At 58.9% G+C, this 54,674-nt stretch carries 54 protein-coding genes and 5 tRNA genes (2 of these 59 running past the window's edge); 30 read left to right on the forward strand and 29 right to left on the reverse strand.

Annotation, left to right across the window (positions count from 1 at the left end):
• Positions 1-284, reverse strand: the 5' portion of a protein-coding gene (yccA, locus tag ACJ8HH_RS04625; protein WP_004928091.1) for an FtsH protease modulator YccA. 376 nt of this gene lie to the left of the window's left edge; only the first 284 of its 660 coding nucleotides appear in the window; it begins with the start codon at positions 282-284; its stop codon lies off the left edge, out of view.
• A gap of 230 nt (positions 285-514) precedes the next feature.
• Between yccA and ACJ8HH_RS04630 the strand changes: the two genes are divergently transcribed.
• Positions 515-602 (forward strand) — tRNA-Ser (locus tag ACJ8HH_RS04630).
• Positions 603-829: 227 nt separating this feature from the next.
• Entirely contained in the window at positions 830-1,045 is a 216-nt protein-coding gene (locus tag ACJ8HH_RS04635) for a hypothetical protein (protein ID WP_016928277.1), read from the forward strand.
• A 93-nt stretch (positions 1,046-1,138) separates the two neighbouring features.
• Here the strand turns inward: ACJ8HH_RS04635 and ACJ8HH_RS04640 are convergent, their stop codons facing one another.
• Together ACJ8HH_RS04640 and ACJ8HH_RS04645 are read right to left on the reverse strand one after the other, a co-directional pair.
• The gene (locus ACJ8HH_RS04640) at positions 1,139-1,621 is read right to left on the reverse strand and encodes a hypothetical protein (protein WP_049213694.1); all 483 of its coding nucleotides are present in this window, start codon (positions 1,619-1,621) and stop codon (positions 1,139-1,141) included.
• On the reverse strand, positions 1,622-2,419 hold the full coding sequence (locus ACJ8HH_RS04645) for a winged helix-turn-helix domain-containing protein (RefSeq protein WP_049195828.1): 798 nt from the start codon (positions 2,417-2,419) through the stop codon (positions 1,622-1,624).
• 403 nt (positions 2,420-2,822) lie between these two features.
• On the opposite strand from ACJ8HH_RS04645, the gene ACJ8HH_RS04650 reads away from it, so the two are divergent.
• From ACJ8HH_RS04650 to ACJ8HH_RS04670, 5 genes are all read left to right on the forward strand, one after another.
• On the forward strand, positions 2,823-3,434 hold the full coding sequence (locus ACJ8HH_RS04650) for a response regulator transcription factor (protein WP_060418416.1): 612 nt from the start codon (positions 2,823-2,825) through the stop codon (positions 3,432-3,434).
• Positions 3,435-3,615: 181 nt separating this feature from the next.
• Positions 3,616-4,200, forward strand: coding sequence for a fimbrial protein (locus ACJ8HH_RS04655; RefSeq protein WP_033637910.1), 585 nt, complete (start codon positions 3,616-3,618; stop codon positions 4,198-4,200).
• A 49-nt stretch (positions 4,201-4,249) separates the two neighbouring features.
• Entirely contained in the window at positions 4,250-4,945 is a 696-nt protein-coding gene (locus ACJ8HH_RS04660; RefSeq protein WP_060437961.1) for a fimbrial biogenesis chaperone, read from the forward strand.
• Between the two features lie 15 nt (positions 4,946-4,960).
• Positions 4,961-7,453 carry a fimbria/pilus outer membrane usher protein gene (locus ACJ8HH_RS04665; RefSeq protein ID WP_060429842.1) on the forward strand — a complete coding sequence of 831 codons (2,493 nt, stop codon included), beginning with the start codon at positions 4,961-4,963 and terminating at the stop codon, positions 7,451-7,453.
• Positions 7,454-7,471: 18 nt separating this feature from the next.
• On the forward strand, positions 7,472-8,542 hold the full coding sequence (locus ACJ8HH_RS04670) for a fimbrial protein (protein ID WP_197766167.1): 1,071 nt from the start codon (positions 7,472-7,474) through the stop codon (positions 8,540-8,542).
• 48 nt (positions 8,543-8,590) lie between these two features.
• Here ACJ8HH_RS04670 and ACJ8HH_RS04675 read toward each other — a convergent pair whose 3' ends face one another.
• Positions 8,591-8,851 carry a DUF1471 domain-containing protein gene (locus ACJ8HH_RS04675; RefSeq protein WP_033637916.1) on the reverse strand — a complete coding sequence of 87 codons (261 nt, stop codon included), beginning with the start codon at positions 8,849-8,851 and terminating at the stop codon, positions 8,591-8,593.
• 150 nt (positions 8,852-9,001) lie between these two features.
• On the opposite strand from ACJ8HH_RS04675, the gene ACJ8HH_RS04680 reads away from it, so the two are divergent.
• Entirely contained in the window at positions 9,002-9,931 is a 930-nt protein-coding gene (locus ACJ8HH_RS04680; protein WP_033637917.1) for a LysR substrate-binding domain-containing protein, read from the forward strand.
• Positions 9,932-9,938: 7 nt separating this feature from the next.
• On the opposite strand, the gene soxR is transcribed toward ACJ8HH_RS04680, so the two are convergent.
• On the reverse strand, positions 9,939-10,409 hold the full coding sequence (gene soxR / locus ACJ8HH_RS04685; RefSeq protein ID WP_033637918.1) for a redox-sensitive transcriptional activator SoxR: 471 nt from the start codon (positions 10,407-10,409) through the stop codon (positions 9,939-9,941).
• 144 nt (positions 10,410-10,553) lie between these two features.
• Here soxR and ACJ8HH_RS04690 point away from each other — a divergent pair, with 144 nt between their 5' ends.
• The 3 genes from ACJ8HH_RS04690 to ACJ8HH_RS04700 are packed head-to-tail and all read left to right on the forward strand — an operon-like array spanning position 10,554 to position 15,155.
• Complete coding sequence (locus ACJ8HH_RS04690) at positions 10,554-10,982, forward strand: DoxX family protein (RefSeq protein ID WP_033654208.1); 429 nt, start codon at positions 10,554-10,556, stop codon at positions 10,980-10,982.
• A complete protein-coding gene (locus ACJ8HH_RS04695; RefSeq protein WP_060418421.1) occupies positions 10,979-12,064 on the forward strand; it encodes an efflux RND transporter periplasmic adaptor subunit in 1,086 nt (361 codons plus the stop codon). Before ACJ8HH_RS04690 ends, ACJ8HH_RS04695 begins: the two co-directional genes overlap by 4 nt.
• Before the next feature lie 10 nt (positions 12,065-12,074).
• Positions 12,075-15,155 (forward strand): MexW/MexI family multidrug efflux RND transporter permease subunit, encoded by a 3,081-nt coding sequence (locus ACJ8HH_RS04700; protein ID WP_060429844.1) that lies wholly within the window; start codon positions 12,075-12,077, stop codon positions 15,153-15,155.
• Between the two features lie 49 nt (positions 15,156-15,204).
• Here the strand turns inward: ACJ8HH_RS04700 and ACJ8HH_RS04705 are convergent, their stop codons facing one another.
• The 5 genes from ACJ8HH_RS04705 to ACJ8HH_RS04725 form a co-directional block, all read right to left on the reverse strand.
• Entirely contained in the window at positions 15,205-16,005 is an 801-nt protein-coding gene (locus ACJ8HH_RS04705; RefSeq protein WP_015377376.1) for a DNA/RNA non-specific endonuclease, read from the reverse strand.
• A gap of 152 nt (positions 16,006-16,157) precedes the next feature.
• A complete protein-coding gene (locus ACJ8HH_RS04710; RefSeq protein ID WP_060429846.1) occupies positions 16,158-17,618 on the reverse strand; it encodes a TrkH family potassium uptake protein in 1,461 nt (486 codons plus the stop codon).
• A gap of 117 nt (positions 17,619-17,735) precedes the next feature.
• Entirely contained in the window at positions 17,736-18,050 is a 315-nt protein-coding gene (locus tag ACJ8HH_RS04715) for a hypothetical protein (protein ID WP_033646551.1), read from the reverse strand.
• Positions 18,051-18,286: 236 nt separating this feature from the next.
• Positions 18,287-18,886, reverse strand: coding sequence for an NAD(P)H:quinone oxidoreductase (wrbA, locus tag ACJ8HH_RS04720; RefSeq protein WP_060445611.1), 600 nt, complete (start codon positions 18,884-18,886; stop codon positions 18,287-18,289).
• 158 nt (positions 18,887-19,044) lie between these two features.
• Positions 19,045-19,620 carry a helix-turn-helix domain-containing protein gene (locus tag ACJ8HH_RS04725; RefSeq protein ID WP_060445610.1) on the reverse strand — a complete coding sequence of 192 codons (576 nt, stop codon included), beginning with the start codon at positions 19,618-19,620 and terminating at the stop codon, positions 19,045-19,047.
• A gap of 67 nt (positions 19,621-19,687) precedes the next feature.
• On the opposite strand from ACJ8HH_RS04725, the gene ACJ8HH_RS04730 reads away from it, so the two are divergent.
• On the forward strand, positions 19,688-20,611 hold the full coding sequence (locus ACJ8HH_RS04730) for a DMT family transporter (RefSeq protein WP_033637926.1): 924 nt from the start codon (positions 19,688-19,690) through the stop codon (positions 20,609-20,611).
• 50 nt (positions 20,612-20,661) lie between these two features.
• Here ACJ8HH_RS04730 and cycA read toward each other — a convergent pair whose 3' ends face one another.
• Positions 20,662-22,062 (reverse strand): D-serine/D-alanine/glycine transporter, encoded by a 1,401-nt coding sequence (gene cycA, locus ACJ8HH_RS04735; RefSeq protein WP_033637927.1) that lies wholly within the window; start codon positions 22,060-22,062, stop codon positions 20,662-20,664.
• Between the two features lie 349 nt (positions 22,063-22,411).
• On the opposite strand from cycA, the gene ACJ8HH_RS04740 reads away from it, so the two are divergent.
• Positions 22,412-22,487 (forward strand) — tRNA-Lys (locus ACJ8HH_RS04740).
• A 220-nt stretch (positions 22,488-22,707) separates the two neighbouring features.
• Here ACJ8HH_RS04740 and ACJ8HH_RS04745 read toward each other — a convergent pair.
• Positions 22,708-23,211: a VTT domain-containing protein gene (locus tag ACJ8HH_RS04745; protein ID WP_197766168.1), complete on the reverse strand. Its 504-nt coding sequence runs from the start codon at positions 23,209-23,211 to the stop codon at positions 22,708-22,710.
• A 74-nt stretch (positions 23,212-23,285) separates the two neighbouring features.
• On the reverse strand, positions 23,286-24,599 hold the full coding sequence (locus ACJ8HH_RS04750; RefSeq protein ID WP_197766169.1) for an MFS transporter: 1,314 nt from the start codon (positions 24,597-24,599) through the stop codon (positions 23,286-23,288).
• A gap of 382 nt (positions 24,600-24,981) precedes the next feature.
• On the opposite strand from ACJ8HH_RS04750, the gene ACJ8HH_RS04755 reads away from it, so the two are divergent.
• Entirely contained in the window at positions 24,982-25,284 is a 303-nt protein-coding gene (locus tag ACJ8HH_RS04755; RefSeq protein ID WP_060425609.1) for a putative quinol monooxygenase, read from the forward strand.
• Between the two features lie 111 nt (positions 25,285-25,395).
• Here the strand turns inward: ACJ8HH_RS04755 and ACJ8HH_RS04760 are convergent, their stop codons facing one another.
• From ACJ8HH_RS04760 to ACJ8HH_RS04790, 7 genes are all read right to left on the reverse strand, one after another.
• Positions 25,396-25,956 (reverse strand): hypothetical protein, encoded by a 561-nt coding sequence (locus ACJ8HH_RS04760; RefSeq protein WP_033654200.1) that lies wholly within the window; start codon positions 25,954-25,956, stop codon positions 25,396-25,398.
• Positions 25,940-26,506, reverse strand: coding sequence for a GNAT family N-acetyltransferase (locus ACJ8HH_RS04765; protein WP_060418424.1), 567 nt, complete (start codon positions 26,504-26,506; stop codon positions 25,940-25,942). Before ACJ8HH_RS04765 ends, ACJ8HH_RS04760 begins: the two co-directional genes overlap by 17 nt.
• Positions 26,507-26,629: 123 nt before the next feature.
• Positions 26,630-27,349, reverse strand: coding sequence for an enoyl-CoA hydratase-related protein (locus tag ACJ8HH_RS04770; protein ID WP_033637933.1), 720 nt, complete (start codon positions 27,347-27,349; stop codon positions 26,630-26,632).
• Positions 27,342-28,514, reverse strand: a complete 1,173-nt coding sequence (locus tag ACJ8HH_RS04775; protein WP_060426511.1) for an MFS transporter — start codon at positions 28,512-28,514, stop codon at positions 27,342-27,344. The genes ACJ8HH_RS04770 and ACJ8HH_RS04775 overlap by 8 nt, the downstream gene beginning before the upstream one ends.
• The gene (gene hemA, locus ACJ8HH_RS04780) at positions 28,511-29,722 is read right to left on the reverse strand and encodes a 5-aminolevulinate synthase (protein ID WP_033637936.1); all 1,212 of its coding nucleotides are present in this window, start codon (positions 29,720-29,722) and stop codon (positions 28,511-28,513) included. Before hemA ends, ACJ8HH_RS04775 begins: the two co-directional genes overlap by 4 nt.
• 15 nt (positions 29,723-29,737) lie before the next feature.
• Positions 29,738-30,949 (reverse strand): acetyl-CoA C-acyltransferase, encoded by a 1,212-nt coding sequence (locus ACJ8HH_RS04785; RefSeq protein ID WP_060445608.1) that lies wholly within the window; start codon positions 30,947-30,949, stop codon positions 29,738-29,740.
• 9 nt (positions 30,950-30,958) lie between these two features.
• Positions 30,959-32,488: a 3-hydroxyacyl-CoA dehydrogenase NAD-binding domain-containing protein gene (locus ACJ8HH_RS04790; protein WP_060387554.1), complete on the reverse strand. Its 1,530-nt coding sequence runs from the start codon at positions 32,486-32,488 to the stop codon at positions 30,959-30,961.
• 335 nt (positions 32,489-32,823) lie between these two features.
• Between ACJ8HH_RS04790 and ACJ8HH_RS04795 the strand changes: the two genes are divergently transcribed.
• From ACJ8HH_RS04795 to ACJ8HH_RS04805, 3 genes are all read left to right on the forward strand, one after another.
• On the forward strand, positions 32,824-33,540 hold the full coding sequence (locus ACJ8HH_RS04795; RefSeq protein ID WP_197766171.1) for an autoinducer binding domain-containing protein: 717 nt from the start codon (positions 32,824-32,826) through the stop codon (positions 33,538-33,540).
• 181 nt (positions 33,541-33,721) lie between these two features.
• On the forward strand, positions 33,722-34,150 hold the full coding sequence (locus ACJ8HH_RS04800) for a universal stress protein (protein WP_033637941.1): 429 nt from the start codon (positions 33,722-33,724) through the stop codon (positions 34,148-34,150).
• A gap of 177 nt (positions 34,151-34,327) precedes the next feature.
• Entirely contained in the window at positions 34,328-35,008 is a 681-nt protein-coding gene (locus ACJ8HH_RS04805; protein WP_033637942.1) for a hypothetical protein, read from the forward strand.
• 45 nt (positions 35,009-35,053) lie between these two features.
• Here the strand turns inward: ACJ8HH_RS04805 and ACJ8HH_RS04810 are convergent, their stop codons facing one another.
• The 5 genes from ACJ8HH_RS04810 to ACJ8HH_RS04830 all read right to left on the reverse strand — a co-directional run bounded on the left by ACJ8HH_RS04810 (position 35,054) and on the right by ACJ8HH_RS04830 (position 41,351).
• Positions 35,054-36,067, reverse strand: coding sequence for an Ldh family oxidoreductase (locus tag ACJ8HH_RS04810; protein ID WP_060387556.1), 1,014 nt, complete (start codon positions 36,065-36,067; stop codon positions 35,054-35,056).
• Positions 36,068-36,086: 19 nt separating this feature from the next.
• Positions 36,087-37,652: an APC family permease gene (locus ACJ8HH_RS04815; protein ID WP_033646537.1), complete on the reverse strand. Its 1,566-nt coding sequence runs from the start codon at positions 37,650-37,652 to the stop codon at positions 36,087-36,089.
• 44 nt (positions 37,653-37,696) lie between these two features.
• Positions 37,697-39,313, reverse strand: a complete 1,617-nt coding sequence (locus tag ACJ8HH_RS04820; protein WP_197766172.1) for an aldehyde dehydrogenase family protein — start codon at positions 39,311-39,313, stop codon at positions 37,697-37,699.
• Positions 39,314-39,367: 54 nt separating this feature from the next.
• A complete protein-coding gene (locus ACJ8HH_RS04825) occupies positions 39,368-40,288 on the reverse strand; it encodes a dihydrodipicolinate synthase family protein (protein WP_033654192.1) in 921 nt (306 codons plus the stop codon).
• Positions 40,289-40,496: 208 nt separating this feature from the next.
• Positions 40,497-41,351 (reverse strand): AraC family transcriptional regulator, encoded by an 855-nt coding sequence (locus tag ACJ8HH_RS04830; RefSeq protein WP_033646534.1) that lies wholly within the window; start codon positions 41,349-41,351, stop codon positions 40,497-40,499.
• A gap of 389 nt (positions 41,352-41,740) precedes the next feature.
• On the opposite strand from ACJ8HH_RS04830, the gene ACJ8HH_RS04835 reads away from it, so the two are divergent.
• From ACJ8HH_RS04835 to ACJ8HH_RS04850, 4 genes are read left to right on the forward strand one after another with little or no spacing between them, the layout of a single operon-like run.
• Positions 41,741-42,688 (forward strand): 4-hydroxyproline epimerase, encoded by a 948-nt coding sequence (locus tag ACJ8HH_RS04835; protein WP_033646532.1) that lies wholly within the window; start codon positions 41,741-41,743, stop codon positions 42,686-42,688.
• Entirely contained in the window at positions 42,688-43,812 is a 1,125-nt protein-coding gene (locus tag ACJ8HH_RS04840) for an NAD(P)/FAD-dependent oxidoreductase (protein WP_033646530.1), read from the forward strand. The genes ACJ8HH_RS04835 and ACJ8HH_RS04840 overlap by 1 nt, the downstream gene beginning before the upstream one ends.
• The gene (locus tag ACJ8HH_RS04845; protein WP_041034587.1) at positions 43,809-44,069 is read left to right on the forward strand and encodes a (2Fe-2S)-binding protein; all 261 of its coding nucleotides are present in this window, start codon (positions 43,809-43,811) and stop codon (positions 44,067-44,069) included. The genes ACJ8HH_RS04840 and ACJ8HH_RS04845 overlap by 4 nt, the downstream gene beginning before the upstream one ends.
• On the forward strand, positions 44,062-45,330 hold the full coding sequence (locus ACJ8HH_RS04850) for an NAD(P)/FAD-dependent oxidoreductase (RefSeq protein WP_060443341.1): 1,269 nt from the start codon (positions 44,062-44,064) through the stop codon (positions 45,328-45,330). Before ACJ8HH_RS04845 ends, ACJ8HH_RS04850 begins: the two co-directional genes overlap by 8 nt.
• Before the next feature lie 41 nt (positions 45,331-45,371).
• Here ACJ8HH_RS04850 and ACJ8HH_RS04855 read toward each other — a convergent pair whose 3' ends face one another.
• Positions 45,372-45,731: a hypothetical protein gene (locus tag ACJ8HH_RS04855; RefSeq protein WP_033637955.1), complete on the reverse strand. Its 360-nt coding sequence runs from the start codon at positions 45,729-45,731 to the stop codon at positions 45,372-45,374.
• Positions 45,732-46,275: 544 nt separating this feature from the next.
• Here ACJ8HH_RS04855 and ACJ8HH_RS04860 point away from each other — a divergent pair.
• Positions 46,276-46,590 (forward strand): hypothetical protein, encoded by a 315-nt coding sequence (locus ACJ8HH_RS04860; protein ID WP_033637956.1) that lies wholly within the window; start codon positions 46,276-46,278, stop codon positions 46,588-46,590.
• Between the two features lie 171 nt (positions 46,591-46,761).
• Complete coding sequence (locus tag ACJ8HH_RS04865; protein ID WP_047568120.1) at positions 46,762-47,193, forward strand: hypothetical protein; 432 nt, start codon at positions 46,762-46,764, stop codon at positions 47,191-47,193.
• An 18-nt stretch (positions 47,194-47,211) separates the two neighbouring features.
• Here the strand turns inward: ACJ8HH_RS04865 and ACJ8HH_RS04870 are convergent, their stop codons facing one another.
• Together ACJ8HH_RS04870 and ACJ8HH_RS04875 are read right to left on the reverse strand one after the other, a co-directional pair.
• Positions 47,212-47,553 (reverse strand): GlpM family protein, encoded by a 342-nt coding sequence (locus tag ACJ8HH_RS04870; RefSeq protein ID WP_033637958.1) that lies wholly within the window; start codon positions 47,551-47,553, stop codon positions 47,212-47,214.
• A 121-nt stretch (positions 47,554-47,674) separates the two neighbouring features.
• Complete coding sequence (locus tag ACJ8HH_RS04875; RefSeq protein WP_004927950.1) at positions 47,675-47,899, reverse strand: DUF2594 family protein; 225 nt, start codon at positions 47,897-47,899, stop codon at positions 47,675-47,677.
• Positions 47,900-48,602: 703 nt separating this feature from the next.
• Here ACJ8HH_RS04875 and uvrY point away from each other — a divergent pair.
• From uvrY to ACJ8HH_RS04905, 6 genes are all read left to right on the forward strand, one after another.
• On the forward strand, positions 48,603-49,259 hold the full coding sequence (gene uvrY / locus ACJ8HH_RS04880) for a UvrY/SirA/GacA family response regulator transcription factor (RefSeq protein WP_004927947.1): 657 nt from the start codon (positions 48,603-48,605) through the stop codon (positions 49,257-49,259).
• A complete protein-coding gene (gene uvrC, locus ACJ8HH_RS04885; RefSeq protein ID WP_043147202.1) occupies positions 49,252-51,084 on the forward strand; it encodes an excinuclease ABC subunit UvrC in 1,833 nt (610 codons plus the stop codon). The genes uvrY and uvrC overlap by 8 nt, the downstream gene beginning before the upstream one ends.
• Positions 51,085-51,142: 58 nt before the next feature.
• Positions 51,143-51,691 (forward strand): CDP-diacylglycerol--glycerol-3-phosphate 3-phosphatidyltransferase, encoded by a 549-nt coding sequence (gene pgsA / locus ACJ8HH_RS04890; protein ID WP_033637960.1) that lies wholly within the window; start codon positions 51,143-51,145, stop codon positions 51,689-51,691.
• Between the two features lie 144 nt (positions 51,692-51,835).
• Positions 51,836-51,911, forward strand: a tRNA-Gly gene (locus ACJ8HH_RS04895).
• 674 nt (positions 51,912-52,585) lie between these two features.
• A tRNA-Cys gene (locus ACJ8HH_RS04900) sits at positions 52,586-52,659 on the forward strand.
• 10 nt (positions 52,660-52,669) lie between these two features.
• Positions 52,670-52,755 (forward strand) — tRNA-Leu (locus ACJ8HH_RS04905).
• Positions 52,756-52,932: 177 nt separating this feature from the next.
• Here the strand turns inward: ACJ8HH_RS04905 and ACJ8HH_RS04910 are convergent.
• Positions 52,933-54,273, reverse strand: a complete 1,341-nt coding sequence (locus ACJ8HH_RS04910; RefSeq protein WP_033646470.1) for an anaerobic C4-dicarboxylate transporter — start codon at positions 54,271-54,273, stop codon at positions 52,933-52,935.
• A gap of 231 nt (positions 54,274-54,504) precedes the next feature.
• On the opposite strand from ACJ8HH_RS04910, the gene ACJ8HH_RS04915 reads away from it, so the two are divergent.
• A protein-coding gene (locus tag ACJ8HH_RS04915) for a PaaI family thioesterase (protein ID WP_033654150.1) crosses the window boundary here: on the forward strand, positions 54,505-54,674 show its 5' portion. 283 nt of this gene lie beyond the right edge of the window; only the first 170 of its 453 coding nucleotides appear in the window; the start codon lies at positions 54,505-54,507; the stop codon falls past the right edge of the window.

Below are 54,674 nucleotides of genomic sequence, written 5' to 3' on the forward strand. Positions count from 1 at the left end.
CTGAGAATGGGGCCGAGGGCATACCCCATGAAACCGGTCAGCGCAAACGCCGCCAGGATGCCTGCCGGGCTGTTGGCCAGTTTATGGGTCAGGAACATCAGGCCGTAGAAACCAACCAGCATCAGCAGCAAGCCCGGTGCCGGCAGCCCCAGCATCGTGCTGGCGGTCGCGGTCAGCGCCGAGAAAGCCAACGTCAGGGATAACAGGAAATAGGTGTTGCGCAGGACTTTATGCGTGCTGAGCAGCGAGTCGCGCGAAGAAGATGAGACGACAATGCGGTCCATAATGCTCTCTCTTATCAAGCCATCACAAAATAATCCCGATGATAGGCAGCGCAAGCGCTTGATTAAAGTTTGTTTACCAATCTTTACCCTTAGTTATCATTGTTGCAACAGCAGGGAGGAGCGGACGCGCGTTTGTTCGCCGTTTGCTGCGTCTTCGCCGATTTTTCGCGCGGTTGAACGCGCCCGGGCTTTACAAGCGAATGAGGTCTGTTTATAGTGCGCGTCGTTGCGGAGGGGTGGCCGAGTGGCTGAAGGCAACGGTCTTGAAAACCGTCGACGGGAAACCGTTCCAGAGTTCGAATCTCTGCTCCTCCGCCATACATTCTGACCCCGTGCTCACTGAGCACGGGGTTTTTGTTTTTGCGTGCGTAGAAATCGAGGCGCTTTTGCAGGAAACGCGATCGGCTATTGATAAGGGCCACGCATCGGTGAGATTATGCGGTCATCAAGGTTGGCTGCTCGGATGCCTGCTGCTGTCAGGCACCGCCGGGGTGATAAACAACGCCGCCTTATCGATTTCGCTTAATGCTCTTATGGAGACAGAGATGAACTGGTATCAAGTCGCCCTATGGACCATGATCTTTCTGAAGTCCGGCGCTTTCCTGGTATTCGTGTGGTGGTGGATGTTCAAACGCGCAACCAAACCTTATGTGCGCCCGCAAGACGTCGTGGTGGACGATACGCCGTATGATGAGAACCTCACCATGGAAGAGGTGATGAAAAACCATGGCATCGTCCGTACGGATATGTCGGTAAAATAGCCCTTCCTCCCCAATCGGTATCTGGGGCGTGTTTGCCATAAGCGCGCCCCGTTGCGATCCTTCGCTGTCTCTCTATGGCATTCTGTTCTCAGGTTAACGGCATAGCGTTACCGGGAAAAGCACGCCATGAACGATGTACGCATCTTGCCGAGCTTTACGCATCGAAAAAACGCCGTTCTTAATGCCGAGAGAGATCATGGGGATTTCCTGGGTCAGCTCATCCGGCGCGTTGTCGTCGGGCGCTTTACTGATTTCTCGGTGGGTGGTCATGTAAAACCCGTCATCTAACCTCTTTATATCAAAGTTTATTTTCCTATCCAGGCTGTAGGTTTTGCCTCTCACGGTGATGTCCCCACGCTGCACGATCATGGCATGATGTTCGTCATAGATGAATAAACTGCCCGTCACTTTTAATTCCAGGTCATCGCCTGAAGCTAATCGTTTTTTAGTGATCGTATCGGCCTGGCAATTCATATGCACAGGCGCGGCGGGGGTTAAAACGCGAAACAGGACAATGAAGAGAATCACTGCCAAAAATCCGATAGTCAGCATTTTGGGGTTGAGCAATGCGGCCATTTATTTTCCGTTGAGAATTTTGTAGGTAACACACTGGGTATATCGATCTTGTGAGCCGAGATAACACACACCGAGGAAGGTGTTATAAGTCAACGTGTGTTTTACGGAGGAAAAATAGATGTCCGCTTTACTGGCTATACAATCCACACCGCTCTCTTCTAGCGCCTGGTTGACCATGCGCTTTTCCAGTTCGTCATCAATATGCTTGTCCGCATCCAGAGAATACAAGGTGCAGCGGTCTTTTTTCCCTAACGAGATTAAATTTTCTCTGGGTTGATCAGGCGGTTCAACAGGATAGAACGCCGCGACGAACAACAGCGGAATAAATGCGCCGCAGATAGCGGCAATAGCGCGAATATTTACCTGTTTCTGCGGCGGCGTGTTATGTGATTCGGCAACCGACGGGAAAGACGAAAGCGGTACTGAGGCGGCAGAAGGGGGCGTTTCATTAACGGTTGCCTGCGGTGATGGGTAAATATCAATCATGGCGGTAAAGCAAAAACCGACTTTCGCCAGGGTCTTTATCGGCGAGGTTTCTCTCCCCAGCAGTTTGAACGCTTTCCTTATTTCACTGACGGCCACATTGAGGCTGATCGATGAGCCTGAAAAACCATACTCTTCCCATACCTTTTTTATCAATACCTCACGTTTCAATGGGATATTCGGATGAGTCAGCATTTCAATTAACAGGCGCGAGGCCGGATTGGATATCCGTATCGATGACTCATCGTTATCAATGAGTTGGAGACGACACGCATTTGCGTCATAGATTACGCAGAGGTCGATAATATATTTCATGTATTCAGGTTTTTATAATGGTATAGGCTTCCAGGTCGCGGCTAGTATTTAGTGAAACGTCGGTCAGGTCAAGGTTCTGGGTGGAAAACATAAATAATTCAGGGTGTTTTTTATTTCTTCGACGAACAGAATGCATGGTGCATTGCTCTTTTTATTATGTTTAACAGAGTTAAATTCTGAAAAAATCTAATTTATTAGATTATAATAATTAAAATTTTCGTTAATAAAAATAATGTTCCTGTTGTTAATGATTTGATGCAGAATTATCTTAGTGTTTTACGGCGCCTGCTTATGTGCCGGGCGCTTATTGATGGCTCCCAAACGGCAATGCGATTTTTCCAAGAAAACGGCAGGTGTTTAGTGCAAGGCATCGCCGTTGTCTTTAGCCATGGATGGAGGAAGTATGCTCAGTATCGGTATCGTATCTGAAAACATCTTTTTCAGAGAGGCGATAAAAAGGATATTGGCGCCAAGGATTTTTCATAAGGATCACGTTATTGCTTACTACGACGATCTGCCTTTGGTCATGGGGCGAAATTGCCAGGATATTCTGATCGTCGATGATGCGATCAAAAGCCTGTTGCGTTTCAGCATGGCGGCAGCGTTATTGTCTGCTATTCATGGCGTGAAAATTTTTTTGACGACAGAAGAGAAGCGTCGTCTGTTATTTCGTTCTGTCACGCGTGATGTGGTGGTGCTCGATAAAAGAGTGCGAGTTCCCGACATGAATAAGGAATTGTCTTTGCTGCTGGCTAATATTGCGCAGCATTCTGCATTAGATGGAAACGTTGAGGGTGGGGCGGCCCGCAATACGAAAATTTGCCTGACTGAAAGTGAAGTGGAAACGCTTCATTTGCTTTCTTTCGGCTATACGGTGACCCAGGTATCCCGAATGCTTGATAAAAGCGTAAAAACGGTCAGCACGCAGAAATGCAGTGCATTACGCAAAATGGGATTGAAGAATCGGGTGCACAATTTATTGGACATTTCATCCGGTTTCTCGGCGGTTATCTAGGAGTTCGTTATTTTGTCGCTTTTATTATCGGCTGATGAATAACGCTATGGCTTGATTTTATAAAAACAGGAATGTGTTCACCCTTTTGCCTCTGTATTACGGGGAGGGATTGTTTCATCCCGCCAGCAGCGGCTGCTTTTTATTTATTCTCTCAAACCAAACTGTTATGGAGTTTTATCTCATGATGAAGAAAATGCTTTCTGTTGCAATCATGGCGGCCGCGGTCGCTGCGCCGGTGGCTTTTGCTGAAGACAATTCCGCCGGTGGCGTGATTAACTTTACCGGCGCCATTACCGACACCACCTGTACGATTAACGGCGGCAAGAGCGCGGATTTCACCGTAGCACTGAGCCCGATCTCGGTGACCGACGCGGGTAACACCGTCGGGCCAATCACCAAGAACAAGAAGTCCTTCTCGTTGACCTTCTCCGGCTGTTCGCCGGCGGCCGGTACCGCAGGCACCCCGCTGAAAATCTACTTCTCCTCCGCGGATAACATCTCCACCGACGGCAAATATTTGCTGAACAACTCGGTCAACGAGAACGACGCTTCCGTCGCGAAGAACGTAGGCTTCTCTCTGGCGGAAACCGGTTCTTCCACCCCGATCCAGCTGAACGTGCCTTATGTCACCGACATCATGGGCGACAAAGAGGCGCCGGATTCAGAAACCCTGACGCTGGACGCGTACTACTACAAAACCAACGCCGAAGCGGCAAAAGTGGGCGCTCTGAGCTCCAACGTGACTTACACCATTTCTTACCTGTAATCGCGCTGACAGCCAGGCCCTTGATAGGGCCTGGCCACCCGGGGGAACGATGAAAAAATACATGATGATAGCGGCGCTGTTGCTGGGTTCCGTTGGCGCGCAGGCCAATGTGGTGGTTAACGGCACGCGGGTGATCTACCCGGCAAACAACAAGGACGTGATTGTCCAATTGCTGAATAACGGTACCGACCCCTCGCTGGTTCAGGCCTGGATCGACGACGGCGATATCAATTCCACCCCGGAAACCGCCAATGTGCCGTTTTTGCTGTCGCCGCCGGTGGTGAAAGTGAACGGCAACAGCGGGCAGCAGCTGCGTATTCAGAAAGTCGGCGCCGCGTTGGCGGCGGATCGTGAATCGGTGTTCTACCTCAACGTGCTGGATATCCCGCCGACGCCGGAAAACCTGCAGGGCACCAATACGCTGCAGCTGGCGATCAAGTCGCGCATCAAACTGTTCTACCGCCCGCAGGCGTTAACCCGCGGCGTGGAAAATGCGTTGGAAGAACTGACGCTGCAAGCCAATGGCAAAGGCTTCAACGTCATCAATAAAAGCGCGTATTTCATTACGGTAGCGAATATAGGCCAGGGTGCGGACAAGCATCTGCTGGTTGATTCGCTGATGGTCGCGCCGTTTTCCACCCAGTTTGCCGCCAGCAAACGAGCGGTCAGCAAAAACGCCCGTTATGACCTGATGTATATCGACGATCTGGGGGCTTACAAGTCTAAAGCCATCACCGCACACTAACCTGAAAGAACAACAATGAAGCTGAATAAAAAAGTCCTCTCGCTGCTGACCGCCTCTTCATTCTTGTTGCCGGATACGGCCTGGGCGGTGACGTTCGATACGTCGCTGTTGGCCGGCGAATCGCGCGATTCCGATCTCTCGCGTTTTTACCTCAATAATGACATGCCTGCCGGCCGGCAGGAGATCGATGTGTATGTCAACCATGACTGGAAAGGGCGCTATGCGCTGCTGTTTGGCACCCAACGCGACGATATCCAAATCGACTACCAGGATGCGCAGCGGCTGGGCATCGATCTGAGTCAATTGCCGGCGCCTCAGGCGCCCCAGACGACGCTGTCGATCGCCACGCTGGTGCAGGGCGGTCGGTTCGATATGGACGTCGGCGCGCTGAGCCTGCGGCTGACGGTGCCGCAGGCGCGGGTCAACCGATCGGAGGCGGGATACGTGGATCCGGCCTTCTGGAATCGCGGCATCTCCGCATTGACGCTGGCCTACAACGCGACGTACTACCACGCCGAGGCGCGCGGCGACGGCAATCGCAGCAACAACGACGATTTTTATACCGGGCTGGAATCCGGGATCAATCTGGCCGGTTGGCAATTTCGCGACAGCAGCAGCTTTCGCCACGGCAGCGGGCGGGGGAGCCACTGGCAGAACAACACGCGCTATCTGCAGCGCGGCTTCGCTGACATCAAATCCAACCTGACCGCCGGCGATTTTTATTCGCCGGGGGATCTGTTCGACTCGGTGCGCATCCGCGGGGTGGCGCTGGCGTCGGACATCAGCATGCGCCCCAACTCGCAGCAGGGCTTTTCACCGATCGTGCGGGGCGTGGCGCAAACCAACGCCCTGGTGAAAGTGGTGCAGAACGGCAACGTGATCTACCAGGAAAACGTGCCGCCGGGTGCCTTTACCCTCGACAGTATTCAGCCGACCGGCTCGGCGGGCGATCTGTGGGTGACGGTCAAAGAGGCGGATGGGCGTGAACAGTCGTTCAGCGTGCCGTTTTCCGCCGTACCCAACATGTTGAAACAGGGCGTCAGCCAATACAGCGTGCTGGCCGGCAAGGTGAACGAAAGCAATACCGATTACGATCCCGGCTTTGTGCAGGGCACCCTGCAGTACGGTTTCAACAACCTGGTAACCGGCTATGCCGGCAGCATTTTGAGCGACGACTATCAGGCCTGGCTGCTCGGCAGCGGCTGGAACCTGCCGATAGGGGCGGTGTCCATCGACCTGACGCATGCCGATACCCGTCTGAAAAACCGCCGTGAAAGCGGGCAGAGCTTCCGTATCGCCTACAGTAAATTTCTCGATGCCACCGCGACCAACTTCACGCTGGCGGCCTACCGTTACTCCACCCGCGGTTACTACAGCTTTACCGACGCCATTTACTCTAATGACGGTTACCGCCAGCTGGAACGGCAGTTTGACCGCTGGCGCGACGAGGAGGGTTTGTCCGAACTGGATATGAACACCTGGGATGCGCTGCGGTCCGCCCGGCCGAAAAATACCTTTACGCTTAACCTGAACCAGCGTCTTAACGAAGGGTGGGGCACGCTGTTCTTCTCCGGCTCCCAGCGCGATTACTGGACGGCCAACGCGAAAAGCCGCGAATACCAGTTGGGATACTCCAACAATCTGGGGCGCGTCAGCTACTCCGTTTCCGCCAGCCGGGTGCGCAACAGCCAGCGTGAGGAAGAGACGCGTTATTACCTGTCGTTCAGCCTGCCGCTGTCGGTGTTCGACAACAACGCCTACCTCAGCACCGGCCTGTCGGCGACGGACTCTCACTATCAGCAAAGCACGGTCAGCCTGAGCGGCAACGCGCTGGAGTCCAACCGTCTGAGCTACTCGCTGAACGGCAGCAATCGCAGCGGCGGCGACAACATGGCCGGCGTCAATGCGGCCTACCGTACCCGTGTCTCGACGCTTGGCGTCTCCTACAGCGAAGGCAACGATTATCGCCAGAGCGGCCTCAGCGCGCGCGGCAGCCTGGTGGCGATCCCCTGGCATGTGCTGGCGTCGAACGAAATCGGCAACACCATGACGGTGGTCGAGGCGCCGCAGGCCGAAGGGCTGATGGTCAACGGCGACGAAAGCATCGTGACCAACGCCCAGGGCCTGGCGCTGGTGCCCTATGCCACGCCATACCGGCAAAACTCGGTCACGCTGTCGGATACCGGCCACAGCAGCGGGGCGGAAATCAGCGGCAACGTCGCCAACCACGTGCCTTACTACGGCGCGGTCAGCTACCTGAAATTCGAAACCGATCAACGTCAGCCATTCCAGCTGCGGGCGCAGCGCGCCGATGGCGCACCGCTGCCGTTCGGCGCCGAAGTGCTGGATGAAAACGGCCGGTCGATAGGCTTTGTCGGCCAGGCCAGCGTGCTGTACCTGCGCGTCGAACAGCCGCCAACGGCGTTGACGGTGCAACTGCGCGACGGCCGTTGCCGCATCGCCAAACCGACTCTGGCGCTCGACGCGTCGCCCGGCGTTTGCCGCTAATACAGGATAACTGAACCTATGATCAGGCTGATTTTTTTGCTGCTGCTGTCCGGGTTGTTCAGCGGCTATAGTTATGCCACCTGTTTTGGCAAAGGGATCTCATTTGCACCGGCTTTGAATGTCGATCTCTCCGATAAGCTGAATGCCAACACCCCGGTGTGGGAGGAGCAATACAGCACCCAATATGTCGGCACTTTTGACTGCAGTTCTTCAAAGAGCAAATTTACCTATACGCTCAAGCTGTCGCCCGATAATAAGAATGCGGCTATTTTTGGTTTTAACAACGGCACGCAGTGGATACGCGCGCAAATCGTCAATAAGATTGGCGATCGTGAACTGTCAAAGCGCGGCGAACATTCCGCCGCCGAGTTAAATACGCCGATGACCGTGCGCTACTCATTAGAATCGAAGCCCAAAAATGGCCGTGTGGTGCCGGGGGATACGTTGATGCTGGATGACGCGCTGATGGTCTCGGACATTACCGGCATAAAGATATGGGAATTGCCGATTTGGCTGTTGCAGCAAGTCGGGAAAATACTCAGTTGGCTCCTGACCGGCAACTGGCCTTATGACGAACGCGATATGTACGGCCAGCCGATGAACATCAAATACGCGCCCAAAACCACCACCTGCCGTTTCGAAAACGCCGGCCTGACGGTCAGATTGCCGAAAATGGGCGTGGCGCAGGTGCTGAATAACAACCAACCCGGCTACACGCCGTTCTCGCTGAACATCAGCTGCCAGAACATGCAGCAGGAAGGTATCGCCGATCGTACCGTCGAGATGTTCCTGTCCAGCAATAACCTGCTGGCCTCCGACGCCAGCGTGCTGACCAATGCCAACGCGAGCGGCGCGCAAGGGGTGGGGCTGCGCCTGGTCAAACGCGATATGCCGAGCTCGCCGGTGGTACTGTCGCCCTCCAATGTCGATCGCGGCAGCGCCACCTCATTGTTTCACGTCGCCGCCGGCGGCAGCCTGAACAGTCACTTTATCATCGGCATGGGCGCTTATTATTACCCTTATCAGCGCGATGGCGTGACGCAGGGTGAAATCAACACCTCGGCCACGCTGAACATTATTTATCCCTGATGAATGGGCGGGTGCAAAAAAACCGGCAGCCGCCGCTGCCGGGGTTGGTTATTGATAAGTCATCGCGCTGGCGTGCAGCTTGTTATTTCCTACGATCGCGATGATTTTGTAGTAACGGGCGCCAGCCTTGGCGGTTTTGTCCGCCAACATCTTTTCCGCATCGCTCAGATTTGCGGCACCGCTAACGGTAATCACCTGGCGCGGCGTCAGGGCGTCCGCCTGTTGACTATTGATTTGCGTTGCCGCGACTGTTGCGCCTGAAAAGACAAAAGCCCCTAGCAGCATCGTTTTCAACATGACGTTCTTCATGATGTTCTCCCCAAGCGCAATACGCTTGTTCTTTGCTATGGTTGAATCTTTTTGTTTCGTTATGCTAAAGGATAAGCAGCGAGGTGTCGGCGCGGTAGTGCCTGAAAGCGTAATGCATCGTTTCCAAACTGGAAACGATAAGGAGGGGGCATGCAGGATTTGAACGATCTTCAACTGTTTGCTTTGGTGGTGCGACATGGTGGTTTCGCCGCAGCCGAGCGCGCGAGCGGCGAAGCTAAATCCAAACTCAGCAAACGCGTGGCTCGTCTGGAGGCGAGTTACGGTGCGCGGTTAATCGAACGTTCGACGCGCAGTTTCCGCGTCACGGATATTGGCCGCGATGTGTATCGTCAGTGTGAGGCGATTATCGAGCGGTTGGAGGCGGCCGATGCCATTGTCGCCCGTGCGCGCGACGAAGTGAGCGGCTGCCTGCGCATCAGTTCGCCGCCCGGTTTGATGCAGTATTATAATTCCCATCTGCTGTTGGGGTTTATGGCGCGTTACCCGGACGTGCGCGTACAACTGTTGATCCATGAGCGCCATGTGGATCTGATCAACGAAAAGATCGATGTGGCGTTTCGCATTACGAGTCATTTCGACCAGGATCAATCATTGATTAAACGCGATCTTGGCGTACGGCAACGCATTTTGGTCGCCGGCGCGCAGCTGGTGGAGAAAGCCGGCGGCTTGCCGCAGTCGTTCGAACAGCTGGCCAGCTTGCCGACGTTGTCGATGGGGGAGTGGCTGGATCGCGATCGATGGGAATTCGAGGATAATGCAGGCAATCAACGTACTTTCGTACACGTCCCCCGGCTGTGTTGCGGGGATTACAGCACGTTGCATAGTGCGGCGATTGCCGGGATGGGCGTCGCGTTTTTGCCGATCCATTTGTGTGCCAACGAATTGCGAACGGGTCAACTGCTGCGTCTGCTGCCGCAGTGGCGTGCGCCGAGCAGCATTGTTCATCTGGTGTTCACCAGCGGCAAAGGCCTGTTGCCGCCGGTGCGGGCGTTTATCGATCACAGCGTCGCGGTATTCGCCGAAGCCAATCGCCGCCTCTCGATGATGCCGGTTGCCTAGCCGCCTGTCACTGCCCATCCGGGTGTTCGAAAATATGCGCGCCGGCCCCTTGCCGGCCCAATATATCGTTCGGGTTGCGCAGCGGGCAGTCGGCGAGCGACAGGCAGCCGCAGCCGATGCAGCTATCGAGATGGTCGCGCAGCACCGTCAGCCGTTGAATACGCTCATCCAGCGTTTTGCGCCAGGCGGAGGACAGCACTCCCCATTGTTCTGAGGTCAGCTTGCTGCCGATGGGGAAACGGCTCAGCGCGGCGCGGATCTCTTCCAGCGGAATGCCCGCGCGCTGTGCGATCTTGATCACCGCGATATAGCGCAATACCACCGACGGATAACGCCGCTGATTGCCGGCGTTGCGCGTCGCCTGAATCAGCCCTTTACTCTCGTAGAAGTGCAGCGCGGATATCGCCACGCCGCTGCGTTTCGCCACTTCCCCGACGGTCAATAGCCGATTGGCGTCAATCGGTTCATTTCTTGCCATTTTATCTTCCTCAACTTGACCTCAAGTTAACCTGAGGTTTTATAGTTCAGCCTGCCGGGCTTGGCAACCGGCATCTCTCGAGACCTGCCCCCGCCTTATTGGGGAGAAGGATGGCTTTGGCTGTAAAATCAGGAAGAAACCGTTATGCAACGCTTTATCAACACCGCTCTGGACAGTTATTGGCTTTGGCTGCTCGCACGTCTGTGCTTGATGGTGATTTTTATCTCGTCGGGGCTCGCCAAGCTGTTCGACATCGAAGGGAGCCTGGCGGAGATGCGCGCCGCCGGTTTGCATCCGGCCTGGCTGTTCAACCTGGCGTCGGCGGCGGTGCTGCTGACAGGTTCGGTATTGATCCTGCTGAACCGGTGGGTGTGGCTGGGCGCCGGCATGCTGTCGGTGTTTCTGATCCTGACTATCGCGATCGTCCACACCTTCTGGAATATGTCCGCTCCCAATATGCAGATTTCTCTCTACTTCGCGCTGGAACACATCACGGTGATCGGCGGGCTGTGGGTGACGGCCATCGCCAGCCGTTTGCGTCAACGTCTGGCCAACACGCGTGAGGCTGCATGATGAAACGATATCTCATTATCGCGGCGCTGCTGGCGGTACTCGTCGTCGCTGCGGTAGCGATGCGTTCCACCGCGCGGCAAAGCGAAGGCGCACCGGCCTATCCGCCGGTGAAAGTGGCGCTGGCGCCCGCACTGCGTGAACAGGCGGCGCGCAGCTACGCCGGCGTGGGCGAGCTGGAGGCGGCCAGCCAGGTGGAGGTGGCGGCGGAAACCAGCGGCCGCATCACGCGTATCCTGTTCGAATCCGGCCAAACGGTGCGGCAGGGGCAGTTGCTGGTGCAGCTCAACGATGCGGTCGAACAGGCTGAGCTGGTGCGTCTGCAGGCGCAATTGCGCAACGCCGATCTGCTGCTGGGGCGCATGCGAAAACTGATGAACCTCAACGCCACTGCGCGGCAACAGTTGGACGATGCGCTGGCCGAGCGGGATATGGCGCTTGGCGCGGTGCGGGAAACGCAGGCCAAAATTGCGCAGAAGGCGATCCGCGCGCCGTTTTCCGGCGTCATCGGCATTCGCCGCGTGCATGAAGGGCAATATCTTAACGCCGCCGAGGCGGTGGCGAACCTGGTGGACGCCGATAGGCTGCGCGTCAACTTTTCGCTGGACGAACAAAGCAGCGCCGGGTTGGCGCCAGGCCAGGCGGTGTCGGTGCAGGTTGGGGCGTATCCCGATCGCGCTTTCCCCGCCGTCATTACCGCTATCGACCCGATGATCGGCAAATCCCGCACCGTGCAGGTGCAGGCGACGTTGACCAACCGTGAGGGATTGCTGAAGGCCGGCATGTACGCCGGCATTCGCGTCACGCAGCAGCAGCGCGTGGCGGTGCTGACGGTGCCGGAAACGGCGCTGACTTATACCGCGTACGGCGATACCGTGTTTCTGGCCCAGCAGGGTGAAAAGGGCATGACGGTCAAGCGCGTTTCGGTCACCGTGGGTGAGCGCAACGACGGGCGCGTCGAGATCGTCAATGGCCTGCAGGAAGGCGATCGGGTGGTGACTTCGGGCCAGCTCAAGCTGAGCGACGGCATGGCGGCCGAGCCGGTGGCGCAGGATACCCTGAACGCCGCCCAGGCCGGTTCCTGAGGAGAGACCGATGACATTTACCGATCTGTTCGTGCGCCGGCCGGTGCTGGCGCTGGTGGTCAGCACCCTGATCCTGCTGTTCGGCGCGCTGGCGCTCAGCAAGTTGCCGATCCGCCAATACCCCCTGCTGGAAAACTCGACCATCACCATCAGCACTGAATATCCCGGCGCGTCGTCCGAGCTGATGCAGGGCTTTGTCACGCAGCCGATCGCCCAGGCGGTGTCCTCCGTCGAGGGCGTTGACTACCTTTCTTCCTCTTCGGTGCAGGGGCGCAGCGTGGTGACGGTGCGTATGGCGCTGAACCGCGACTCCACCCAGGCGCTGACCGAAGTGATGGCCAAGGTCAATCAGGTGCGCTACAAGCTGCCGGAGCAGGCTTACGATCCGGTGATTGAACGTTCCGCCGGTGAGGCCACCGCCGTGGCCTATGTCGGCTTTTCCAGTAAAACGCTGTCCACGCCGGCGCTGAGCGAATACCTGACGCGGGTGGTGGAGCCGATGTTCACCACCATCGACGGCGTCGCCAAGGTTGAAGTGTTCGGCGGGCAAAAAATGGCGATGCGCCTGTGGCTGGACAGCGATCGGCTGGCCGGCCGCGGCCTGACCGCCGCCGACGTGGCCGACGCGGTGCGGCGCAACAACTACCAGGCGGCACCGGGCAAGGTGAAAGGGCAGTATGTGGTTGCCAACGTGCGGGTGAATACCGATCTCACCAGCGTTGAGGAATTTCGCAATCTGGTGGTGCGCAACGACGGCAATGGCCTGGTGCGTTTAAAAGACGTCGGCACTGTGGAGCTGGGCGCCGCGGCCACGGAAACCAGCGCCCTGATGGATGGCGAACCGGCGGTGTTCCTCGGCGTCTTCCCTACGCCGACCGGCAACCCGCTGGTAATCGTCGATGGCATTCGCCACCTGATGCCGGCGATCGACAAGATGCAGCCGCCGGGCGTGAAGATGGCACTGGCGTTCGAAACCGCGCGCTTTATTCAGGCCTCGATCGATGAAGTGGTGCATACCCTGCTCGAAGCGCTGGTGATTGTGGTGGCGGTGATCTACCTGTGTCTGGGGTCGCTGCGCACCGTGTTGATCCCGGTGGTGACCATTCCGCTGTCGATCCTTGGCGCTGCCGGGCTGATGTTGGCCTTCGGCTTCAGCGTCAATTTGCTGACGCTGCTGGCGATGGTCCTGGCGATCGGCCTGGTGGTAGACGACGCCATCGTGGTGGTGGAGAACGTGCATCGTCATATCGAAGAGGGGAAAACGCCGCTGGCGGCGGCGATGATCGGCGCGCGCGAGGTGGCGGGGCCGGTGATCGCCATGACCCTGACGCTGGCGGCGGTCTATGCGCCGATCGGCCTGATGGGCGGGCTGACCGGCGCGCTGTTTCGCGAGTTTGCGTTGACGCTGGCCGGGGCGGTAGTGGTGTCCGGCGTGGTGGCGCTGACGCTGTCGCCGGTGATGAGCTCGCTCCTGCTGCCGGCCAAACAGAGCGAAGGGCGCGTGGCGCACGCCGCCGAGTGGTTCTTCGGCGGTCTGACGCGGCGCTATGCGCGCGCGCTGGATTTTTCGCTGCGCCACCGTTGGTTGACCGGCGCGCTGGCGTTGCTGGTGATGATCAGCCTGCCGCTATTGTACCTGATGCCGCAGCGCGAGCTGGCGCCGACCGAGGATCAGGCCATCGTACTGACTGCCATCAAGGCGCCACAGCACGCCAACCTGAACTATGTCGAACGCTTTGCCTACAAGCTGGACGAGGTTTACAACCGCATGCCGGAAACCGAAAGCCGCTGGATCATCAACGGCAGCGACGGCACGGCGTCCGGCATCGGCGGCATCAACCTGACGCTGTGGCAGGCGCGTCAGCGCTCGGCGTCGGCGGTGCAGGCCGATCTGCAGCGGGCGGTGAACGACGTCGAAGGCACCAGCATTTTCGCCTTCCAGCTGCCCGCCTTGCCGGGCTCCACCGGCGGGCTGCCGGTGCAGATGGTGCTGCGCACGCCGCAGGACTACCCGCAGCTGTATCGCACCCTGGAAGAGGTGAAGCAGAACGCCAGAAACAGCGGCCTGTTTATGGTGGTGGACAGCGATCTGGACTACAACAACCCGCTGGCGGAGGTGCATATCGATCGCGCCAAGGCCAACAGTCTGGGGATCCGCATGAGCGACATCGGCGAATCGCTGGCGGTGCTGGTGGGGGAAAACTACCTCAACCGCTTCGGCATGGACGGCCGCGCCTATGACGTGATCCCGCAGAGCCTGCGCGAACAGCGGCTGACGCCGCAGGCGCTGGCGCGACAGTACGTCCGCACGCAGGACAATACGCTGGTGCCGCTCTCCACCGTGGTGTCGGTGGCCGTTAAGGTCGAGCCGAACAAGCTGACCCAGTTCAACCAGCAGAACGCCGCCACCCTGCAGGCCATTCCCGCGCCCGGCGTTTCGATGGGCGAAGCGGTGGCCTTCCTCGAACGGCAGGCCAATGCGCTGCCGGCCGAGTTTAGCCACGACTGGCAGGGGGATTCGCGCCAATATACCCAGGAAGGCAGCGCGCTGGCATTCGCGTTCCTGGCGGCGTTGGTGATCATCTATCTGGTGCTGGCGGCGCAGTACGAGAGCCTGAAAGATCCGCTGATCATCCTCATCACCGTGCCGCTGTCGATCTGCGGCGCCTTGCTGCCGCTGGCGCTGGGCTACGCCACGATGAACATCTATACCCAGGTCGGGCTGGTGACCCTGATCGGGCTGATCAGCAAGCACGGCATTTTGATGGTGGAGTTCGCCAACGAGTTGCAGATGCATCAGGGGCTGACGCGGCGCGCCGCGATTTTGCAGGCGGCGCAAATTCGCCTGCGGCCGGTGTTGATGACCACCGGGGCGATGGTGTTCGGCTTGATTCCGCTGCTGTTCGCCAGCGGCGCCGGCGCCGCCAGCCGCTTCGGCCTGGGGCTGGTGATCGTATCCGGCATGCTGGTGGGCACGCTGTTCACCCTGTTTGTGTTGCCGACGGTGTATACGCTGCTGGCGCGCGATCACGCGGTGGCGTCGCCCCGGCAGCGTGAACTGGCCGCGGCGCAAAAGGCGCTGACGGAATAAACCGCCGGCGCCCGTATGAAAAATAAACCCGCCGCGGCGGGTTTTTTCGTCAGTTTTTGCAGCCCATCAACTCCGGCAGGACGCCGGGCTTGCTCTTCAGCGAAGCCTGTACGTCGTCCGGCAGACCGGCCCAGATGATCAGACCGGTGCGTTTCTCGATCTCGTCCACCGTCACGCGGAATTGGCAAAAATCGGCGCCCTTCGGCGTATTCTGATCGAACAGGAAAGCGGCATAGTGGTTCACCGCCGGGCTGTTGTTGATGAAAATCACTTTCCAGTAGGCGCTGGGGATGGTGTGCGCTTTCTGGGTGCCCGGCAGTTTGCCCATATCGCGCTCATACAGCGGTCCGGTCACGGTATAGACCGAGGAGATATCGGCGCGATCGATCAGCTTGCGTTCCTGATCTTCCAGCCGCGCCCAGGCGCCCTGGTTCAGATCGGACTTTTGCGGCGTGATGTTGGACAGGTAGTTCAGCGACTCCCAGTCGGAAACGCCCGCCAGCGAGGCCAGCGGCGCCTGATGACCGCGATCGACCTTCAACGCCGCATTGGCGCCGGTGTAATCGGCGGGCGCCAAAGTGTCCGCCGGGTTGAGCGCCGGATCGGTTTTCCAGTTGCGCGTCTTGCCGCTGGCCGGCGTGTCTTTGGTGATGTGATAGGCCACCCAGTTGGCGAACTTGGTGGTGCTGTTGTTGTTCAACGTATAAGCGTGACGCACGATCGATACGTTGCTGCTGCCGCCGGTCGGGCAGCCGACCGCGCAGTTGTCGATGGATTCGAGCGTGTCGGCCGACGCCTGCGCGGCGAACAGCAGGGCGGCCAGGGCCAACATCTTGTTGTTAAAACGCATATTCATATCCTCAATAAGTTAAAAAATACTGTATATATTTACAGTGAATTAAACTTATCGCAGTGAAACGAATACAACAATGCAACACATTCATGTTGTGAATGTGTCGGCGTTGACAGAGCGGAACGGCGCCCTGTACGCCGCTCGGACTATCAAAAACGCCAAAACGCGCGTGAACAGAGGATCAACATCGGATAGATCTCGAGGCGGCCGAGCAGCATGGCGGCGCACATCAGCCATTTCGCCGCGTCGTTCAGCGTGCCGAAACCGGCGGCGGTTTCTCCGTACCCCAGCCCCATATTGTTGATGCAGGCGGCGACGGTGGCGAAAGCGGTGACCAGATCATAGCCCATCAAGTTCAGCAGCCAGATAAACAGACAGGTGAACAGCACGTAAAGGAAGAAGAAGCTCCAGACGGAGCGCAGCGTCCGATCCTGGATCGGCGCATTGCCGACCTTGATGGTGTACATGGCGTTGGGATGCACCAGCTGGTTGATCTCGAGCCGGCTTTGTTTGTACATGATCAGAAAACGCAGCGCTTTAATGCCGCCGCAGGTGGAGCCGACGCAGCCGCCGAAGAAACTCGCCGCCAGCAGCAGCATGATGGTGTGGGACGGGATCCGGGTGTAATCGGCGATGGCCAGACCGTTGTCGGTCATCATCGAACTGGTGAGGAAAAAGCCGTGCACGAAGGCGTCTTTGACGCCGTACATGCCCGAGCGGTACAGCTCGATACACACGATCGCCACGACGATGGCCAGAATCAACAGGAAAAAGCGCAGCTCGGGGCTGCGGTACAGCGGTTTCAGGCTGCGACGGCCGACGGCAATGAAATAGAGCGTGAAGTTCACCGCCGCCAGAATAGAGAAAATGCCGCCGACCATTTCCACCGCCGAACTGTCGTAGTACCCCAGGCTTTCGTTGCGGGTGGAAAATCCGCCGAGCGACACGGTGGAAATGCCGTGGCACAGCGCATCGAACCACGGCATGCCCGCCAGACGAAAGGCGACGGTACAGGCCAACCCCAGCCCAAGGTAGATCAACCACAGGTTTTTCGAGGTATCGGCCAGGCGTGGCGTCAGGCGTTCCTCCTTGAACGGGCCGGGCATTTCCGACTGGTAAAGTTTGGCGCCGCCGATGCCCAGCAGCGGCAGCACGGCTACGGCCAACACGATAACCCCGAGGCCGCCGATAAAATTGAGCTGGGAGCGGTAATAGAGGAACGATTTGGGCACGTTCGAGACGTCATTCAGCACCGAGGCGCCGGTGGTGGTGATGCCGGAGACTCCCTCAAACATCGCGTCGACCAGCCGGACGTTCAGCGTGTCATCCAGCCACAGCGGCAGGGCGCTGATCGCGGAAAACAGCAGCCAAAACATCACGATGATCAGAAAACCGTCCTGGGTGCGCAGCTGCACTTTCGACTGCCGGGTGCTGAACCAGCCCAATCCGCCGAGCGTGGCGGCCACCACCAGGGTATAGAAAAATGAGAAGGCGCTTTTTTCTTTATACAACAGCCCCGTCAGCAGGGGCGGGATCATTGAAAGGCTGTAAAGAAGGACCAAAAAGCTGCAAAGATGAATAACGACCAGGATCTGTTTGGTTCTGACCATACTGTTGCTCGGAATGCCTGCCGACAATGCGTCAATTTATTGAAGTGTATCAAGCATAAAGCAGGCGATATAAAAATAACGTAAAAATTCATATCGCCTAATAAGTATGGCGGGGCGTTATTCCAGCAGGTTGTTGACCGTACGGCGCACATAGTGCGTCATCTGCGCCAGATCGTCCGGCGACACCGGGCCGCCGCCGGCGCGCACCACCTGCTGTTCGATCTGGGTAATCTCCTGCTCGACCTTGTTGGCGATCTGCACTTTGACTATTTTGTCCACCGAAGACAGCAGCACCTTCAAGACCACTTTCAGCGCGATGTTCTCGCAGAACGAGTCGTAGTGATGAACCGGCGGCGGCGGGGCCGGAGCCGGCTCGGGCGCGCGCGGAGCCAGAGCCTTGAAGCTGTCTACATTTTCAATAATAAGATCCATGTCTCTTATTAGTTCATCAAAATCTTTAGACACTGACTTATTCCCTTCGCTGTGCGCAAAAAACAGAACGCCCGTCCTCGGGCTGAAAGCGGATGAGCGACGGGCAGAACGAATTCGGGCCTGGCCTTCAGACGCTGAATGGCCGGGGGAGGGGCATTCTAACCTTGCGGCGGGTCGGCAACAAGATGGGGCCGTGCGAATGCGCGGCCCTTTGAATCACAGGCGCAGGAGGGGGCTTAACTTTTCAGCTTGGCGGTGATTTTTGCCACGTGCTCGCCCTGATAGCGGGCAATGGTCAGCTCTTCGTTGCTCGGCTGCCGCGAGCCGTCGGCGCCGGCGATGGTGGTGGCGCCATACGGGGTGCCGCCGCGCACCTGCGAAACGTCAAACAGCTCTGGCGTCGCATAGCCGATCGGCACGATGATGAAACCGTGGTGAGCCAGCGTGGTCCAGGTGGAACTGATGGTGTGTTCCTGGCCGCCGCCGGTGCCGGTGGAGGAGAAGACGCTGCCTACCTTGCCGTACAGCGCGCCGGAAGCCCACAGACCGCCAGTCTGATCGAGGAAGATGCGCATCTGCCCGGCCATATTGCCGAAGCGGGTCGGCGTGCCGAAGATAATGCCGTCATAGTCCGCCAGCTCTTGCGGGGTGGCGACCGGCGCCTGTTGATGTTGTTTGCCTCCGGCTTTGGCGAAGGCCTCCGGCGTCATGGTTTCCGGCACGCGTTTAATCGTCACGTCCACGCCGTTAACCCGATTCGCGCCTTCGGCCACCGCCTGCGCCAGGCTTTCGATATGGCCGTACATTGAGTAATAAAGCACCAACACTTTCGTCATGTTCCGTACTCCCGCTCAGATGATTAACAAAAACCCTTGATAAGCATAGAAGCGAATGACGAACTTGGTTTTGTTGGATGGCGGATTCAGGGCAAGCGCCGCAGCTTGTGCGCCAGCCGCTGTTCGCCGCCAGTGTGCCGGCGCGGGGCGGCGGGCAGTCAGAAGGCGACGTTGCGGATAAAGCGCAGGGGCAGGTCGCCGTGGTTGGCGTAAGCGTAGCGTTGATCGCTGTTGAAGGTTTGTGCGGCGCCGGCGCTGAGCGTCAGCGTGCCTTGTTCCAGCTCCAGCGTCAGGGTACCGGCAATCACGTAGATCATTTCGCTCCAGCCTTCGGCGTCCGGCGCAGAGTCATAGCGCTCGCCCGGCATCAGCGTCCATTCCCACAGCTCGGCCCGCTGCCGTGCCGGCACACTGGCGGCGAACAGCGCCTGGCTGCCCGGCTGCGCGCCTTGCCAGGCCAATTCCCCGACCATGTGGCTGCCGCGCGCCTCCGGCGCCTGGATCAGATCGGTAAAGGAAATCGCCAGGGCGGCGGCGATCTTGTCGAGCACCGCCAGGCTGACGTTGCGATCGCCGGCCTCGATGCCCGCCAGCATGCGGCGGCTGACGCCGGAAAGCTCGGCCAGCGCCATCTGGCTCAGGCCCGCCCGTTGGCGGTAGCCGCGCAGATTGCTGCTCAGGTATTGCAGCACCTTGGGGGGATCGGTTTTTGCGTTATGCGCCGTATTGCTCATCGCCGGACTTTATCTCATACTGGCAGGATCTGTGCATTATATTGCACTCAGCAGGAAGGGCAAGCCGGTGTCAGCAGCAAAAAAATCCTTTATTTCCGCCGTGGTTCCGCAAATCAGGTTGCCGGAAGCGGTGTTGATTTTCATCACCATGATCTGGGGCGGCACCTTTTTGGCGGTGCATCACGCGATGCAGGTCAGCGGGCCGTTCTTTTTCGTCGGCCTGCGTTTCGCCACCGCCACGCTGGCGCTGACGCTGTTTTCGCTGCGCGTGCTGCGCGGCCTGACCCGGTATGAACTGAAGGCGGGCGTGCTGATCGGGCTGGCGATCATGTTCGGTTACAGCATGCAAACCGTCGGCCTGCAGACCATCACCAGCAGCCAATCGGCGTTTATCACCGCCATGTACGTGCCGATCGTGCCTCTGTTGCAATGGCTGGTGCTGGGGCGCTTCCCCGGCATCATGTCGTGGATCGGCATTCTGCTGGCCTTCACCGGCCTGATGCTGCTGGCGGCGCCGAGCAGCACCGACATGACGCTGAGCCTCGGTGAAATTCTGACGCTGGCCGGCACCCTGGGCATGGCGGCAGAGATCATTCTGATCGGCGCCTTCGCCGGCAAGGTCAATATCCGCCGAGTGACCATTGTGCAGCTGGCGACCGCCTCGCTGGCCTCCTTTTTGATGATGGCGCCGACCGGCGAGTCGCCGCCGCCGTATTCGGATTACCTGCTGTACAGCGCCATAGGGCTGGGGCTGGCCAGCGCCTTGATTCAGCTGACCATGAACTGGGCGCAGCGCAGCGTTTCGCCGACGCGCGCCACGGTGATTTACGCCGGCGAACCGGTCTGGGCGGGCATCGTCGGGCGGTTGGCCGGCGAGCGTTTACCGGGCGTGGCGTTATTGGGGGGCGCGTTGATTGTAATCGGGGTGGTGGTCAGCGAGCTGCGCGTGCGGCGCAGGGATAAAGCGGCGGTGGCGACGGAAGCGGATTAGCGCAGAGACATAGAAAGCAGGAAGGGGCGGAGATATCCGCCCCTTTTGCATCACGCGGTTTTCTTCTTGCGCAGGAACACGTAAGACAGGCCGAGCACGATGAACCACAGCGGGGTGACGATCAGCGCCTGGCGGGTGTCTTCGCGCAGCGACAGCAGCACCAGCACGAACACGAAGAACGCCATGCACACCCAGCACATCAGCTTACCGGCCGGCATCTTGTAGATCGATTTCTGGTGCAGCGCCGGGCGCTGTTTACGGTAGACCAGGTACGAGCACAGGATGATGGTCCAGACGAACATGAACAGAATCGCCGATACGGTGGTCACCAGGGTGAAGACCGTCATCACGTTCGGGATCAGGTAAATCAGCACCACGCCGCCCAGCAGGCAGATGCAGGAGAAGGTGAGGCCGTTGGCCGGCACCGCGCGCTTGGAAAGATTGGCGAACGATTTCGGCGCGTCGCCTTCCTGCGCCAGCCCGAACAGCATGCGGCTGGTGGAGAATACGCCGCTGTTGGCGGAAGAGGCGGCTGAGGTCAGCACCACAAAGTTGATCACGCTGGCCGCAGCCGGCAGGCCGATCAGCACGAACAGCTCAACGAACGGGCTCTTGTCCGGCACCACGGAGCTCCACGGCGTCACCGACATGATGACGATCAGGGCGAACACGTAGAACATGATGATGCGGATCGGAATCGAGTTGATGGCGCGCGGCAGCGATTTCTCCGGATCCTTGGTTTCCGCGGCGGTGGTGCCCACCAGCTCAATGCCGACGAAGGCGAATACCGCAATCTGGAAGCCGGCGAAGAAGCCGCTGATGCCTTTCGGGAACATGCCGCCGTCATTCCACAAATGGGTGAATGAGGCCACGGTGCCGGTCGGCGATTGGAACTGCATGGCGATCATCACCAGCCCGGCGACGATCAGCCCGACGATGGCGACGATTTTGATCATCGCAAACCAGAACTCCATTTCACCGAACATTTTCACCGTCGCCAGATTAAGGCCGAGCAGCAACAGCACGCACAGCAGCGAAGCGATCCACTGCGATAGTTCGGGGAACCAGAACTGGGCGTAGGCGGTGATCGCCACGACGTCGGCGATGCCGGTAACCACCCAGCAGAACCAGTAGGTCCAGCCGGTGAAGAAACCGGCCCACGGGCCGAGCAGGTCCGCGGCGAAATCGCTGAACGATTTGTATTCCAGGTTGGACAGCAGCAGCTCGCCCATGGCGCGCATCACGAAGAACAGCATAAAGCCGATGATCATGTACACGAAGATGATCGAAGGGCCGGCCAGACTGATGGTTTTACCGGAGCCCATAAACAGACCGGTGCCGATGGCGCCGCCGATGGCGATCAGTTGAATATGTCGGTTAGTGAGGTTTCGCCGTAGATGATCTTCTGAAGCGGGCGTCGCGTCAGTCGCTATTTTAGAGTGATCTACCATCTGATGATGTCCTGTTTTACCTGTCATTAGTGAAGTCGCGAGCTCTGAAGTGGCTCTTTTTTATACATTTATCCGGTTGGTCCGGCTTTAGTAAGGTAGTGCAATAACGCCACCTTTGTGCAACATGTTTACAACATTTATACGCGGGATAAAAGTCGATCAATCTTTACACGGAGGAGGCAAATCGGACGTTCAGGGAGCGGAAGATTACTCTTCAAAACGTGGGATTAACAGACCTTATGCGGCTTATCTCGTTGATTAAACAAAGGGTTGTAAAGTTCGCATGAGAAAAAGTAATGGGTGTAAGCGTTCGACAGCGGCGCCGGTGAGGAAGACAGTTTAGCGCGTTGAGTTGTTCGATCAGTCGCTAGAGCCGTTGACTCTTAATCAATGGGGCGCAGGTTCGACCCCTGTACGACCCGCCAACCAAATCAGCGTGTTACGCTCGGACTTTTCTCTGTTTGTTTCCTCATTGCGCCGTTTTAAGCGCGCATTCTGCAAAAAAATTCGCATTTTTCGACTGATGTTCAGAAAGGTGATCTGGCGCAAACTGCAATGTTGCACCGCAGTTTATACGGCAAGAGAGGCTGTGCGCTGGCGCAACGTCGGCGCATGGGCCGAACATTTGCCCAAGAATCTTTCAGGTCAAGATACGGGGAATATATGCGCAGCCGACATCAAGATCAGCGCCCAGGCGGCAGCCGAGAGCGCGGCGGTGGCATAGACGCGCCCCAGCGGCAGTTTCAGCATGCCGGCCATCAGCGGTACGGTATAGCGCATCACCGCCAGAAAACGCGAGGCGAACAGCAGCGGCAGCCCTCTCTTTTGCAAGGCGCGCTGGGCTTTGCGCAGCGGCGCGTGAAAGCGTGCCGGCAGCCGGCGGCGTAGATCGCGGCGGCATAGCAGCGCGCCGCAGTGGAACGACAAGATCGATCCCAGCGCGGCGCCGAGGGCGATGGCCGCCCAAACGGCGCCGAGGGGCAGCGCGTGCTTGCCCGCAACGATGCCCATCAGCAGCGTGATCGAAGCGGGCGGCAGGATGGAGGAAACGAAGATCACGGATTTACCCAGCGCAAACAGGAAAATCAGCAGCAGCAACATCTCCGGCTCCGGACTGTATTTGGCGATAATGTGCGTCAATTCATCCATTTAACACCTGCGGGCGAGGGGGCTGAGTGCCAGTGTCCCATCCGCAGGTTCAATAAGGGTTAAATAACGCGCCGCTATCCGGCAATCTCTGCGTCTTGCTTGCTCACCTCGGCGCGCCGGTTTCTGAGCGCCCACAACAGCGCGGCGCACAGCAGCGAGAAAGCGGCCAGCACCAGCGGCCCGGCATGCGGGCTGTGAAAACGCTGTTCCGCCTCGGTGCGGATCAGCGGGGCTAAAAAGCTGAACGCGGCGCCGAGCGTGGTGCAAAAGCCGATGCCGGCCGCCAGCGCCGGGCCGGTGAGCACCTGAGCGGGAAACGTCCAGAAAATCGGCTGTACCGCCAGGAAACTGACTGCACAACAGCTCAGGGCGACGATAGCGAGCAAAGGGCCGGCATAGGAAGAGACCACCAACCCCAGCGCCGCCGCGATCATGCAGCCGACGGCGATCGGTAATCTTCTGGCGGTGTTTCTGTCGGCAAAGCGCGGCAGGAAATAGACGCCCAGCGCAGAGAACGCCCAGGGAATGGCGGCCACCAGCGAGGCCTTGAAGCCGAGATGGGTGCCCATCAGCGAGGCGACCTGCGACGGCAGGAAAAACATCAGGCCGTACACGCCGATTTGCAGGGTGCCGTAGATCAGCGCCAGATGCCAAACTTTGCCGCTTCTCATCGCCGCTTTGACGCTGCTGGTTTCGGTTTGCTGCTGTTCGGCGGCCAACTGTGCCACCAGCGCCGCACGCTCTTCCTCGGTCAGAAAGCGGGCCTGCTGCGGGCTATCGTCGAGATAGAAAAAGGCGAAGACGCCGAGGGCGACGGCCGGCAGCCCCTCCAGCACGAACATCCAGAACCAGCCGGGTTTGCCCAGCACGCCGTGCATCTCCAGCAAGGCTCCCGACAGCGGCGAGCCGAGCGTCAGGGCCGCCGGCACGCCAAGCACGAAAATGCCGATCACCGAGGCGCGCACCTTATTGGGAAAATAGATCGACGCGAGCAGCAGGATGCCGGGGTAAAAGCCGGCTTCGGCGATCCCCAGCAGAAAGCGCAAGACGATAAACTGCTGTTCGTTGATCACCAGCCCGGTACAGGCCGACAGCGCCCCCCACAGCGCGGTGGTGGCCCTGAGCCAGCGTTTGGCGCCCCAGCGGTTCATCAGCAGGTTGGCCGGGATGCCGAACAGCGCATAGGCTGCAAAAAATATCCCGGCGCCCAGGGCAAAGGCGGATTGCGACAGCGCGATATCGATGGCCATCGCGTCCTTGGCAAAGCCGACGTTAACCCTGTCGATAAAGGCGACAAAGTACATGGCGAACATCAAGGGCACCAGTCTGCGCCAGGTTTTGCGGATGGCGGCGTTGAGCGCTGGAGCGGCATAGGTGGCGTGATTCACTGGCGATAACCTCTCTTCTGAGAATGACAAACGTCGGTCACAGGACCGTCCTGATGCCGTTGCCCGTAACACGGCGGTAACCACGGATTTTTTCGTGAGCCTTAAAGGTCTAAAGGACTAATGGTCAGGCCTTTAGGGGCGAAAAAAACGCCGCGTATCGAGTCGGCAGGTTGGTGCAGACATCACCACGGTGAATGGTGTGTTGCTTTCTTGTTAATTAAAAGTTCACACAGGGCTATGGCGCGTTCAAGCGCTTTGATCGCGATCTGTGTGCGCTATCACCGAATTGGCAACCCGGTGGTAGACCCGGAGAAAGGCGCTTTCATCTCGTGAGGGGGGGATATAAGGTGAAACGCGGCAAAACAAAATACAGGAGCGCTACATGCTGAAGGTCATCGCTGAAGATTTTATCCACCCGGAACACATTGCAACCGTTATGCCATGGTATCGCGAGCTGGTGGAGAAAACCCGGCAGGAACCTTTGTGCATCAGTTATGAGCTGTGTATCGACCAGCAGGATCCCGGGCATTTTATTTTTATCGAAAGCTGGCCGGATCGCGCCGCCCTGGATGCGCATTGCCAGACCGAGCATTTCACCCGGTTGGTGCCGCAGATCAGCCAGCATCAGCGCAAGCCTTGCACCTTCCTGTTTATGCAGGTATTTCCTGAAACAGGTGATAAATAGGCGAAAAAATCCCCGCAGGGGGCGGGGTCAATGGCTTCTCACTACTATCTTGTTGTGATTAAAAAATAGGCTGATAATGATTTTCATTCTCTAAGAATGCTCTTAAATAAATCAGCCTGGTGAATGATTCACCGCCGGCTTTTCGCTGACTGTTTTAATGGCGCGCAACATACGGCGGCGTATCAGCCCGCTGACCAGGCGAATCGCATACCAATAGGGGGTAAACCGCCGCCGGCTGGCGTCGTCGGGGCAGAAGATGCGTGTTTCCGTCACCAGGCGGCAGCGGCCGTCCGGCAGAGGGCTCACGACATAACCCAGCGCCAGTTTGGCGACGCCGGGCTTAACGAAGGCCAGAAAGCCCGCCCCGTCAGCGACCTGCTCCAGACCGTATTCAGCCTGCCAAAAGCGGCCGATCAGGCCATAGACCAACGCGCTGTCATCCTGCTCAAGCAGGCAAAAGTTATGCAGGCCAAACGGCGGCGGGCTGGGTTTATTGCGTGGCATCAGCCGCGCGGGCAATTCGCGCAGCGCTATCATGCTGCGGAAAAAACGGTCGTGCTTGGGATCGTAAGCGGCCACGGCCGCCAGGATCCGCGCCTGTGGCGCGGCGATGGCGATCGCATGCCGCTCCGAGAACTGGTATTGCCCAAGGTATTTATTCAGCAGCGTCATGCTTTGCATTCTCCCGCCATTCGCTTTGCAGCAGAGCGAAACCGAATTCGTCGCCCCACGCGCCTTTGAAAAACACGTTTTGCCGCCAATGGGCCTCGCGCCGAAAACCCAGTTTGCCGAACAGCGTGGCGGCGGCAAGATTACGCGCGTCCACCACCGCAGTAATACGGTGCTTCGCCAGCGGCCCGAACAGCAGGGCGATGACGGCGTTCAGCGCCTCGCGCGCCAGCCCTTGACGCTGGTGGCTGGGCGCGAAGGTCACGCCCAGTTCAGCCTGGCGCCCCTCATCGAAGAAATGCACCGCGATATCGCCGAGCAACGCGCCGTTCTCGCGGCGCTCGACCGCCAGTTGAAACCAGCTGTCGTCACGGTTGAATTCGAGCCGCCGTTGCCGTGCGAAAAAGGCCTGCGCATCGGCGGCGCTGTAGTCGCTCCAGCTTTGGTAGCGAGTCACGTCCGGGTGGCTGCGGTAGGCGGTAAAGTCGGGCAGATCGTCGGCGGTGAACGGGCGCAGGCGAAGTCTGGGGGTCAGCAGAGGCAAATGGCGCATTGTTTTTCCTTATCAGCGCATTAGGGCTAACGGCAGTGTAGCCCAGCGCCAAGAGGCGGGCTGCGTAAAATGAGCGGTGGCGGAAAAGCGGGAAATGCCGGTTCAGGCGAACCGGCGGGAGAATTATCGGCGGGCGGCAGCCTGGCGCAGGCGCTCGACCGGGCCTTGTTGAAAAGCGAATGAGGGGGCTTCTTGCCGTGCCAGCCCCTGGCGCACGATGGCCTTCACCGTTTGGCTGGCGGCAAGATCTTTTGCGGCGATCTGTTCGGCGATGCGCAGCGCCTCTTCCCGGGCCGCCCCCTCGCTGATACGGGAAATGGCGCCGTGTGACAGCGCCTCCCGTGCGCCGACGGTTCTGCCGGTTAGCAGCCAGTCGAGTGCGACATAGGGGGAAATGCGCGTCGGCAAGCGCGCGCATCCGCCTTGTGCGGCGACTAACCCAAGCCCGGTTTCGGGGAAACTGAAGCGCGCGTTCTGGCCGGCGACGATCAGATCGCACGCCAGCGCCAGCTCAAAGCCGCCTCCGTACGCGATGCCGTCAACGGCGGCGATGATCACCTTGGCGATCTGCGCATGGATCAGCCCGCCAAACCCCTCCGGCGTGACGATGGGCAGTTCGCCCTGACGGAAGGCGTCGACATCCATGCCGGCGGAAAATACCGCCGGTTGACCGGCCAGAACGATCGCGCGCACCGAGTCATCGTTATCCGCCTGCCGCAGGTAAGTGCGGATCAGCTCGGCCATCTGCAGGTTGATGGCGTTCTTTTTTTCCGGCCGATTGAGGGTGATGACCGCAACCTGCTCGCCATGGCGCTCATAAAGCACCGGGAGGGCTTTACTCATTGCCGGTCTCTCCCCGGAAAAACAGCAGTGTCAGCAGCAGGGCGATGGCGCCGAGCGGCAGCGAAAACAGCGGCAGGTAATAGGCCGGCAGCGCGTAGAGCGTCAGGCCGCCCAGCATGCCGCCCGCCGCGATGCCGGCGTACAGCACCGAGCTGTTGAGCGACACGGTCAGCGCGCCAAAGCGTTTCGACAGCGACAACAGGTGATGCTGGATCGGCACCAGGTACATCCAGCCAGTGATGCCCCAGACCAGAAAGATGGCCAGCACCCACCAGGGGGAAGTGACATAAAAGGCCAGCAGGAACAAGGACAGCGTCTGGATCGCCACGGAAAACAGCAGCACGAACTTGCTGCCGAGGGCATCGGTTAACGCGCCGGAGGCAAAGTTGCCGATCACCGCGCCAATGCCGAACACCAGCAGCGCGAGGGGCAGGATCGCCTGCGGGCCGAACTGGGTGTTTTTCAGCAATACGCTGACGTAGCTATAGACGATGTGTTCCGAGCAAACGGCGAAAAAGGTGATCAGCAGCGTGGTCAGCACCGCCTTTTGCCGCAGCGGGGCGAGCCGCTCTTTCAGCGAATGCTTGCCCGGCGGCGCGATGGCGCGCAGCGCCAACGACAGGCCCAGCAGCGCAATCGCCCCCAGCAGGGCGATGAACAGGAAGATTTCACGCCAGCCGATCAGTTTGGCGAGAAAGGTACCGAACGGAATGCCGAGCGCAATAGCCAACGTCATGCCGCCATAGACGATGGAAATGGCCAGGCCGCGGCGTTTTTCCGCCACCAGCCCCACCGCGGCGGCGGCGGCCTGCGGCGTGTAACAGGCTGCTCCCAATGCGGCCAGCACTCTGCCGAACGAGATCTGCAGGTAGCTGGTGGCCCAGGCGCAGGCCAGGTTGCCGGCGATGAACAGCACCAGCGCCAGCTGCAGGATATGCTTGCGGTTGACGTTGCCCAGCAGCCAGGCGGTCAGCGGCGCGAACAGCATATAAGCCAGTGCGAATACCGATATCAACTGCCCCGCTTGCGCAGGGCTGACGGCAAAGGTGTCGGAAATGTCACTGAGCACGCCGGCCACGATAAAGGCGTCGGTGCCGATGGCGAACGTGCCGGTCGCCATCAGACAGAGCGTGACCAGATGGCCGTTATAATCCGCTAGCGTCATCCCGCCCTCCGCAGATCGTTCGCCGCCCAGACTCGCCCCAGCGCGGCCAGGAACGTCTCCACGTCGGCATGGGAGTGCGCCGAGGTCGGCGTCACCCGCAGCCGCTCGCTGCCTGCGGGCACCGTCGGCGCATTGACCGGTTGCACGTAAATATCATGCTCATCGAGCAGCACTTTGCTGATGTGTTTGTTGCGGTGCGGATCGCCGACCCGCAGCGGCAGGATATGGCTGTCGGCCGACACCAGCGGGATGCCGGCAGCGCGCAGGCCGGTTTTCAGGTGATCGACGATCGCCAGCAGGTGCTTGCGCTGGGTGTCATGCTCGAGGTTGTATTTAAAACTGGCCAGCGCGGCGGCCACCACCGGCGCCGGCGACGAGGTGCTGAAGACGAATGCCGGAGCCCAGCTGCGCACCGCCTCCACCACCGAGCGGGGCGCGGCGATATAACCGCCCGCCGCGCCGTAAGATTTGCCGAACCCGCCCTGAATAATGGTGATTTTATCCAGCAGGCCCAGCTGTTCGGCGTAGCCCAGCCCCCGTTCGCCATAGACGCCGGCGGAGTGGATCTCGTCGAGATAGGTCAGCGCCTGATATTGCTCCGCCAGCGCCACGATCTGCGCCAGCGGGGCGAAGTCACCGTCCATGGAATACAGCGACTCGAAGGCGATCAGCTTTGGCCGCGCCGGATCGGCGGCCTGCAGCAGTTCGGCAAGGTGTGCCACGTCGTTGTGGCGGAAGATCTTTTTCTCCGCTTTGCTGTAGCGGATACCGTAAATCATCGAGGCGTGATTCAGCTCGTCGGAGAACACGATCAGATCGGGAATGGCGTCGCACAGGGTGGACAAGGTGGCGTCGTTGGCGCCGAAACCGGTGGTGAACAGCAGCGCCGACTCTTTGCCGTAGGCGCTGGCCAACAGCGTTTCCAGCTCACTGTGGTAGACCGAGGTGCCGGAAATGCTGCGGGCGCCGCAGGTGCCCAGCCCGACCCGGTTAACCGCTTCGGTGGTGGCTAGCAGCACTTTGGGGTGGTGGCTCATCGCCAGATAGTCGTTCGAGCACCAGACGTTGAGGCGGCGCTCACCGTGGTGCCCGTGGCTGGTGGCCCAGGGTTTGTCCTGCACGCCGCGTTCAAGGTTGAGGAACTCGCGAAAACGCCCCTGTTTTTTGGTTTCCGCCAGCTTTTCTTCAAGAATGTTCAGTACGCTCATCGTATGTTCCTTGTGTTAAACGGCTTTAAGGTTTAATGACAGCCCCTGACCGACGCCGACGCACATCGTCACCAATGCGTTGCCGGCCTGCCGATCGCGTAGTTCCAGCGCCGCCGACAGCACCAGGCGCGCGCCGGACATCCCCAGCGGGTGACCGAGCGCGATGGCGCCGCCGTTCGGGTTGACCCGCGCGTCGTGGGCGTCGATGCGCCAGTGTTTCAGCGCCGCCAGAACCTGTGAGGCGAAGGCTTCGTTAATCTCGATGATGTCGAAGTCGTTCAAGGTGAACCCGCCGCGCTGCAGCAAGCGCTCGGTGGAGGCGATCGGCCCCAGCCCCATCAACGCCGGTTCAACGCCGGCGGCCGCGCTGTCGCCGATCTCCGCCAGCGGTTGCCACCCTTGGCGTTTCACGTAGCGCCCGGAAGCCAGCAGCAGCGCGGCGGCGCCGTCGTTGATGCCGGAAGCGTTGCCCGCGGTGACCGAACCGCCGGCGGAGAACGCCGGTTTCAGCGCCTGCAGCTGCTGCAGCGTGCTGAGGCGCGGGAACTCATCCTGCGCGAATGTACGCGTGGTCTTGCGATCCGCCGGCACGTCCACGGGCGTGATTTCCCGCGCCAGCCGGCCGCTGTCGATCGCCCGGCGGGCCTTTTGCTGCGAGGCCAGCGCGAACAGATCCTGCTCCTCGCGCGAGATGTACTGCCGTTGAGCCACGTTTTCCGCCGTGATGCCGAGCGGATCGCTGCCGTAGCGCTCCGCCAGCCGCGGGTTAACAAAGCGCCATCCCAGCGTGGTGTCGTACAGCTTCACCCCCTTGTCGAACGGCGTGTCGCCCTTGCTCAGCACATAGGGCGCGCGGCTCATGCTTTCCACGCCGCCGGCCAGAATCAGTTCGCTAAGGCCGCTGCGGATTTTCGCCGCGGCGTAGATCACCGCATCCAACCCAGAGGCGCAAAGGCGGTTGAGGGTGATGGCCGGCACCGACGGATCCAGCCCGGAAAGCAGCGCCGCCATGCGGGCGACGTTGCGGTTGTCCTCGCCGGCCTGGTTGGCGCAGCCCAGCACCACTTCGTCCAGCTTCGCTTCCGCCGCCGGATGGCGCTGCAGCAGACTGCGGATGATCGTTGCCGCCATGTCGTCGGGGCGGGTATGCGCCAGGCTGCCGCCATAGGCGCCAATCGCCGTGCGCGTGCCGTCGATCAGATAAACGCCGTCATCGTTAATGCTCATCATGGATCCTTAAGGCGTGGTCGTCAGCACCGGTTGCGCGGCGTGTAGAAGGGTGTAATGCGGCGCATAGCGTGCCGCGTGCAGCAGCTGCGCCAGGTTGCTCAGCGTCGTCCTGACGTTTTTCTCCCCCAGGCTATCGAGCCAGCCGAAAATGCCGTCGGCGTAGTTAACGCCGGCGACGGCGGCGACATCGATGTCTTCCCGGCTGCAGACGCCGCTTTCCACCATGATCACCGACTCGTTGATCAGGCTGCTGAGGACGCGGGCGACGATCAGCGCCGGGGAGTCCTTGATAAATTCAACCTGCGGGATTGCCGTGTGCAGCAGGCGTAAAAACAGCGCCTTATTGGCCGCAGAGGCGTGGCGGTTGTGCGCTGCCACCAGATACGCCGTGTCGGCGTAGTTCAGGGCGACATCGACCACAAAGGCATCCGCCGCCGTCAGCTCCGCCAATTGGCTCGCCGTGCGGCCATCGGTGACGCTGACGGTGAAAGCCTCATTGATCTGGACGGCCGGCCCCAGACCCGGTAAGGCCGGCCGTTGCTCCACGCGCAGCCGTGGCCACTGAAGCGCGGCCCGCTGTTGCAACAGGGTAAAAAAAGGGTGTTCGCCGTAAACGCGCAGCGTCTCGACGTCTGCATTGGAGGCGGCCGTTACCGGTAAGGCGTTTTCTTCGGCGGCAAAATAGGAGCGGCCGTTCTTTTTCCCCAACAGACCGGCATCGACCAGCGAACGCTGCAGATGGCCGGGGGTATAGCGCGGATCGTATTGCATGTCCTGCCAGATTTGCCGGCTGACCTGATAGTTGATGTCCTGGCCGATAAAATCGGTCAGCTCGAGCGGCCCCATGCGAAAGTGCCCGCCGGCCTTGAGGGCGCGGTCGATCTGCGGCGCGCGCGCCACGTGTTCTTCCAACAGGCGGAACCCTTCCAGGTAGTAGGGGCGGGCCATGCGGTTGACGATAAACCCCGGCGTGGCCTGGCAGACGACATCGCGTTTCCCCAACGCGGCCACCAGCTGACGGCAACGTTCGGTGGTGGCGCGTGCGGTAAAGTAGGCCGGGATGATTTCAATCAGTTTCATCAGCGGCGCGGGATTGAAAAAGTGCAAACCGATAAACCGCTCGCTGTGCGTCACCGCGGTTGCCAGCTTGTTAAGCGACAGTGAGGAGGTATTGGTGGCGATCAGCGTGTCGGGCTTGACCGCCGCGGCGATGGCCGCCAGCACCTCAAGTTTGGTTTGCTCTTGCTCGGCGATGGTTTCTATCACCAGATCGCTGTCGGCGATAGTCTCAAACACCGAGGTGAACACCAGATTGGCCAGCACTGCGCCTTTATCCTGCAGCGCGATCTTGCCCTGTTCGACTTTCTTGTTCAGGTCTTGCGCGATATATTCGCGAGCCTGATTGAGGGTATTGCCGTTGCGATTATAAAGCACCGTGCGAATGCCTTTTTGCGCGAAAAGATAAGCGATGCCTCTGCCCATCGTTCCCGCACCGATAATCGCAGCCGATTGAATTGCCGCATTACTTTCTGCCATAGAAAATCCCCGTCACTGTATGCCATGCGAAATTCGCAAATGCTTATTATCTCTTTGGATTTACGGCGGCACCGGGTGCCTGTCTGGAAAGTAATTGGCGGTGCCTTGGCTGTCTAACGGTAGAAATGACAGGTTTACGCGCCGAGGATATTATGCTATTCGCGTAGTTTTCCTGTGCGGCGCAATAAAAAGGCTTATTTTAAGGGGAATAGCTGTTTTCGTTATAGCGTTGGTATTTTTTATTATATGAAACGGCTACTGACGCCGGACGGCGATATTCTATAGTGAGTCTGACCTATCGATAAATCGGCATCGCTATCTGGAGAACCTGCGTTATGGATACCCGCACTCAACGGCTCATGGCGGAGGTGATTGGCAGCCTGGCCGATCGCGAACGTTTTCTGACGCAGCTGGGGCCCTGCGCTGAGGCGTTGGGGTTTGATTATTTCTCCTACATCGTGTTTTCCTGTTATCCGGCCAGCCGCCCCAAGATGCTGATCGAAGGGAATTTTTCAGCGAACTATCTCGAAGATTATCGGCGGCAGCGGGTGTATTTGCAGGATCCGGTTATTGAGCGCGCTCACCATTCCACGCTGCAGTTTCAGTGGGACGAAAGCTTTTATCACGAGCGGCCGCTGGTTTGGCGGCATATGGCGCAGTTCGGCCTGTGCGCCGGTTGGTCGCAGTCGGTCAAGGATTGCTATGGCCGGCTGGGGATCCTGACGTTTGCCGGCAAAGCGCTACCCGAGCAAACGCCGCAAGCGCGGGTGGCAAATGAAACCTTCTTCCTTTGGCTGGCGCAAACCGCCCATAAAACGCTGCGTGAAGCCTTGATCTCGGTGAACGACGACGCGATAAAAGATGTGCTGACGCTGCGCGAAAAAGACATCCTACGCTGGTGCAGCGAAGGGAAAACGGCGGAAGAGATCGCGCTGTTGATGGGGGTGAGCGAGCGCACGGTCAATTTCCATATCGGCAACTCGATTAAAAAACTTTCTGTCGCTAATAAGACCGCCGCCACCGCCAAAGCGGTTTATTTGCAGCTGATTTAATCTTGAGTAATAAATAATTAAGTCCCTATCCGTTATCGGCGTGATGTTTATATTTTGTTAAATTAAGAACTGTCCTTATTCAGTATTTACCCCCCGATCACAAAAGCGTGATAAAGCGATTCACCGCCGCCGTGCGCGGCAGTATTCTGTAGGCACCCGGTTTACATAGAAAGGACGTGATATGTACAAGACTATTTTAGTGCCGATCGATATTGAAGAGGATCTGTTGACCGAGCATGCGCTGAAGCATGTGGAATATTTGGCGAAGCTGTCCGGCGCTAAAGTGCATTTCTTCCATGCGCTGCCGGATGCCTCGGCGTTTGTTACTGCCTATTCGTTCGGTCTCAAGGAGTTTGAGAATCAGGCGGAAGTGAAGGCGGTGGATAAACTGAAGAAAATCATGTCGGAAATCGATCTGCCGTTGGATCGCCTCAATTACACCGTCAGCTTCGGCTCTGCACGCGATCAGGTGTTGGAACTGGCGGAAGAGATCGACGCCGATCTGATCATCATCGGTTCGCGTCGCCCGAGCGTGAAAACCTATCTGCTGGGATCTAACGCCGCCGCTATCGTTCGCCATGCCAATATTTCGGTAATGGTGGTCAGATAATCCATCTTAAGCCCACCGTTTTCGGGCGCGTTCTGCGGTTGCCGGTCGGCAGCAGAGCGTGCCTGGCGCTTTATTGCCATCTCAGCCTGAGCTGCTACGATTTTAGCTGACGTTTTTATGCCAACCGGGCCACCGGCCTTGCGCATATTCTTCATCTCAGCCAGAAGAGGGGCAGCTATGCCATTAGAAGTCGATGGGATTATCAGAGGCGATCGGGGCAGTGAACCGAGCCGTTGGCAACATGCGTCAACCAAGCCGCTTATTACGCTGACCTGGCATCACACCATTCCCTGGAACTGTTTGCGTAATGTCTGGAATGGTCTGGTGGCGGGGCAGCATTGGGACGCGCTGGACGAGTTTATGAACCTGATCGGTGTGCCAAACCGCGCCGAGGTGCTCAAACAGATCAAAAATAAAAATCTGCAGGATCGCGATGGATTACACACTCTGGTGACCTGGCAAGGATGGAATATCGTCGAGGGGCCAGGTAACGAATATCGCGCGCAGGGGGACGATCCCGGCGAAAACTTCGACGGTTGGTCGGGTAAGGGAATGAGCACTAATCAGCAAGCGACGCTGCAGCAGGTCAACGTGTTGTATCAGGTGATGGCGCCGTTGGGAAGCCGGGCGCTGGATGCCGCCAGACAGGCGCCGCCCATTACCGCTGAGGAAGCGGGCGTCTTGCAACGGACGATTAAACAGACCCGCCCAACGTTGCGAGGAAAGGAACCGATCCGGTGGCAAGAAGATATGTGGCATCAGGTGCAGCCGGGTAAAGAGGCGAAACACTTTGCCCGCTGGGATACCAAACCGGTGTGGCGCAAGCGCCTGCACAGCGATCTGGCTCAGGCAGGATAAGCCTTTCCCCGCGCCGGGTTGCCGGCGCGGGGCATTAACCCGGCGCTAATCGCACAGCGCCACGATTTCGTCGTACAACGTCCTGGGGATTTCCACGCCGTATTGCTCGCTCTGGCGCCGCTGCCGATAACGGCGTTCGCCGGGAATGCGTGCGCCTTGCGCCTGCATATCGGCAAACATCGCCTCTGCTCCGGCGAAATATTTCGCCTTATCCGCACCGAGAAAACGCTCAGGATCCAACGCGATGATCAGCTCACCGCCGTAAGGCGACGAACCGGTGCCGTCGTCATAGGCCAGCGATTCCTTGCTGGTCATATCGCCGATCAGCGGCCCGGCCAACAATTCCACCATCGCTGCCAGCGCCGAGCCCTTATGCCCGCCGAAGGTCAGCATTGCACCCTCCAGCACGCTGGCGGCATCGGTGGACGGATTGCCCGCCTTATCAATGCCCCAGCCTTCAGGCAGCGGGGTGCCGGCGCGGCGATGCAGTTCGATTTCGCCGCGCGCCGCCGCGCTGGTGGCCATGTCGAACAAAAACGGCGGCCGATCCGCACGCGGCCAGCCGAAGGCGATGGGGTTGGTGCCGAACAGCGGTCGCGAACCGCCGGCCGGCGTCACCCACGCGTGGCTGGGCGTGCAGGCCAAGGCCACCAACCCCTGTTCGATCAGCGGTTCGATGTCGGCCCACAGCGCGGAGAAATGCACGCAGCGGTTGATCGCCAGCGCGGCGATGCCATTGGCGCGCACCTTCTCGATAAAGACCGGCAGAGCGGTGCGGTAGGCCAGCAGGGAAAACGCGCCGCCGGCGTCGGCGCGCAAGATGGCCGGTGCCTGGTCGAACAACCTGGGCATCGCATCGGCAGAGACCTTGCCTGCCCGCAGCGATCGCACGCAGCCCAACAGCCGGTATAGCCCGTGAGAAGCGCAGCCGTCGCGTTCACCCTGGGTGACATTTTGCGCCACCGCCTCGGCATGAGCCGGATTGAAACCGTTGCTGCGCAGCGTACGCAACGCCAGTTGATAAGCCTGTTCCAGCGACAGCACGTGCATGGATGTCATTTCGATGTCCTCCCCGAGTTCATTCTTCTTCATCGCCGATAAAATTGGCCTGGGGTAAACAGGTATAGGCGCCCCAGTAGTAAATCGCCAGCGCAATCACCGCCATGGTGAGGGTGTCCCACGGGTGGGCAATAGCGCCGATGCCGCCAAAGCTGCTGAGATAGGAAAGCCCGATCACCAGCGCATAGAAGACGATCAGCCACAGCGAGGACCAAATTTGCTGCCGGAGGCTAACGGCATGGGTCGGCACCTGATTCTTGAACAGGATGTAGATGAAGAACATCAGGATCTGCAAGCCGAGCAGCCAGGAGACGGTGTCCCAGCCGGACCAGAAGACGATCAGCGCCGAAATGATAAACGACAGCGGGCCGAGCACGCAGAAACCGCGCACCCGGAACGGACGCGGCATATCGGGCGCATTGCGCCGCAGCCCGGCGGCGGTGACCGGGGCGATGGCGTAGCTCAGCACCAGGGCGGCGGACACCACGCCGATCAGCTTTTCCCACGACGGGAACGGCAGCGTCCAGAATACCGAGAGAGCGAAGGTCAACCACAGCGCCGGGCGGGGGATGCCGGAGTCGCCATCCACCCGGGTGAACAGTTTGAAGAAGGTACCGGCGCGTGCCCAACCGTAGATCACGCGAGGCGTGGCGTTCATATAGATGTTGCCGGTGCCGCTCGGCGAAACGATCGCGTCGCTGACCACCAGAAACGCCAGCCATCCCATGCCGAGCGTGATGGCGATGTCGCGGAACGGCAGGGAGAACTGTTGGCTGATGCCGGCCCAGCCGCCGCTCAGCATCTCGCTGGGGATACTGCCGAGAAACGCTATCTGCAGCAGCACATAGATGATGGTGGACAGCACCACCGACAGGATCAGCGCGATGGGAATGGTGCGCTGCGGCCGTTGCACCTCGCTGGCGACCGAAATGATCGGCGTCAGGCCGAGGTAGGCAAAGATGATGCCGCCGGCGGAAATGGCGGCCTCAACGCCGGCGGAACCGAAGGGGGCAAAGCCCTGGCTGTGCAGGTTTTCCGGTTTGAAAAAGCTGAACAACACCACGATCACCAGCAGCGGCACCAGAAACTTCAGCACGCTAATCAGGTTATTGGATTTGGCGAAGGTTTTTACGCTGTAATAGTTGAGCGCGAAGAAAAAGCACAGCAGCGCCAACTGCACCAGCCAGCCGACCGGGGTCGGGTCGCCGGAACCCGGCTGGCTGAGGAACGGGAACCAGGCGGCGGCGTACTGCCGGGCGGCGACGACTTCGATGGCGATCAGGCTGGAGAAGGCGATCAGCGTGATAAATCCCAGCAGATAACCCATCAGTTCGCCGTGTGAGAAGACCGGATAGCGAATGATGCCGCCGGCGCGCGGCAGGGCGGCGCCCAGCTCGCAGTAGACGATGCCGAGCAGCAGCACCGCCAGGCCGCCGATCAGCCAGGAATAGATGCCGGCCGGGCCGGCGATGGAGGAGACATGGCTGGCGGCGAACAGCCAACCGGAGCCGAAGATGGCGCCCAGACCGATGAACGTCAGATCGGTGAGCGTAAGCTGCTTCTTGAATTTGCCTTGGGTTGTCATGGTATTACCCTTTTGTTATTGAGTGGCAGGCAGATGCGGCCGGGCTAATTTTGGGCAGGTGAAACCAGGGGATCTCGGGTGTAAACGCCGTTCACCAGCCGTAGCAGGTTGAGCGGGTTGGCGTCCTGCAGCGCCGGCGGCAACAGCGCTGCGGGGGTGTTTTGCAAACAGACCGGCCGCAGGAAACGCTCGATGGCCAGCGTGCCTACCGAGGTGCCGCGCGCGTCGCTGGTGGCCGGATAAGGGCCGCCGTGCACCATGGCGTCGCACACCTCCACCCCGGTCGGATACCCGTTGAACAGCACCCGACCGGCTTTGCGCGCCAACAGGGACGTCAGCCCGGCGGCCATCGCGAGATCGTCGTCGTCCGCCAGCAGCGTGGCGGTCAACTGGCCTTGCAATGCCGCCAGCGCCGCATGCAGCTGCGCTTCGTCATCCATCGTCACCAGGATGCTGACCGGGCCGAAGACCTCTTGTTGCAGCAGCGGGTCGGCCTGCAGCAGCAGCGCCCCCTCCGCCTGATAAAGCTGCGCTGCCGCGCGAAGAGCGGGCGTTTCGCTGCGGCCTGCCAGATGCCGCATACCCGGGTGGGCATCGAGGGCCGCCAGCCCGTGACGGTAGTGCTCCAGCGTGCCGGCATTCAGCATCGGCTGCGGCTCGGCGGCGTTGACTAGGGCGCTCATCGTTTCGGCCAGCCGATCGAAGGCGGCGCCGCGCAGCGCGACTATCACGCCGGGCTTGGTGCAGAACTGACCGCAGCCGAGCGTGAAGGAAGAGACCAGTTCCTGCGCGATGCGCTGCTCGCGCCGCGCCAGCGCCTTGGGCAGGATCACTACCGGGTTGATGCTCGACATTTCGGCGAAGACCGGGATAGGTTGAGGGCGTTGCGTCGCCAGATCGAAGAGCGCCCGGCCACCTTGCAGCGAGCCGGTGAATCCCACCGCCTGAATCGCCGGATGTTGTACCAAATCGGCCCCCACGCGGTTGCCGAAGATCATGTTGAAGACGCCGGCGGGCATCCCGGTGCGTTCCCGTGCGCGCTCGATCGCCTGAGCGGTCAGCTCCGCGGTGATCATATGGCCGCTGTGCGCCTTGAACACGATCGGGCAGCCGGCGGCGAGCGCGGCGGCGGTGTCGCCGCCCGCGGTGGAAAACGCCAGCGGGAAGTTGCTGGCGCCGAAGACCGCCACCGGGCCGAGCGCCGTGCGGTATTGACGCAGATCGGGGCGCGGCAGGGGGGAACGCTGCGGCAGCGCGCAGTCGATGCGCACGCCCTCGACGTCGCCGCGCCGCAGCAGCGTGGCGAACAGCCGCATCTGGCCGCTGGTTCTGGCACGTTCGCCGCTCAACCGCGCCTGGGGCAAGGCCGTTTCCTGCATGGCGAAGGCGAAGAAAACATCATCCAACGCGTCTATCTCCTCGGCGATGGCGTCGAGAAAGTTAGCGCGTAGTTCCGCGCTGAGCTGCGAATAGGGCGCAAAAGCCGCGGCGGCGGCTTCGGCGGCGGCGGCGGTTTCTGCCGCCGTGGCCTGGTGGAAGCGGTAGCCGGTCGGCTGACCGTCGTCGGCGCGCAGGCTGAGCAGCGCCGCTTCCCCTTCGGCGCGGCGCTGGCCGCCGATAAATTGTTGGCCGCTGATGGCGGCATAGCGAGCGTTGGGCATCGGTTCCCCCGGTAGAGAAAGCATGACGCCCGGCATGGCCGGGCGGTGAAGGCGTTACAGGCCGACGTTCGGCAGCGCCGGGCGAGTGGCCAGCGCTTTATCGATCATGGCGTTGATCTCGCTGAGCGTTTCCCCCTGCAGCGCCAGGCGCGGCGGACGAGTGACGGCGCTGCCGCGGCCGACTCGCTGCTCGCAAAGCTTGATGCACTGCACCAGGTCAGGGCGGGCATCGAGGTGCAGCAGCGGCATGAACCAGCGGTACAGCGCCAATGCTTCCTCATAGCGTTTTTCCTTCGCCAGCCGGAACAGGGTTTCCCCTTCGCGCGGGAAGGCATTGGACATGCCGGAGATCCAGCCTTGCGCGCCGACGGCGATGCTTTCCAGCACCACATCGTCCAACCCGGCGAACAGCACGAAGCGATCGCCGACTTCGTTGCGCAGATCGATAAAGCGGCGGGTGTCGCCCGACGAGTCTTTGAAGCACACGATGTTCTCGCAGTCGACCAGCGAGGTCAGGATGTCGGGCGTGACGTCATTTTTGTAAATAGGAGGGTTGTTGTAGACCATGATCGGCAGATCGGTCGCGCCGGCGACGCTGCGGAAATGCGCGGCGGTTTCGTGCGGCTTGGCGGAGTAGACCAGCGCCGGCATCACCATAATCCCGTCGACGCCGGCCTTTTGCGCTTCACGCGCCATATTTTGCGCGAAGGCGGTGGTGAACTCGGCGATGCCGGCGATCACCGGCACTTTACCGTCGGCGGCGTCTCTCGCCACTTCGATCACCGCCAGCTTTTCCTGCACCGTCATTGAGGTATTTTCACCGACGGTGCCGCACACCACCAGGCCGGAGACACCGTCGCGCACCAGGTTTTTGATCACCGTATGAGTGGCGTCGAGATCCAGAGAGAAATCGTTGCGGAACTGGGTCGTCACCGCCGGGAATACGCCGCTCCAGCTTATGGCTTTATGGCTCATCGTGTTTGTCCTGTCGTCCGTAAGTGTTAATGAAAAGTGAATCTTTGGTAAGGCTCACCGACAGATTGACCGGTATTGCGCAGGGAGGCTTGACGCTTTTCGCCGATTGCCGCGACGAAATTGGCACAATGCCGGCGGAACGCGGGCGTGAAAAATCCGGGCGCCGGCGCACCGTGAAAAGAGGGGGGTAACCAGATAAATCAGCGCGTTAAGCGGAAAGCGTCAGGCGGAAATCGCGCGGCGTGGAGCCGGTCATCGCTTTGAACTGACGGCTGAAGGCGCTGTGATCGGTGTAGCCGCACTGCAGCGCGATGTCGGTGATCGGCAGATCGCCGGCCAGCAGTTCAGTGGCCTTTTCCAGCCGCACTTTATGGATCATCTGGCGCGGGGTGAGGTGGAAGATACGTTTGCAGTAGCGTTCGATCTGCGCCACCGACAACCCGGTCAGTGCCGTCAGCTCCTCAAGCGCGATCGGCCGGGCATAGTGGCGGCGGATGTGCACGTCGATCGCCGCCAGCCGTTGGTAGGCCGGGTGATTGGCCCTGGCCTCCTGCAGATCGTGAGAAATACCCGCCATACCGATGATTTTTCCCTGTGCATCATACAGCGCCAGCTTTTGCGTCAGGCACCAGCCGGTTTCTCGGCCGTTGTACAGGTGCATTTCCAGCTGATCCTGGATCAGCACGCCGTGGCGCAATACCCGCAGATCCTGCTCGGTATAGTCGGATCCGAGCTGAGCGGGAAAAACGTCGGCGGAGGTTTTGCCCAGCAGCGGCGTGACGGTTTTGAAACCGCAGCGCCTGGCCAGCGTGAGGTTGGCCAGCAGGTAGCGGGCCTGGGCGTCTTTGATAAAGAACACCACGTTGGGGATCGCGTTCAGCAACGGCGCGATCAGCGCCAGCGTATTCAGCAGATCGCGCAGGTTGTTCGGGCGCTGCTGCGCCAGCCCGTCGCACAGGCGTGACAGATGTTCGACGGCAAAAACGTCCTCCTGTTCCGGCAGCCCCACGAGTGAAGGCGGCGAGAGAGAAACCGGAGGCTGATAGTCTGAAGTGGATCTCATAGCAGTCCCTTTTCGGTCGTTAGCCGGGAAAACAGGCGGGTCAGGTTGATGTCTTCGCATCAATATTAACTTTTCTGTAACGAATCAAGCGCTATTTCCGGCCACCTGCCAAATATGCGGATTGCCGCATACTTTTGCCGGACGGCGCGTGGCGGTTGCTTGAAAACTGCGGCGTTTCTCGTCATGCGGAGATTTAGCATGAAAGTAACGTCATGATAAATAAGTTATTGTTATGGCATTCGTTAATATCATGCCCGCAACGCGTCAGGCCTGACTTTTGTCACTATGCTGATTTCTTCATTCGCCGCGCCGAAACGCATCAAGCCGTTAAGCCCACATTCGTTCAGGCTAACGCTATTGGTAACATCTCATTAACTCAGGAGACGCCGATGGCACTTTCTGCGCATATCACCGCTTTGCGGGCGATCGATTCTCATACCGGCGGAGAGCCGACCCGCCTGATCGTGGAAGGTTTTCCCGATCTCGGCGCGGGCAGCATGGCGGAACGGCGGGCGCGCTTCGCGCAACATTATGATGATTGGCGCTGCGCGGTGATGCTCGAACCGCGCGGCAATGACGTGCTGGTGGGGGCGTTGCTGTGCCGCCCTTGCTCGCCACAGGCCACCGCCGGGGTGATCTTCTTTAACAACAGCGGCTATCTGGGCATGTGCGGGCACGGCACTATCGGGCTGATCGCTTCGCTGGCGCACCTGGGGCGCATCCACGCCGGGCGCCATCTGATAGAGACCCCGGTCGGCCCGGTAAACGCCACGCTGCACGAGGACGGCAGCGTCACGGTAGAGAACGTGGCGGCTTATCGTTACCGCCGCCAGGTGCGGCTTGAGGTGGCGGGTTACGGGCCGGTGACCGGTGACATCGCCTGGGGCGGCAACTGGTTCTTCCTGATCGGCGAGTCGCCGTTGTCCATCGATAAACAAAATCTGGAGGCGTTGACCGCGTTCACCTGGGCGGTGCGGCAGACGTTGGAACAGGCGGGCATTCACGGTGAAGACGGCGGAGCGATAGACCATATCGAACTGTTCGGTGACGATCCGCAGGCCGACAGCCGCAGCTTTGTGCTGTGCCCCGGTAAAGCCTATGATCGTTCCCCGTGCGGCACCGGCACCAGCGCCAAACTGGCGTGTCTGGCGGCGGACGGCAAACTGGCGCCGGACACGCAGTGGCGGCAGGCCAGCGTGATCGGCAGCGAATTCCAGGCCTATTATCGTTGGAACGGCGATCGCATCGCCCCCTTTATTCGCGGGCAGGCCTACGTGTGCGCCGATAGCCAGCTGCTGCTCGACGAACGCGATCCCTTCGTCTGGGGAATACGCTGATGGGCGCCGAGCGGGGAGCCGATGTCATCGTGGTCGGCGCCGGCATCATCGGCGCCGCCTGCGCCTGGCGGTTGGCGCGGGAAGGCTATCGCGTCTCGGTGGTGGACGATCGCCGCGCCGGCGCCACCGCCGCCGGCATGGGGCATCTGGTGTGCATGGACGATAATCCGGCCGAGCTGGCGTTGAGCGCTTATTCGCTGCGGTTATGGCGTGAAGTGACGGGGCGCATGCCGCAAGCGTGTGCCTGGCGCGGCTGCGGAACGCTATGGCTGGCGGATAAAGCGGATGAAATGGCCATCGCCGAGCAAAAGCGGGTGCGGCTGGCGGAGCAGGGCGTGGCCGCGGAATTGCTGACGGCGGAACAGATCGCCGCCATGGAGCCGATGCTGCGGCACGGCCTGGCCGGTGGGCTGCGGGTGCCGGGCGACGGCATTCTGTATGCGCCGCTCGCGGCTCGCTGGCTGTTGGCCGACGGTGGTGCGGCAATCGACGTGGTGCACGGCGAAGCGGCAGCGCTGGAAGAGGGAGCCGTGCGGCTGGCGGACGGCAGGCGCCTGGCCGCGCCGGTGGTGCTCCTGGCGTGCGGCCTTGGGGCCAATGGCCTATTGCCGCAGACTTTGCTGTACGCCAAAAAGGGCCATCTGGCGATCACCGATCGCTACCCGCTGCGGGTGCGGCATCAACTGGTGGAGTTGGGGTATGGGGCCAGCGCGCATGCCAGCGACGGCACGTCGGTGGCATTCAATGTGCAGGCACGGCCCACCGGGCAATGGCTGATCGGTTCTTCTCGCCAGTTCGGCGCCGTCGATTCGGTGTTGGACATGCCGCTGTTGGCGGCGATGCTTGCGCGTGCGCAGCATTTCTTGCCCGCACTGGCGCAGATGAACATCATTCGCTGCTGGACCGGGCTGCGCGCCGCCTCCGCCGACGGGCTGCCGCTGTTGGGCGCGCATCCACGGTATTCCTGGCTGTGGCTGGCACTGGGGCACGAGGGATTGGGCGTCACGACCGCCCTCGGCAGCGCTGCGCTGATCGCTGCGCAGATCGGCCGGCAAACGCCGGAGATTGACGATTCCCCGTATTTGGCGGCGCGGGCGTTTGCCGCCGAGGAGCTGCCTGTATGAATGAAAGACAAAACACGATCACGTTGAGCATCGATGGCGAGCACCGGCGGGTGCCGGTTGGCCTCAGCGTTGCTGCGGCGCTCAGCCTGTGCGGCGACGATCGTTGTCGGTTGTCTGTTTCACATCAACCGCGCGCTCCCTTTTGCGGCATGGGCGTTTGTCAGGAGTGCCGGGTGAACATTAACGGTCTGCGTCGCCTGGCGTGCCAAACGCTGTGCCAAGCCGGCATGCGCATTGAGAGGAGCGATGATGAGTAACTTAGACTGTGAGGTGCTGATCGTCGGTGCCGGGCCGGCCGGCATGGCGGCGGCGCTGGCCGCGGCGGAAAGCGGTGGCCAGGTGCGAATGATTGATGATAATCCGCATCCCGGCGGGCAAATTTGGCGCGATGGGCCACAGGTGGTTTTGCCTGAAACGGCGAACCGCTATCGGCAGGCGGTGGCGACGAAGGAAAATATTGCGCTGCAGCCCGGTTGCAAGCTGGTGGCGCAGTGTGGCGCTAACCGATTGGCGTATGAAGACGCCGATGGCTGCGGCGTGATTCGCTATCAAAAGCTGATTCTATGCAATGGCGCGCGTGAACTTCTGCTGCCGTTCCCCGGCTGGACGCTGCCGGGGGTGACCGGCGCCGGTGGTCTACAGGCGCAAATCAAGCAAGGGCTGGCTATCCGCGGCGAACGAGTGGCGATAGCCGGCAGCGGGCCGCTGCTGTTGGCGGTGGCGAACAGCGTGAAACAGGCCGGAGGCGAGGTGGTGCTGGTGGCTGAGCAGGCGCCGCTTTGGCGGTTGGCGGCGTTCGCCGGCGGCCTGTGGCGTTGGCCAGGCAAGCTGCGTCAGGCGCTTTCTCTGATGCCGCATTGTTACCGTGCCGGTAGCCGGGTGCAGGCGGCGTTGGGGCAAGAACGTTTAACCGCGGTGTGCGTCAATAACGGCGGGCGGGAAGGAACGATCGCCTGCGACAGGTTGGCCTGCGGTTTTGGTCTGGTGGCGAACATTGAGTTGGCGATGCTGCTGGGGTGTCGGATAGAACACGACGCCGTAGCGGTGGATCATTGGCAGCAAACCAGCCAGGTGCAAATTTTTGCTGCCGGGGAATGTACCGGCATCGGCGGCAGTGAATTGGCGCTCACCGAGGGCGCCATTGCCGGTTATGCTGCCACCGGGCAACGGGAAAAGGCGGATCGCCTGGCGGCGCAGCGGCGGCGATGGCAGCGTTTCGCCACGGCGGCGGCCAGTGCCTTCGCTCTCGATGAGCGCTTGGATTCGCTGGCCAAACCACAAACGCTGCTGTGCCGCTGTGAAGACGTCATGCTGGAACAGGTGCGCCATCAGCCGGATTGGCACACTGCCAAGCTGGGCAGCCGCTGTGGCATGGGGGCATGTCAGGGTAAAGTCTGTGCGACGGCGGCGAGGCAGCTTTTTGGCTGGCCTTTGCCGCCGCCGCGTGTGCCTTTAACGCCGGTCAGAGCGGAAACGTTGGTTGCGCTGGGGCTGCTTGGCGATGACGACGACGGCTGAATGGGTTAGCGGGCATTCCGCACCCGGCAAACGCCGCTATATCACCATTGCGGCCAATAGTAGGTTTTCTCTCGCCAGCCTTTGCCGTACATGCAGGCTTCGATGGTGGCGTCTCGTGCGGACTGATTGCGATCGGTTTGCACTGTTTTAATCGACGGTTCCTTGTCATAGCGGTATCCCGATGGACAGTCTTTCTTATTTTTCTCGCAAGGAATGTATTTGTTTTCGTAGCTGAACTCCACGTCCCGCACCACGTCCGGCGGAAAACGTTCGTAGCCGCGACTGCGGCATTCGGCATATTCGGCATTTCGGGTACTCTCAACCGCGCCGGGCCTTTCCCATTGGGTGCAGGCGGTCAACATCAATAACGGCAAGGCAATCAAACAACGGCAATTCTTCATGGTGTCCCTAACTCTTTCTCTATCCTGAGGCTCGCTGACTAGGAATGTTCCTAACCGGTGAGGTAGGGAAGTGTAATAAACTGGCGCAATAATTGGAAATGATAATGGTTATTGTTTAGGTATGATTGAGGAAGTGCCGCTTTGAGAGAGAATGTGGCGCATTGAGTGAAGTCTGTAGGAAGCGGCGACCTCATGGCGAGGGCAGGTCGATGTGGCGCTGGTTTTATTCATTCTCTTTTTGCCGCAAGGATCCGAGCATCATTGCATCGTTATGAGTAGAGAAATAATATGCAGGCTAAGTATGTTCTTAGCTGGTTTGAATATTATCTTTATTTAGGATATTTACCCATGCCAAGAATTTAATTCTCGGTATTAATACCCTATTTTTTTATTTCTGTTTTTTTAATGGGGTTTTATTTTCGGATTTTATCCAGGAAAGAATTTTTAGTTACAGGGAATTCATTTGCATTTTAATTTTGGATTTTTTAAATTCAGTTCAGAGGAAAGATAACCGTTCGCGACAGCTACAAAAAAGGAGTTTATTTTGTCAGGGATAAAGAAAACGCCTGAAAGTCATGACGGTTTACCTGCACCATCAGAGGATTATGATACTTTTAAGCACCTCTCCGATGTTGGCTCCGTGTTGGGATATGGGCGAACTCGCTTTTATCAGTGGTGCCGTAGCCGCGGATTTCTAACTCCGATGAACGTTCCGTCTCATGAAATGATCGCCCTGGGATATATGGTGGCGGTGTTATCAGAGACCGGCCATACCCGGGTTTACGTCACGCAGGATGGTTTCAGTTACGTCAGTGGCGCTTTTGCTGCAGATATTCAACGTGGCATGATCAAGTTTTAAATCTGCAAGAATCTCCTTTATTTCAATGGCTTTAATGCAGAATCTTCTTATCCCTGCAGGTTCGTGGGAGGAGTGGGAAGTTATCCGATTTTTTCGTCTCTGCGATATGAATGCTACTGGAGACAGCTATTCTCTTGTTACGATAAGCATTATTTTCTTCAGGAGCCAAGGATGAAGCATTACGCCGCGTTGTTATTTGCCTCTGCACTGTTGACGGGATGTGCGACCCAAGCCGTGCCGCCGCAACAGGCTGAGTTGCCCCCCCCAAGCCGTCTGATGCTCTATCAGAATATCCCGGATACGCCTTACGCCACGGTGGTGGTGGTGCGCGACAGCGGAATGCTGGCGGGCAGCTGCCGCACCGGCGTCTATGTGAATGGGGAGTTTGCCGCTTCGCTGGAGGCGAAAGAAAAAGCAGAGTTTCGCGTGCCGCCAGGCAATGTTTCGGTCAGTATCGGGCAAGATATGATCGAGAATCACCTGTGTATTTGGCGTGAGACCGGCGGCAGCATACCGATGACGCTGCGCGCCGGTGAAAGCCGCTATCTGCGTATCGCCGGCGATCGGCAGCGTGGCTTCGTTTTGCAGGCGGGGCGACCGTAATCTGCCCTGGCAAGGGCGTTAACGCCCTTGCCACCATCCCCACAGCGTAATGAGTAGCCACGCTGCCGCAATCCAGCACAGTACCGCCGCCCCCAGAGCCAACGACAGCCGCAGACTGTTGATCAGGAAATACAGCGAGATCAAATACACCAGGTAGGGTAGCACCGCCCACATGCCAAAAATCAGCGTGGTTTTCAGCGCCGCAATGGAACGCTCGTTGCCGACAATGTAATGCGCAATCAGGGCGAAAGTGGGAAAGAGCGGGACTAAACCGGCGATATAATAGTTGCGCGTTTTGGCCAACAGGCCGATCAGAACCACGACCAGTGCGCCGATCAGCGCTTTGACAAGGATGGCCATAACGGTCTCGGGTGTGGGGGAAAGTCAACACACTGCCCGAAAGCACGTGCAAGATCAATGGGGTGTGGAGTAGCGCGGTGAAAAGCAGACCCACAAGAAGTGCGGGTCTGGGACGCAACGCTTACTGACGGTAAGCGTGCTTGATTTGCTGAATGCTGTTCTTGAAGATTTCCGCCTGGGTAGGATCTTCAATCTGGGCGATGAAACGTTCCATGTTGATGATGACTTTCCCGGCGTCGGCCTGGCCGATCGACTTCAAGATCAGCGTCAGCGTAGCTTTGAGGCAGGCAACCTCGGTCGCCAAGATTTCCGGGTTTGCAGACGTAGTGAAATCAACGTTGCTCATTTTCTCTCCTGATTTTTTGAGGCCGTAGCCTGATACAAGCTGCTTTGGCACGCCGCGTGCGGGCTAAACGTTGCCCCGCGCGCAGCGGCGAATTTAACTGGGCGCGGAGTATAGCATAGCATGCGTCCGTCATCTGCACCGGGCTTGCTCCGGTCATGCGGGTGGGCAACGTTCGCTCATTGCCATGCTGAATCATCCGCTGTCGGCCAGTTATTTCGAGGTGGTTAACAAGTATTTGTCCGGCACGTTATTGTTGAACAATGGGGGGAATTATAATTATTTGGGCGGGGAACACCGATTTTACCGGCGTTTGCCGGGAATAATAGTTTCGAACGCGGGTTGCCAAACCCACGTTGGCGGCGGATTTTGTTACGCCTTTAAATATCAAATGATTACAAAAAGCCAACGGCCGTGTTAATATTATGCATGTCGCGATTGCTTACACAGATTTCTCACGCGCAACATGATTGTCGCGCTATCCTGTGTTTGGTGCAGCGCCGCGCAATTATTTTCGTCGTCCGATCTTTTCCAACGTGACGATTTATCGGCGGCATAGACGGCTAAAATTGAAAAATCAGCTCTGCTCCGCAAAGTTATTCGAAAGTATGTATTAATCTGTGTTCATTCTTGTCTGAAAAACAAGTAATATCTCTGGCGAAAACAGAGGCCGATTGCGTTACTCCCTTTTTTTGGAGATTTTTCCTTGATTAGCGTTCTTCTTGTTGATGACCACGAACTGGTGCGCGCAGGGATACGACGCATTCTTGAAGATATCAAAGGTATAAAAGTTGTCGGTGAGGCTCAGTGCGGTGAAGACGCCGTAAAATGGTGCCGTGGCAACGCTGTCGATATCGTGCTGATGGACATGAATATGCCGGGCATTGGCGGGCTGGAAGCCACGCGCAAGATTGTGCGTTATGCACCCGACGTCAAAGTCATCATGTTGACCATCCATACTGAAAATCCTTTGCCCGCGAAGGTGATGCAGGCGGGTGCCGCCGGTTACCTGAGCAAGGGCGCCGCGCCGCAGGAAGTGATTAACGCCTTGCGTTCCGTGCATGCGGGGCAGCGCTATATCGCGTCTGATATCGCCCAGCAGATGGCCCTGAGTCAGCTGGAGCCGCAGGCTGAAACGCCGTTCAGCTGCCTGTCTGAACGCGAGTTACAGATCATGTTGATGATCACCAAAGGCAAAAAGGTGAATGAGATCTCGGAGCAACTGAGTCTCAGCCCGAAAACGGTGAACAGCTACCGTTACCGCATGTTCAGCAAACTGAATATCAGCGGCGACGTCGAATTGACTCACCTGGCCATCCGACATGGATTGTTCAATGCGGAGACGTTGTTAAGCAGTGAATGACCGTTTTGATGCCAAAGCCTTCCTGAGTACCGTCACCAGCCAGCCCGGCGTCTACCGTATGTACGACGCCACGGGTACGGTGATCTACGTCGGTAAAGCCAAAGACCTGAAAAAGCGTCTCGCCAGCTATTTTCGGCAGCAGGTCAGCAGCCGTAAAACCGAGACGCTGGTTAAAAATATCGCGCAAATAGACGTAACGGTTACCCATACTGAAACAGAAGCGCTGCTGTTGGAACATAACTACATTAAATTGTACCAACCGCGATATAATGTTCTTTTGCGAGACGATAAATCTTACCCGCTGATTTTTCTCAGTGCGGATACCCATCCCCGTTTGGCGATGCATCGCGGCGCCAAACACGCCAAGGGCGAATATTTCGGGCCTTTTCCCAACTCTTACGCCGTACGCGAAACGCTGGCGCTGCTGCAGAAGCTGTTCCCGATCCGCCAGTGCGAAAACAGCGTATATCGCAACCGGTCGCGCCCGTGCCTGCAGTATCAGATCGGCCGCTGTCTGGGGCCTTGTGTTGCCGGCCTGGTGAGCGAAGAAGAATACCGGCAGCAGGTGGACTATGTACGGCTGTTTCTTTCGGGCAAAGATCAGCAGGTATTGCACCAGCTGATTGCGCGTATGGAAGAAGCCAGCAAACTGCTTAATTTCGAAGAGGCGGCGCGCATTCGCGATCAAATTCAGGCCGTGCGCCGCGTCACCGAGCGGCAGTTCGTGTCGGGCGACAGCGACGATCTGGACGTGATCGGCGTGGCGTTCGATGCCGGTATGGCGTGCCTGCACGTGCTGTTCATCCGTCAGGGCAAGGTGCTGGGCAGCCGCAGCTATTTCCCTAAAGTGCCGGGCGGCACGGATATGGGCGAAGTGGTGCAGACCTTTGTCGGTCAGTTCTATCTGCAGGGCAGCCAGGCGCGCACGCTGCCCGGTGAGATCCTGCTGGATTTCAGCCTGCCGGAAAAAGACCTGCTTGCGGAGTCGCTCTCCGAGTTGGCGGGGCGCAAGATCCAAATTCAAAGCAAACCGCGCGGCGACCGCGCCCGTTATCTGAAGCTGGCGCGTACCAACGCGGCAACGGCGTTGACCACCAAGCTTTCGCAACAGTCGACTATTCATCAGCGGCTGGCGGAATTGGCCAAGGTGCTGAACCTGACTGAAATCAACCGCATGGAGTGCTTCGATATCAGCCACACTATGGGCGAACAGACCGTGGCTTCGTGCGTGGTGTTCGACGGTAACGGCCCGGTGCGAGCGGAGTATCGGCGCTACAATATCAGCGGCATCACTCCCGGCGATGACTACGCGGCGATGACGCAGGTGCTGAAGCGCCGTTACGGCAAGGCGCTGGAAGAGAAAAAGATCCCGGATGTCATCTTTATCGACGGCGGTAAAGGGCAGCTCGGCATGGCGATCGACGTCTTCAAATCGCTGAACGTCACCTGGGACAAGAATAAGCCGCTGCTGATTGGCATCGCCAAAGGCGCCGATCGCAAGGCCGGATTGGAAACGTTGTTCTTCGTGCCGGAAGGCGAGGGGATTTCGCTGCCGCCGGATTCGCCGGCGCTGCATGTGATCCAACACATCCGCGACGATTCGCACAATCATGCGATTACCGGCCACCGGCAGAGAAGGGCGAAAGTCAGAAATACCAGCGCATTGGAGCTGATTGAAGGCGTAGGGCCGAAACGGCGCCAGGTGCTGTTGAAGTATATGGGCGGACTGCAACCTTTGTTGAACGCCAGCGTGGAGGAAATTGCAAAAGTGCCGGGTATTTCACAAGCATTGGCAGAAAAGATCTACAATGCATTGAAACACTGAGGGCAATGTAGCAACATACTCTTAATTTCCACTCTAGCCAGATAGTTACCGTAGCATTATGCAATTGAATATACCGACTTGGCTTACCCTGTTTCGCGTAGTTCTGATCCCATTCTTTGTGCTGGCGTTTTATCTGCCGTTCAACTGGGCTCCGATGGTTTGCGCCGTTATCTTTGTGTTCGCCGCCGTCACCGACTGGTTTGACGGCTTTCTGGCACGCCGCTGGAAACAAACGACGCGCTTCGGGGCGTTTTTGGATCCGGTCGCGGACAAAGTGATGGTGGCGGTGGCACTGGTGCTGGTGGCGGAGCACTACCACAGCTGGTGGATCACGCTGCCGGCGGCCACCATGATCGCCCGTGAAATCATCATTTCGTCGCTGCGCGAGTGGATGGCGGAAATTGGCAAGCGCAGCAGCGTGGCGGTATCCTGGATCGGCAAAGTGAAAACCATGGCGCAGATGATGTCGCTGGTGGGTTTGCTGTGGCGGCCGGATCGCTCCGTAGAGTATGTGGCGATTGGCTTGCTGTATATCGCGGCGGTGCTGACTTTCTGGTCGATGTTCCAATATTTGAAAGCGGCGCGCAACGATCTGCTGGAACCGTGATCGATACGCTGCAAAAATCGGCAAACGATCGTGATGAGCCAACAATTTTATTGACTCATCACGTCAGGCAAGTAGAATGCATCGCATCAGACGACAACGATGAATTGCCGAAAGATAGCAAATAAATCAGTCAGTTCTGGTAATGCGGGAATAGCTCAGTTGGTAGAGCGCAACCTTGCCAAGGTTGAGGTCGCGAGTTCGAGCCTCGTTTCCCGCTCCAAACATTAGCCTGTTGAATCCCCGTGATTCAGCAGGTAAGCGAAAAGGGGCTTCGGCCCCTTTTTCGTTTTCTATTCCTTTGCCGTCCGGTGAAACCCTTCTTCATCCTGCTAGCTCGATTATTGCCACTATATCTGCTGTCGTTTTCATACCCCAGGATGCATCCGTTGCATGGTGCAATCAGGCACATTTGATTGGGCGCCGTACGGTGTACAATCTGACGTCAGTCTCCAGCCTTGCAGTTGCGTTGGCCGTTCGGGGCAGCGGCACCGGAGATTCATGATAATGTTATGCCTGATATCCCATCACCATAAGCAAGTGAAAAGCTGCAGAGGGCGCGGGTAAGCGATTCCTGCTGAGAAAAAAGATCCGATTTGCCCGTGAATCCCTGAACCGATGCATATAAAATCAACATTTCGCTTGCCTTTGCGTTGGCATTGTGAACAGTGCGCCCACAAAATAAGCAGTTGAAAGCGTTAGAGAACTTTTTGCTATTTCGAGGGGTTGCCAAGGTGGGGGGTTTAGTCCATAATGCAGTCCATCGATTCGGCGGTAACGAAATAAATTACTTAAGAATCAGATGATTAAGATAAGCGATTTCAACATCGCCGATCAAAAGAACAAAACGAAGTGGGTGAATCACCGGCTTTGGCCTGAAAAGGCAAACAGAATAAAGGCGCGTTAACAAAGCGGTTATGTAGCGGATTGCAAATCCGTCCAGTCCGGTTCGACTCCGGAACGCGCCTCCAACTTTCCCGAGCCCGGGTGGTGAAATCGGTAGACACAAGGGATTTAAAATCCCTCGGCTTATGGCTGTGCGGGTTCAAGTCCCGCCCCGGGTACCAGGGAACAAAAATACCGAATAATCAAAGCAATAAGTAGTAATGTCGTAGACCGCCGAGAGGCGGTTTTTTTGTGCCTGAAATTCGCGTTACACCTGTATTCTTCCTTTTTTGTCATACCCCATGCCCATGGATTGTCATCCTGCTTGCAGGGAGCCCCGCAGGGCTCCGCAGTACCAATTATAAGAAACCGAACGCCGCAGCGAGGATCCAGCCGAAGACGCAGGAGACGCTAACGCCGATCAGGCCGGGCAGAATAAAGCTGTGGTTGATCACGAAGCGGCCGATGCGGGTGGTGCCGGAGCGGTCGAACTGGATCGCTGCCAGATCGCTGGGATAGGTTGGCAGAATGTAATAGCCGTAGCAGGCCGGCGCCGAAGCGACGATATAGGCCGGGTTGACGCCGATCGCCAGCGCCACCGGCACCAGTGCCGCCAGCGCGGCGGCCTGCGAGTTGACGAATTTCGACACCAGCAGCAGGATCAGCGCATAGGCCCAGGGGTACTCTTTCACCAGCACGCCCAGGGTGGCTTCGATCTGCGCCAGGTGCGCGCCGAACATGGTTTCCGCCATCCAGGCGACGCCATACACCGCCACGATGGCGATCATGCCGGAGCGGAACACTTCGTTTTTAGAAATAGACGCCGGGTTGGTGCGGGTGATGATGACGATCAGCGCCCCGGCCATCAACATGCACATCTGGATCACCAGGACCATGGAGAGCGGCTTGCCGCCGAAGCTGGGCCGCAGCTCGGAAAATGCCCCCAGCACCGCCACCAGGGCGATGGTAGCGAGGAAAATCCACATGGCGATCCAGTTGCTGCGCGGCAGCACCCGGTCCAGCAAGGTGGCGGCATCGCCATAGACGTAGCGATGGTTTTCCGGCACCGAGATGAATTTCTGGAACTCCGGATCTTTGTCCAGGTCTTTGCCGCGGAACCAGCTGAAGATGCCGATCGCCAGAATGCCGCACAGGGTGGAAGGAATGGTGATCGACAGCAGGTCGAGGAATTCCAGATGGCGGCCATTGAAGGTATAGCTGCTGAGCATCGCCACCAATGAAACGACCGCTACCGAAACCGGGCTGGCGATAATGCCCATCTGCGCGCCGATCGAGCTGGCCGCCATCGGCCGTTCCGGGCGGATGTTATTTTTGATCGCCACGTCATAAATGATCGGCAAGATGGTGTACACCACGTGCCCGGTGCCGCACAGAATAGTGAGAATGCAGGTCACGAACGGTGCGATGATCGAGACGTAGCGCGGGTTGCGCCGCAGCATCCGTTCGGCGATTTGCAGCATCACGTCCAGCCCGCCCGAGGCCTGCAGGGTGGCGGAGGCCGCCACCACCGCGATGATCACCAGCATCACGTCTACCGGCGGTTTGCCGGGCTGCAGGTGAAAGCCGAACACCAGGATCATCAACCCGATACCGCCCAGTAACCCCAGCGCAATGCCGCCCTTGCGCGCCCCATACAGCAGGCATGCCAATATAACCGCTAATTGCAGAAAGAAATCCATGATAGATACGCCTTAATAATGTTGAACTTAACTGCGTTCAGTTTCCGGCGGCGGTTACAACAGAAAGTTGTTTTAAATCTAAAGGCGCTAAAAAATTGTGGTTATTAACGCTAAAGAGTGATGGTGCTCACACTCAGTGAATCAAGGGGGAAGAAGCCACCAGCACGAAAAAGCAAACCAACAGGTCAGACCTCTACTATATGAAAGGTTTACTGATCCGAGGAGAAAACCATGGACCCGACAAAAATGACCGGGCTGGCGCTGTTACAGGCTGCAATGGCCGGCAAGATCCCAGCGGCCTCGATCGCTGAAACCGTGCCCATGAAGCCGGTTGCGGTGGAAGAAGGGTATATCCGCATCGTGGCGCGGGCAGACGGGCGCCATCTGAATCCGCTGGGTGG

The sequence above is a fragment of the Serratia sp. CY32780 genome (assembly GCF_052169135.1).
In the GTDB taxonomy this organism is placed as follows: Bacteria; Pseudomonadota; Gammaproteobacteria; order Enterobacterales; family Enterobacteriaceae; genus Serratia; species Serratia sarumanii.

Bases quoted from the DNA above. Each gene is read 5' to 3' on its own strand.
- ACJ8HH_RS04675 (WP_033637916.1), bottom strand. From the start codon at position 8,851: ATGAAGAACGTCATGTTGAAAACGATGCTGCTAGGGGCTTTTGTCTTT.
- ACJ8HH_RS04725 (WP_060445610.1), bottom strand. From the start codon at position 19,620: ATGAGCAATACGGCGCATAACGCAAAAACCGATCCCCCCAAGGTGCTG.
- ACJ8HH_RS04760 (WP_033654200.1), bottom strand. From the start codon at position 25,956: ATGACGCTGCTGAATAAATACCTTGGGCAATACCAGTTCTCGGAGCGG.
- ACJ8HH_RS04745 (WP_197766168.1), bottom strand. From the start codon at position 23,211: ATGGATGAATTGACGCACATTATCGCCAAATACAGTCCGGAGCCGGAG.
- ACJ8HH_RS04710 (WP_060429846.1), bottom strand. From the start codon at position 17,618: ATGGTCAGAACCAAACAGATCCTGGTCGTTATTCATCTTTGCAGCTTT.
- ACJ8HH_RS04690 (WP_033654208.1), top strand. From the start codon at position 10,554: ATGCAACGCTTTATCAACACCGCTCTGGACAGTTATTGGCTTTGGCTG.
- ACJ8HH_RS04865 (WP_047568120.1), top strand. From the start codon at position 46,762: ATGAAGCATTACGCCGCGTTGTTATTTGCCTCTGCACTGTTGACGGGA.
- ACJ8HH_RS04850 (WP_060443341.1), top strand. From the start codon at position 44,062: ATGAGTAACTTAGACTGTGAGGTGCTGATCGTCGGTGCCGGGCCGGCC.
- ACJ8HH_RS04800 (WP_033637941.1), top strand. From the start codon at position 33,722: ATGTACAAGACTATTTTAGTGCCGATCGATATTGAAGAGGATCTGTTG.
- ACJ8HH_RS04835 (WP_033646532.1), top strand. From the start codon at position 41,741: ATGGCACTTTCTGCGCATATCACCGCTTTGCGGGCGATCGATTCTCAT.
- ACJ8HH_RS04635 (WP_016928277.1), top strand. From the start codon at position 830: ATGAACTGGTATCAAGTCGCCCTATGGACCATGATCTTTCTGAAGTCC.
- ACJ8HH_RS04810 (WP_060387556.1), bottom strand. From the start codon at position 36,067: ATGACATCCATGCACGTGCTGTCGCTGGAACAGGCTTATCAACTGGCG.
- ACJ8HH_RS04775 (WP_060426511.1), bottom strand. From the start codon at position 28,514: ATGACGCTAGCGGATTATAACGGCCATCTGGTCACGCTCTGTCTGATG.
- ACJ8HH_RS04805 (WP_033637942.1), top strand. From the start codon at position 34,328: ATGCCATTAGAAGTCGATGGGATTATCAGAGGCGATCGGGGCAGTGAA.
- ACJ8HH_RS04755 (WP_060425609.1), top strand. From the start codon at position 24,982: ATGCTGAAGGTCATCGCTGAAGATTTTATCCACCCGGAACACATTGCA.
- ACJ8HH_RS04680 (WP_033637917.1), top strand. From the start codon at position 9,002: ATGCAGGATTTGAACGATCTTCAACTGTTTGCTTTGGTGGTGCGACAT.
- ACJ8HH_RS04795 (WP_197766171.1), top strand. From the start codon at position 32,824: ATGGATACCCGCACTCAACGGCTCATGGCGGAGGTGATTGGCAGCCTG.
- ACJ8HH_RS04785 (WP_060445608.1), bottom strand. From the start codon at position 30,949: ATGAGCATTAACGATGACGGCGTTTATCTGATCGACGGCACGCGCACG.
- pgsA (WP_033637960.1), top strand. From the start codon at position 51,143: ATGCAATTGAATATACCGACTTGGCTTACCCTGTTTCGCGTAGTTCTG.
- ACJ8HH_RS04705 (WP_015377376.1), bottom strand. From the start codon at position 16,005: ATGCGTTTTAACAACAAGATGTTGGCCCTGGCCGCCCTGCTGTTCGCC.
- ACJ8HH_RS04855 (WP_033637955.1), bottom strand. From the start codon at position 45,731: ATGAAGAATTGCCGTTGTTTGATTGCCTTGCCGTTATTGATGTTGACC.
- ACJ8HH_RS04815 (WP_033646537.1), bottom strand. From the start codon at position 37,652: ATGACAACCCAAGGCAAATTCAAGAAGCAGCTTACGCTCACCGATCTG.
- ACJ8HH_RS04670 (WP_197766167.1), top strand. From the start codon at position 7,472: ATGATCAGGCTGATTTTTTTGCTGCTGCTGTCCGGGTTGTTCAGCGGC.
- ACJ8HH_RS04870 (WP_033637958.1), bottom strand. From the start codon at position 47,553: ATGGCCATCCTTGTCAAAGCGCTGATCGGCGCACTGGTCGTGGTTCTG.
- ACJ8HH_RS04700 (WP_060429844.1), top strand. From the start codon at position 12,075: ATGACATTTACCGATCTGTTCGTGCGCCGGCCGGTGCTGGCGCTGGTG.
- wrbA (WP_060445611.1), bottom strand. From the start codon at position 18,886: ATGACGAAAGTGTTGGTGCTTTATTACTCAATGTACGGCCATATCGAA.
- ACJ8HH_RS04715 (WP_033646551.1), bottom strand. From the start codon at position 18,050: ATGGATCTTATTATTGAAAATGTAGACAGCTTCAAGGCTCTGGCTCCG.
- ACJ8HH_RS04830 (WP_033646534.1), bottom strand. From the start codon at position 41,351: ATGAGATCCACTTCAGACTATCAGCCTCCGGTTTCTCTCTCGCCGCCT.
- ACJ8HH_RS04765 (WP_060418424.1), bottom strand. From the start codon at position 26,506: ATGCGCCATTTGCCTCTGCTGACCCCCAGACTTCGCCTGCGCCCGTTC.
- hemA (WP_033637936.1), bottom strand. From the start codon at position 29,722: ATGAGCGTACTGAACATTCTTGAAGAAAAGCTGGCGGAAACCAAAAAA.
- ACJ8HH_RS04650 (WP_060418416.1), top strand. From the start codon at position 2,823: ATGCTCAGTATCGGTATCGTATCTGAAAACATCTTTTTCAGAGAGGCG.
- ACJ8HH_RS04640 (WP_049213694.1), bottom strand. From the start codon at position 1,621: ATGGCCGCATTGCTCAACCCCAAAATGCTGACTATCGGATTTTTGGCA.
- ACJ8HH_RS04840 (WP_033646530.1), top strand. From the start codon at position 42,688: ATGGGCGCCGAGCGGGGAGCCGATGTCATCGTGGTCGGCGCCGGCATC.
- ACJ8HH_RS04695 (WP_060418421.1), top strand. From the start codon at position 10,979: ATGATGAAACGATATCTCATTATCGCGGCGCTGCTGGCGGTACTCGTC.
- ACJ8HH_RS04770 (WP_033637933.1), bottom strand. From the start codon at position 27,349: ATGAGTAAAGCCCTCCCGGTGCTTTATGAGCGCCATGGCGAGCAGGTT.
- ACJ8HH_RS04820 (WP_197766172.1), bottom strand. From the start codon at position 39,313: ATGCCCAACGCTCGCTATGCCGCCATCAGCGGCCAACAATTTATCGGC.
- ACJ8HH_RS04645 (WP_049195828.1), bottom strand. From the start codon at position 2,419: ATGAAATATATTATCGACCTCTGCGTAATCTATGACGCAAATGCGTGT.
- cycA (WP_033637927.1), bottom strand. From the start codon at position 22,062: ATGGTAGATCACTCTAAAATAGCGACTGACGCGACGCCCGCTTCAGAA.
- ACJ8HH_RS04910 (WP_033646470.1), bottom strand. From the start codon at position 54,273: ATGGATTTCTTTCTGCAATTAGCGGTTATATTGGCATGCCTGCTGTAT.
- ACJ8HH_RS04845 (WP_041034587.1), top strand. From the start codon at position 43,809: ATGAATGAAAGACAAAACACGATCACGTTGAGCATCGATGGCGAGCAC.
- ACJ8HH_RS04655 (WP_033637910.1), top strand. From the start codon at position 3,616: ATGATGAAGAAAATGCTTTCTGTTGCAATCATGGCGGCCGCGGTCGCT.
- ACJ8HH_RS04665 (WP_060429842.1), top strand. From the start codon at position 4,961: ATGAAGCTGAATAAAAAAGTCCTCTCGCTGCTGACCGCCTCTTCATTC.
- ACJ8HH_RS04660 (WP_060437961.1), top strand. From the start codon at position 4,250: ATGAAAAAATACATGATGATAGCGGCGCTGTTGCTGGGTTCCGTTGGC.
- ACJ8HH_RS04825 (WP_033654192.1), bottom strand. From the start codon at position 40,288: ATGAGCCATAAAGCCATAAGCTGGAGCGGCGTATTCCCGGCGGTGACG.
- ACJ8HH_RS04875 (WP_004927950.1), bottom strand. From the start codon at position 47,899: ATGAGCAACGTTGATTTCACTACGTCTGCAAACCCGGAAATCTTGGCG.
- ACJ8HH_RS04790 (WP_060387554.1), bottom strand. From the start codon at position 32,488: ATGGCAGAAAGTAATGCGGCAATTCAATCGGCTGCGATTATCGGTGCG.
- soxR (WP_033637918.1), bottom strand. From the start codon at position 10,409: ATGGCAAGAAATGAACCGATTGACGCCAATCGGCTATTGACCGTCGGG.